General features: G+C 67.2%; 51 protein-coding genes and 8 pseudogenes (2 of these 59 only partly in view). 40 read left to right on the forward strand and 19 right to left on the reverse strand.

Annotation, left to right across the window (positions count from 1 at the left end):
* On the reverse strand, positions 1-128 hold the start of the coding sequence (locus QUE79_RS12835; protein WP_286343454.1) for a polyprenyl synthetase family protein. Its footprint begins 994 nt before the window's first position; only the first 128 of its 1,122 coding nucleotides appear in the window; the start codon lies at positions 126-128; its stop codon lies off the left edge, out of view.
* A 97-nt stretch (positions 129-225) separates the two neighbouring features.
* Between QUE79_RS12835 and QUE79_RS12840 the strand changes: the two genes are divergently transcribed.
* The 24 genes and pseudogenes from QUE79_RS12840 (at position 226) to QUE79_RS12950 (ending at position 25,838) form a co-directional block, all read left to right on the forward strand.
* Entirely contained in the window at positions 226-627 is a 402-nt protein-coding gene (locus tag QUE79_RS12840; RefSeq protein WP_286343455.1) for an SCO2097 family morphological protein, read from the forward strand.
* Positions 628-845: 218 nt separating this feature from the next.
* Complete coding sequence (mraZ, locus tag QUE79_RS12845; protein WP_286343456.1) at positions 846-1,277, forward strand: division/cell wall cluster transcriptional repressor MraZ; 432 nt, start codon at positions 846-848, stop codon at positions 1,275-1,277.
* Between the two features lie 102 nt (positions 1,278-1,379).
* Positions 1,380-2,333: a 16S rRNA (cytosine(1402)-N(4))-methyltransferase RsmH gene (gene rsmH, locus QUE79_RS12850; RefSeq protein ID WP_286343457.1), complete on the forward strand. Its 954-nt coding sequence runs from the start codon at positions 1,380-1,382 to the stop codon at positions 2,331-2,333.
* A complete protein-coding gene (ftsL, locus tag QUE79_RS12855; protein ID WP_286343458.1) occupies positions 2,330-2,947 on the forward strand; it encodes a cell division protein FtsL in 618 nt (205 codons plus the stop codon). Before rsmH ends, ftsL begins: the two co-directional genes overlap by 4 nt.
* A gap of 78 nt (positions 2,948-3,025) precedes the next feature.
* Positions 3,026-4,807 carry a peptidoglycan D,D-transpeptidase FtsI family protein gene (locus tag QUE79_RS12860; RefSeq protein WP_286343459.1) on the forward strand — a complete coding sequence of 594 codons (1,782 nt, stop codon included), beginning with the start codon at positions 3,026-3,028 and terminating at the stop codon, positions 4,805-4,807.
* A 50-nt stretch (positions 4,808-4,857) separates the two neighbouring features.
* Positions 4,858-6,422 (forward strand): annotated as a pseudogene (locus QUE79_RS12865) (Mur ligase family protein).
* Positions 6,419-7,839 (forward strand): annotated as a pseudogene (locus tag QUE79_RS12870) (UDP-N-acetylmuramoyl-tripeptide--D-alanyl-D-alanine ligase). The pseudogenes QUE79_RS12865 and QUE79_RS12870 overlap by 4 nt, the downstream one beginning before the upstream one ends.
* The gene (mraY, locus tag QUE79_RS12875) at positions 7,836-8,927 is read left to right on the forward strand and encodes a phospho-N-acetylmuramoyl-pentapeptide-transferase (RefSeq protein ID WP_286343460.1); all 1,092 of its coding nucleotides are present in this window, start codon (positions 7,836-7,838) and stop codon (positions 8,925-8,927) included. Before QUE79_RS12870 ends, mraY begins: the two are co-directional and overlap by 4 nt.
* On the forward strand, positions 8,927-10,459 hold the full coding sequence (murD, locus tag QUE79_RS12880; protein ID WP_286343461.1) for a UDP-N-acetylmuramoyl-L-alanine--D-glutamate ligase: 1,533 nt from the start codon (positions 8,927-8,929) through the stop codon (positions 10,457-10,459). The genes mraY and murD overlap by 1 nt, the downstream gene beginning before the upstream one ends.
* A complete protein-coding gene (locus QUE79_RS25585) occupies positions 10,416-10,925 on the forward strand; it encodes an FtsW/RodA/SpoVE family cell cycle protein (protein ID WP_350271541.1) in 510 nt (169 codons plus the stop codon). Before murD ends, QUE79_RS25585 begins: the two co-directional genes overlap by 44 nt.
* On the forward strand, positions 10,859-11,701 hold the full coding sequence (locus QUE79_RS12885) for an FtsW/RodA/SpoVE family cell cycle protein (RefSeq protein ID WP_350271705.1): 843 nt from the start codon (positions 10,859-10,861) through the stop codon (positions 11,699-11,701). The genes QUE79_RS25585 and QUE79_RS12885 overlap by 67 nt, the downstream gene beginning before the upstream one ends.
* A pseudogene (locus tag QUE79_RS12890) lies at positions 11,698-12,800 on the forward strand (UDP-N-acetylglucosamine--N-acetylmuramyl-(pentapeptide) pyrophosphoryl-undecaprenol N-acetylglucosamine transferase). The gene QUE79_RS12885 and the pseudogene QUE79_RS12890 overlap by 4 nt, the downstream one beginning before the upstream one ends.
* The gene (gene murC, locus QUE79_RS12895) at positions 12,797-14,221 is read left to right on the forward strand and encodes a UDP-N-acetylmuramate--L-alanine ligase (RefSeq protein ID WP_286343462.1); all 1,425 of its coding nucleotides are present in this window, start codon (positions 12,797-12,799) and stop codon (positions 14,219-14,221) included. The pseudogene QUE79_RS12890 and the gene murC overlap by 4 nt, the downstream one beginning before the upstream one ends.
* Positions 14,222-14,231: 10 nt before the next feature.
* Entirely contained in the window at positions 14,232-14,813 is a 582-nt protein-coding gene (locus tag QUE79_RS12900; RefSeq protein WP_286343463.1) for a hypothetical protein, read from the forward strand.
* A 23-nt stretch (positions 14,814-14,836) separates the two neighbouring features.
* Entirely contained in the window at positions 14,837-15,274 is a 438-nt protein-coding gene (locus QUE79_RS12905; protein WP_286343464.1) for a cell division protein FtsQ/DivIB, read from the forward strand.
* A gap of 205 nt (positions 15,275-15,479) precedes the next feature.
* A pseudogene (ftsZ, locus tag QUE79_RS12910) lies at positions 15,480-16,630 on the forward strand (cell division protein FtsZ).
* 2 nt (positions 16,631-16,632) lie between these two features.
* Positions 16,633-17,322: a YggS family pyridoxal phosphate-dependent enzyme gene (locus tag QUE79_RS12915; protein ID WP_286343465.1), complete on the forward strand. Its 690-nt coding sequence runs from the start codon at positions 16,633-16,635 to the stop codon at positions 17,320-17,322.
* 34 nt (positions 17,323-17,356) lie between these two features.
* Complete coding sequence (locus QUE79_RS12920; RefSeq protein ID WP_286343466.1) at positions 17,357-17,941, forward strand: cell division protein SepF; 585 nt, start codon at positions 17,357-17,359, stop codon at positions 17,939-17,941.
* 58 nt (positions 17,942-17,999) lie between these two features.
* The gene (locus QUE79_RS12925; RefSeq protein ID WP_286343467.1) at positions 18,000-18,305 is read left to right on the forward strand and encodes a YggT family protein; all 306 of its coding nucleotides are present in this window, start codon (positions 18,000-18,002) and stop codon (positions 18,303-18,305) included.
* A 184-nt stretch (positions 18,306-18,489) separates the two neighbouring features.
* Entirely contained in the window at positions 18,490-19,353 is an 864-nt protein-coding gene (locus QUE79_RS12930; RefSeq protein ID WP_286343468.1) for a DivIVA domain-containing protein, read from the forward strand.
* Positions 19,340-20,032 (forward strand): signal peptidase II, encoded by a 693-nt coding sequence (gene lspA, locus QUE79_RS12935; protein WP_286343469.1) that lies wholly within the window; start codon positions 19,340-19,342, stop codon positions 20,030-20,032. Before QUE79_RS12930 ends, lspA begins: the two co-directional genes overlap by 14 nt.
* Positions 20,029-20,952 carry an RluA family pseudouridine synthase gene (locus QUE79_RS12940; RefSeq protein WP_286343470.1) on the forward strand — a complete coding sequence of 308 codons (924 nt, stop codon included), beginning with the start codon at positions 20,029-20,031 and terminating at the stop codon, positions 20,950-20,952. Before lspA ends, QUE79_RS12940 begins: the two co-directional genes overlap by 4 nt.
* Before the next feature lie 161 nt (positions 20,953-21,113).
* Positions 21,114-24,573: pseudogene (gene dnaE / locus QUE79_RS12945) on the forward strand (DNA polymerase III subunit alpha).
* 125 nt (positions 24,574-24,698) lie between these two features.
* Complete coding sequence (locus tag QUE79_RS12950) at positions 24,699-25,838, forward strand: PDDEXK family nuclease (protein WP_286343471.1); 1,140 nt, start codon at positions 24,699-24,701, stop codon at positions 25,836-25,838.
* Positions 25,839-25,952: 114 nt separating this feature from the next.
* Here QUE79_RS12950 and QUE79_RS12955 read toward each other — a convergent pair whose 3' ends face one another.
* Entirely contained in the window at positions 25,953-26,522 is a 570-nt protein-coding gene (locus tag QUE79_RS12955; RefSeq protein WP_286343472.1) for a GIY-YIG nuclease family protein, read from the reverse strand.
* A 70-nt stretch (positions 26,523-26,592) separates the two neighbouring features.
* Between QUE79_RS12955 and hisD the strand changes: the two genes are divergently transcribed.
* The 3 genes from hisD to QUE79_RS12970 all read left to right on the forward strand — a co-directional run bounded on the left by hisD (position 26,593) and on the right by QUE79_RS12970 (position 29,524).
* Positions 26,593-27,903, forward strand: a complete 1,311-nt coding sequence (gene hisD / locus QUE79_RS12960; RefSeq protein ID WP_286343473.1) for a histidinol dehydrogenase — start codon at positions 26,593-26,595, stop codon at positions 27,901-27,903.
* 68 nt (positions 27,904-27,971) lie between these two features.
* On the forward strand, positions 27,972-28,460 hold the full coding sequence (gene nrdR / locus QUE79_RS12965; RefSeq protein WP_286343474.1) for a transcriptional regulator NrdR: 489 nt from the start codon (positions 27,972-27,974) through the stop codon (positions 28,458-28,460).
* Entirely contained in the window at positions 28,457-29,524 is a 1,068-nt protein-coding gene (locus tag QUE79_RS12970; protein ID WP_286343475.1) for a quinone-dependent dihydroorotate dehydrogenase, read from the forward strand. The genes nrdR and QUE79_RS12970 overlap by 4 nt, the downstream gene beginning before the upstream one ends.
* A 212-nt stretch (positions 29,525-29,736) precedes the next feature.
* On the opposite strand, the gene QUE79_RS12975 is transcribed toward QUE79_RS12970, so the two are convergent.
* On the reverse strand, positions 29,737-30,303 hold the full coding sequence (locus tag QUE79_RS12975; protein ID WP_286343476.1) for a DUF3043 domain-containing protein: 567 nt from the start codon (positions 30,301-30,303) through the stop codon (positions 29,737-29,739).
* A 43-nt stretch (positions 30,304-30,346) separates the two neighbouring features.
* Here QUE79_RS12975 and QUE79_RS12980 point away from each other — a divergent pair.
* The 6 genes and pseudogenes from QUE79_RS12980 (at position 30,347) to QUE79_RS13005 (ending at position 36,889) form a co-directional block, all read left to right on the forward strand.
* Positions 30,347-31,760 (forward strand): annotated as a pseudogene (locus tag QUE79_RS12980) (dipeptidase).
* A gap of 76 nt (positions 31,761-31,836) precedes the next feature.
* Positions 31,837-32,208, forward strand: coding sequence for a HesB/IscA family protein (locus tag QUE79_RS12985; protein WP_286343477.1), 372 nt, complete (start codon positions 31,837-31,839; stop codon positions 32,206-32,208).
* 255 nt (positions 32,209-32,463) lie between these two features.
* Positions 32,464-33,360, forward strand: a complete 897-nt coding sequence (ctaC, locus tag QUE79_RS12990) for an aa3-type cytochrome oxidase subunit II (RefSeq protein WP_434010997.1) — start codon at positions 32,464-32,466, stop codon at positions 33,358-33,360.
* Between the two features lie 15 nt (positions 33,361-33,375).
* Positions 33,376-35,120: pseudogene (gene ctaD / locus QUE79_RS12995) on the forward strand (aa3-type cytochrome oxidase subunit I).
* 7 nt (positions 35,121-35,127) lie between these two features.
* The gene (locus QUE79_RS13000) at positions 35,128-35,550 is read left to right on the forward strand and encodes a cytochrome c oxidase subunit 4 (protein ID WP_286343479.1); all 423 of its coding nucleotides are present in this window, start codon (positions 35,128-35,130) and stop codon (positions 35,548-35,550) included.
* 535 nt (positions 35,551-36,085) lie between these two features.
* Complete coding sequence (locus QUE79_RS13005; RefSeq protein WP_286343480.1) at positions 36,086-36,889, forward strand: GNAT family N-acetyltransferase; 804 nt, start codon at positions 36,086-36,088, stop codon at positions 36,887-36,889.
* A 444-nt stretch (positions 36,890-37,333) separates the two neighbouring features.
* On the opposite strand, the gene qcrB is transcribed toward QUE79_RS13005, so the two are convergent.
* The 4 genes from qcrB to ctaE form a co-directional block, all read right to left on the reverse strand.
* Positions 37,334-38,926 (reverse strand): cytochrome bc1 complex cytochrome b subunit, encoded by a 1,593-nt coding sequence (gene qcrB / locus QUE79_RS13010; RefSeq protein ID WP_286343481.1) that lies wholly within the window; start codon positions 38,924-38,926, stop codon positions 37,334-37,336.
* 80 nt (positions 38,927-39,006) lie between these two features.
* Positions 39,007-40,074, reverse strand: a complete 1,068-nt coding sequence (gene qcrA / locus QUE79_RS13015; protein WP_286343482.1) for a cytochrome bc1 complex Rieske iron-sulfur subunit — start codon at positions 40,072-40,074, stop codon at positions 39,007-39,009.
* A 61-nt stretch (positions 40,075-40,135) separates the two neighbouring features.
* A complete protein-coding gene (qcrC, locus tag QUE79_RS13020) occupies positions 40,136-40,969 on the reverse strand; it encodes a cytochrome bc1 complex diheme cytochrome c subunit (protein WP_286343483.1) in 834 nt (277 codons plus the stop codon).
* A 21-nt stretch (positions 40,970-40,990) separates the two neighbouring features.
* A complete protein-coding gene (gene ctaE, locus QUE79_RS13025; protein ID WP_286343484.1) occupies positions 40,991-41,635 on the reverse strand; it encodes an aa3-type cytochrome oxidase subunit III in 645 nt (214 codons plus the stop codon).
* Positions 41,636-41,728: 93 nt separating this feature from the next.
* Between ctaE and trpD the strand changes: the two genes are divergently transcribed.
* Positions 41,729-42,781 (forward strand): anthranilate phosphoribosyltransferase, encoded by a 1,053-nt coding sequence (gene trpD / locus QUE79_RS13030; protein ID WP_286343485.1) that lies wholly within the window; start codon positions 41,729-41,731, stop codon positions 42,779-42,781.
* A 60-nt stretch (positions 42,782-42,841) separates the two neighbouring features.
* Here the strand turns inward: trpD and glpK are convergent, their stop codons facing one another.
* Entirely contained in the window at positions 42,842-44,359 is a 1,518-nt protein-coding gene (glpK, locus tag QUE79_RS13035; protein WP_286343486.1) for a glycerol kinase GlpK, read from the reverse strand.
* 114 nt (positions 44,360-44,473) lie between these two features.
* A complete protein-coding gene (locus QUE79_RS13040) occupies positions 44,474-45,151 on the reverse strand; it encodes an MIP/aquaporin family protein (RefSeq protein WP_434010998.1) in 678 nt (225 codons plus the stop codon).
* Between the two features lie 322 nt (positions 45,152-45,473).
* Between QUE79_RS13040 and dhaK the strand changes: the two are divergent.
* From dhaK to dhaM, 3 genes and pseudogenes are all read left to right on the forward strand, one after another.
* Positions 45,474-46,414, forward strand: a pseudogene (gene dhaK, locus QUE79_RS13045) (dihydroxyacetone kinase subunit DhaK).
* 56 nt (positions 46,415-46,470) lie between these two features.
* The gene (dhaL, locus tag QUE79_RS13050) at positions 46,471-47,115 is read left to right on the forward strand and encodes a dihydroxyacetone kinase subunit DhaL (protein ID WP_286343488.1); all 645 of its coding nucleotides are present in this window, start codon (positions 46,471-46,473) and stop codon (positions 47,113-47,115) included.
* 2 nt (positions 47,116-47,117) lie between these two features.
* A complete protein-coding gene (gene dhaM / locus QUE79_RS13055; RefSeq protein WP_286343489.1) occupies positions 47,118-47,810 on the forward strand; it encodes a dihydroxyacetone kinase phosphoryl donor subunit DhaM in 693 nt (230 codons plus the stop codon).
* 56 nt (positions 47,811-47,866) lie between these two features.
* Here dhaM and QUE79_RS13060 read toward each other — a convergent pair whose 3' ends face one another.
* On the reverse strand, positions 47,867-48,256 hold the full coding sequence (locus tag QUE79_RS13060) for a YchJ family protein (RefSeq protein ID WP_286343490.1): 390 nt from the start codon (positions 48,254-48,256) through the stop codon (positions 47,867-47,869).
* Positions 48,257-48,309: 53 nt separating this feature from the next.
* Between QUE79_RS13060 and QUE79_RS13065 the strand changes: the two genes are divergently transcribed.
* Positions 48,310-48,498: a hypothetical protein gene (locus tag QUE79_RS13065; RefSeq protein WP_286343491.1), complete on the forward strand. Its 189-nt coding sequence runs from the start codon at positions 48,310-48,312 to the stop codon at positions 48,496-48,498.
* A 10-nt stretch (positions 48,499-48,508) separates the two neighbouring features.
* Here the strand turns inward: QUE79_RS13065 and QUE79_RS13070 are convergent, their stop codons facing one another.
* On the reverse strand, positions 48,509-49,252 hold the full coding sequence (locus QUE79_RS13070; protein WP_286343492.1) for an SDR family oxidoreductase: 744 nt from the start codon (positions 49,250-49,252) through the stop codon (positions 48,509-48,511).
* Positions 49,253-49,324: 72 nt separating this feature from the next.
* On the opposite strand from QUE79_RS13070, the gene QUE79_RS13075 reads away from it, so the two are divergent.
* The gene (locus QUE79_RS13075) at positions 49,325-50,080 is read left to right on the forward strand and encodes an SDR family NAD(P)-dependent oxidoreductase (RefSeq protein WP_286343493.1); all 756 of its coding nucleotides are present in this window, start codon (positions 49,325-49,327) and stop codon (positions 50,078-50,080) included.
* 101 nt (positions 50,081-50,181) lie between these two features.
* Here the strand turns inward: QUE79_RS13075 and QUE79_RS13080 are convergent, their stop codons facing one another.
* The 8 genes from QUE79_RS13080 to QUE79_RS13115 all read right to left on the reverse strand — a co-directional run bounded on the left by QUE79_RS13080 (position 50,182) and on the right by QUE79_RS13115 (position 56,290).
* Positions 50,182-50,634, reverse strand: a complete 453-nt coding sequence (locus tag QUE79_RS13080; RefSeq protein ID WP_286343494.1) for an ABC transporter permease — start codon at positions 50,632-50,634, stop codon at positions 50,182-50,184.
* Entirely contained in the window at positions 50,583-52,160 is a 1,578-nt protein-coding gene (locus tag QUE79_RS13085; protein ID WP_286343495.1) for an ABC transporter ATP-binding protein, read from the reverse strand. Before QUE79_RS13085 ends, QUE79_RS13080 begins: the two co-directional genes overlap by 52 nt.
* Positions 52,160-52,444: a hypothetical protein gene (locus QUE79_RS13090; RefSeq protein WP_286343496.1), complete on the reverse strand. Its 285-nt coding sequence runs from the start codon at positions 52,442-52,444 to the stop codon at positions 52,160-52,162. Before QUE79_RS13090 ends, QUE79_RS13085 begins: the two co-directional genes overlap by 1 nt.
* Positions 52,441-53,292: a peptidoglycan-binding domain-containing protein gene (locus QUE79_RS13095; RefSeq protein WP_286346717.1), complete on the reverse strand. Its 852-nt coding sequence runs from the start codon at positions 53,290-53,292 to the stop codon at positions 52,441-52,443. Before QUE79_RS13095 ends, QUE79_RS13090 begins: the two co-directional genes overlap by 4 nt.
* Before the next feature lie 38 nt (positions 53,293-53,330).
* Positions 53,331-54,215, reverse strand: coding sequence for a hypothetical protein (locus tag QUE79_RS13100; RefSeq protein WP_286343497.1), 885 nt, complete (start codon positions 54,213-54,215; stop codon positions 53,331-53,333).
* 35 nt (positions 54,216-54,250) lie between these two features.
* A complete protein-coding gene (locus tag QUE79_RS13105) occupies positions 54,251-55,066 on the reverse strand; it encodes a hypothetical protein (RefSeq protein WP_286343498.1) in 816 nt (271 codons plus the stop codon).
* Between the two features lie 86 nt (positions 55,067-55,152).
* On the reverse strand, positions 55,153-55,557 hold the full coding sequence (locus tag QUE79_RS13110; protein ID WP_286343499.1) for a peptidase inhibitor family I36 protein: 405 nt from the start codon (positions 55,555-55,557) through the stop codon (positions 55,153-55,155).
* A gap of 196 nt (positions 55,558-55,753) precedes the next feature.
* Entirely contained in the window at positions 55,754-56,290 is a 537-nt protein-coding gene (locus QUE79_RS13115; protein ID WP_286343500.1) for a hypothetical protein, read from the reverse strand.
* A 119-nt stretch (positions 56,291-56,409) separates the two neighbouring features.
* Between QUE79_RS13115 and argG the strand changes: the two genes are divergently transcribed.
* Positions 56,410-57,509, forward strand: partial view of an argininosuccinate synthase gene (gene argG / locus QUE79_RS13120; protein ID WP_286343501.1) — the 5' portion only. Its footprint extends 343 nt past the window's final position; 1,100 of the gene's 1,443 nt are visible here — the first part of the coding sequence; it begins with the start codon at positions 56,410-56,412; its stop codon lies beyond the right edge, outside the window.

Here is a 57,509-nt window from a genome sequence, read left to right on the forward strand (position 1 = left end):
AGATCGGCCGAGAAGCGAGCGAACGGATCGAGGTCGGAGGCGATCTGCGCGAGGTGGGGACGCTGCCCGTCGAGAAAGGTGTCGATCCGGTCTTGAACGACGTCTACTAACCGCGTACTCTCAGCCACGCCGCTAGCCTAACCACAGACAGCGGTCGTAGAATTATGAGCTATCGAGCCCGCGTTCGCGCGAGCACAGACAGCCGTCCCTGAAGGGAACCAAAAGATGCCACTTTCCGAACAGGAGCAGCGGCTGCTCGAAGAGATGGAGCGCAGCCTCTACAACAACGACTCCGATTTCGTCACCACCATGGGCTCGCGTCGAGGACGACCGAGCTACACGATGGTCGTCGTCGGAATTCTGGGAGCACTCGTGGGGGTTGCCGTCGTCGTCGCCGGTGTCGCCTTCCGTCAGCCTCTCGTCGGTGTTGCCGGCTTCGTGATCCTGCTCGCGGGCGCCCTGTTCGCGATCGCTCCGCCTCGTCGTCGCCGTTCCCTCCTCGGTCCGGCCCCCGTCCCTCCCCATTCCTCCACCGGCCAGGGTCCTCGGGCCAAGCCGAACCGCGGCTCGATGATGGACCGCCTCAATGAGCGCTGGGATCGCCGCCAAGGCGGCGACGAGCGCTGACGCCCCACCTTCAAAAAAGGCCGACCTTCGGGTCGGCTTTTTTGTGGTGTGAAACACTCCCGGATCGACGAAATCCCTCCATTTCCCTCCACCCCGTACTTCGTTGCAAGTACGGGCTTTTTTATTCCCTACTGGCCCCAATTCGGGGCTTTGGCTGGTTGGAGTGGTGCAGTGTGGAGTAAAGTGGAGGAAACGGCGATAGGTGGGGGTGACGTGCAGTGTTCCTCGGTACCTACGCGCCCCGGCTCGACGAGAAAGGCCGCATCATCCTTCCTGCCAAGTACCGCGACGAGCTGGCCTCCGGGCTCGTGATGACTCGCGGGCAAGAACGGTGCGTGTACGTCTTCAGTCAGCGCGAGTTCGAAGAGCTGCACGGTCGCATCCGCCAGGCGCCCGTCACGTCCAAGCAGGCGCGCGACTACCTGCGACTGTTCCTCTCCGGCGCGTCCGACGAGATCCCCGACAAGCAGCACCGGGTCACGATCCCGGCGAACCTCCGCGAGTACGCCGGCCTCGGCCGAGACCTCACCGTGATCGGCGCGGGCAACCGGGCAGAGATCTGGGACACCGAGGCCTGGAACGCCTACTACGCCGAACAAGAGGCGTCCTTCTCCGACACCACGGAGGAGGTGATCCCCGGGCTCTTCTGACCTTCTGGCCCTGACTCCCAGCCGTCCACCCCTGGCGCACCTTCCCCGGTGCCAGGTGGGATGGATGGGGATCAGGCTCGAAGATCACCGGCTCCGCACCCCATGGCAGACGACCAGATCCACACCCCCGTCAACCTCGAGCGCACCCTCGAGTTGCTCGGTCCCGCGCTCTCGAAGCCCGGTGCCGTCGTCGTCGACACGACCCTCGGCATGGGCGGGCACTCCCGCGCGATGCTCCGGGCCTTTCCCGATCTCACGCTGGTCGGCCTCGATCGCGACACCGAGGCGCTCGCCATCGCCGGAGAACGCCTCGCCGAGTTCGGCGACCGAGCAAAGCTCGTGCACACCGAGTACGACGGTATCGCCGGAGCCCTCGACGATCTCGGCATCGGCGAGATCGACGGCGTCCTGTTCGACCTCGGCGTCTCGTCGCTCCAGCTCGACCGCGTCGAGCGGGGTTTCTCCTACTCGAAAGACGCACCGCTCGACATGCGGATGGACCCCACGCAGTCGCTCACCGCCGAGACGGTCCTGGCCACGTACACCGAGGCCGACCTGCGCCGGATCTTCTATCAGTACGGAGAAGAGAAGCTCGCGCCCCGCTACGCCCGCCGAATCGTCGAGCGTCGTGCCGAAGCGCCCCTCGTGCGCAGTGGTGACCTTGTCGACCTCCTCAGCGCGGCCACCCCCGCCGCCCTGTCGCGGGCCGGGCATCCGGCCAAAAGGGTCTTCCAGGCCCTGCGAATCGAGGTCAACGCCGAGCTGGCGTCGCTCGAGGCTGCGCTCCCGGCGGCTCTCGACCGCATCGCCGTCGGCGGCCGGATCGTCGTCCTGGCGTACCAGTCGCTCGAAGACCGCCTCGTCAAGCGCGAATTCGCCGCCAGGTCGAAATCGACGGCGCCGGCCGGCCTGCCGGTCGAGCTCCCGGAGCACCGACCCGAGTTCAGCCTCCTCGTCCGCGGCGCCGAACTCGCCGGCGACGAAGAGAAAGACCTGAATCCCCGAGCAAAACCCGTCCGACTGCGGGCTGCCGAGCGTATCCGGAGACAAGCATGAGCACGAACCTCGCCACTTCGCCGAGAGCCCGTTACGACGTCGGAAGCCCCGACGACGATCTCTTCGACGCACCGGCACCCCGCCGCGGGCCGATCGAGATCGTCACGAGTCGCGTGCAGCGCCAGGCGCGCCCTCGCATCCTGTACGCCCTCATCGCGACGGCGGCGCTCTTCGTCCTGTTGCTCACCCAACTCGGTGTCAGCATCGCGCTCAGCCAGGGCGCCTATCAGATCTCCGCTCTGCAAGACACGCAGACCTCACTCAGCCGCTCGCAGCAGAAGTACTCCGAGAAGCTGCAGGTCCTCTCGTCGCCGCAGAACATCGCGAACAACGCGGCGGCGCTCGGCATGATCCGCAACCAGAACCCGGTGTATCTCGACCTGTCCACCGAGAAGGTCTACGGCACGCCCACTCCCGCGGTCGGCGATGCGAAGTCGTCGCAGAACCTGATTCCGAACAGCCTCCTCAAGGGCACCAAGGTCGTCACCAAGGCTCCTTCCACGGCAAAATCACCCGCGTCCTCTTCGTCGACGACGGGCGCGGCAGCCACGGATTCGACCGCGGCGAAGGTACCGTCGACGACGAATCAACTGGCTGCTCCGCAAACCCGCTAGGCACACCGTGGGGTGGGCGGCGAAGCCGGCCGATGAGTGCGGGCGGCGCTGGTCGTCTCCCGCGGTGAGGAACCACTCGTGAGAGCAACCGGATACCCGAGCGTTCGCGGCCGTCGCCGTCGGGCCACCGTCGCCGCCATCGCGATCTTCGCGCTCGTCGCGATCTTCGTTGTCCGGTTGGTGGACATCCAGGTGGTGCAGGCGGCGACCCTCAACGCCGATGCCGTCGGCAAGCGGTCGATCTCGACGACCATCTACGGCGATCGAGGCAAGATCGTCGACACCAACGGCAAGGTGCTCGCAGGGACGGTCCTCCGCTACGACATCACCGCGGTGCCCAAGTTCGCTCAGGCCGGTTACACGACGACCGACGCGAAGGGAGTGAAGCACACCTTCACGCTCCAGCAGGCCGCGCAGCAGATCGCGTCGGCCACCGGCGTCAAGGTCTCGACGATCCTCAGCGGCCTCACCGGCGACAAAGAGAGCCTCTACGTCAAGCTGGTCAGTGCCGTCGACGTCGACGCCTACGACAAGATCACCAAGCTCGGGATCTCGTGGCTCTATCCTCAGCGCACCACGGCCCGCACCTATCCCGACGGCGCCGTCGCGGGCAACCTCGTCGGCTTCGTCGGAACGGACGGTGCGCAGGCCGGGCTCGAACTCGAGTACAACAGCTGCCTCGCCGGCAAGAACGGCTCCCAGACCTACGAGCGCGGTGCGGACGGAGTCAAGCTGCCCGGCTCCACGGTGACGAAGAAGGAAGCCGTCGACGGGGGCACGCTCGAGACGACGATCGACTCCGACCTCCAGTACCAGATGCAACAGGATCTCAACGAGCAGGTGCAGGCCATCGGCGCCACCTCGGGCACGGTCGTCGTCATGAAGGTGTCCGACGGCTCGCTCCTCGCCGTCGCCGACTCCGGCAGCGTCGACCCCAACGACGTCAACGCGAGCAAGGGCAAGAATCTCGAGTCGAGAGCCTTCCAGGCCTCCTACGAGCCCGGCTCGACATTCAAGGCCATGACGGCCGCCACAGCGATCGATCTCGGTGCCGCGAGCCCCGCCTCGCAAGAGGTGGTCGCCGACACGCGCAACTTCTCCTGGGGCGGGATGATCGGCGATGCCGAGGCACACCCGGTCGAGCACCTCACCCTCGCCGGCATCCTCGCCGATTCGTCGAACGTCGGCATCTCCTACATCGGCCAGAAGGTGACGAAGCAGCAGCGCTACGACTACATGCTCAAGTTCGGCCTCGGGCGGACGAGCGAAGTCAACTTCCCGGGCGAGTCGGTCGGCCAGCTCCGCCCCGCCTCCAAGTGGGACTCCCAGACCGACATCAACTCCATGTTCGGCCAGGGGGTCGGCGCCACGGCGATCCAGACGGCGAGCATCTACCAGACGATCGCCAACGGCGGCGTCCGGATGCCGGTCAAGCTCGTCAAGGGCTGCGTCGGGAGCGACGGCAAGGTCACCGACGCACCGAGCGACAAGGGCACCAGGGTCGTCTCGCAGAAGGCGGCGAACGACGTCGTCGACATGCTCGAGAACACGATCCCGGAGGGCACCTTGAAGGGCATGACGCCCATCTCCGGCTACAACGTGGCGGCCAAGACCGGGACCGCCCAGATCGCCGACGGCCCCGGAGGAACCTACGGCAGCGACTACATCATTTCGGTCGCGGGCATCGCTCCGGCCGAGAACCCCCAGTACGTCGTGCTCGTGACGTTCAACAAGCCGACTACGCTGAAGACTTCGTTCGCGGCGGCTCCCGCCTTCCGCGAGATAATGTCCCAGGTCCTGGAGAACTACCGCGTGAAGCCGTCGACCACGGCACCCACCCATCTCCCGGATACGTGGTAGGCCACACCGTGCCCGATCACCAGCACACCCCGCGTGGCAAGAAATGAGGAATCTTTGAGTGCCCGGATCCCCCGGTCCTACGACCGGAACATCCTCGGCGAGGTCGCTCGGCCAACTGGCCAGCGAATTCGGACTCGAGCACATCGGATCGCTCGACGGAATCGAGATCACGGGTGTGACCCTCTCGACCGGCGATCTCCACCCCGGCGATCTCTACGTCGGCGTCCCCGGCGCCCACCGGCACGGAGCCGAGTTCGCCGACCAGGCGCGCGAGGGCGGCGCGGTCGCGCTGCTCACCGACGCGGCCGGCGCCGAGATCGCGAAGGAGAGCGGTCTGCCCGTGATCCTGGTCGACTCGCCCCGCGCTGCGCTCGGCGACGTCTCGGCCTGGGTGTACCGCACCAACGAACACGCTCCGCTGCTGTTCGCGGTCACCGGCACCAACGGCAAGACCTCGACGTCGTACCTCCTCGAGGGCATCCTCAAGCAGATGGGCCTCGTCACGGGGCTGTCGTCGACGGCGGAACGCCACATCGGCGATCTCACCGTCGTGTCACGGCTGACCACGCCCGAGGCGAGCGAGATGCACGCGCTCCTGGCTCGCATGCGCGAGAGCGAGGTCCGCGCCGTCGCCGTCGAGGTGAGCGCGCAGGCGCTCAGCCGCAACCGTGTCGACGGCCTCGTCTTCGACGTCGCCGGGTTCACCAACCTCAGCCACGACCACCTCGACGACTACGCAGACATGGAGGAGTACTTCCAGGCGAAGTTGCCGCTCTTCCAGCCCGACCGTGCCGTTCGCGGCGTGGTGTCCCTCGACTCTCCGTACGGCCAGCGCGTCGTCGAGGCGTCCCGGATCCCGGTCACGACGATCAAGGTGGTGCCTCCGATCACCGAGGGCACCGACGACGCCGACTGGAGCGTCGAGATCCTCGACGAGCAGGCCGCGTACACCGAGTTCCGCCTGTCGGGCCCCGAGGGGCGCTCGCTCGTCACCCGAGTGCCGATGATCGGCTGGCACATGGCCGCCGACGCCGCGCTCGCCATCGTGATGATGGTCGAGGGCGGCTTCGAGCTCGAGGCGATCGGGCAGGCTCTCGACGAAGACGGAGGCATCGTCGCCTACCTGCCGGGCCGCACCGAGCGCGTCTCGGGAGATCGCGGGCCGAGCGTCTTCGTCGACTTCGGACACAGCCCCGACGCCTTCCTCAACACGCTGAAGGCCGTGCGCCGGTTCACCCCCGGCAAGGTCATCATGCTGTTCGGCGCCGACGGAGACCGCGACACGACGAAGCGCCCCGAGATGGCGCGAGTCGCCGCGGCGGGATCCGACATCCTCGTGGTCACCGACCACCACCCGCGCTTCGAAGACCCCGAAACGATCCGCAAGACTCTCGTCGACGCGGCGCGCGAGGCCTACCCCGAGCACGAGATCCACGAGGTGAGTCCGCCCGAGGCCGCCATTCGTGCCGCCGTCGCGCTGGCGGGCGAGGGCGACTCGATCCTCTGGGCCGGGCCGGGACATCAGGACTACCGCGACATCCGGGGCGTCCGCACGCCGTATTCGGCCCGAGAAGAAGCGCGGGCCGCTCTTCGAGAGGCCGGGTGGGCCGAGTGATCCCGCTGACCCTGGCGGAGGTCCGCACGATCGTCGGCGGCGAGCTGACCCTGAACGGCGACGCCACCGAGAACTCCGTCGTCTCGGGCTCCGTCGAGACCGACTCGCGTCTCGTCGGTCCGGGCTCCTCTTCTTCGCCCTTCCAGGCGAGGTCACCGATGGCCGCCTCTTCGTGCCGAGCGCCGTCGAGAACGGCGCCGCTCTCATCGTCACCGAGGCCGAGATCGAGGCCTCGGTCCCCGTGATCCTGGTCCGCGACGGCGTCGTGGCGCTGGCCGATCTCGCCCGCGAGGTCGTCGCGCGCGTCCGCGCATCGCAGGCCGACGAGTCCCTTCGGCTGCGCGTCGTGGGCATCACCGGGAGCAATGGCAAGACGAGCACCAAGAACATGCTGCGCGCGATCCTCTCCGCCGTCGGGCCAACCGTCGCGCCGGAGGGATCGTTCAACAACCACGTCGGAGCACCGATCTCGATGTTGCGGGCCGACTTCGACACCCGTTACCTCGTCGCCGAGATGGGCGCCGCCGGCCCGGGTGAGATCGCCCGGCTGGTCGCCATCGCCCGGCCAGACACGGGGGTCGTCCTCAAGGTGGGCATGGCCCACGCCGACGGGTTCGGCGGCATCGAGGGCACGCGCAGGGCCAAAGCGGAGATGGTCACCGACCTGCCCGCTTCGGCGACCGCGCTCCTGAACGTCGACGACTTCCGCGTGGCCGGCATGGCCGACGACACCGCGGCTCGCGTCGTGACGTTCGGCCTGTCGGACGGAGCGACCTACCGCGCCACCGACATCGACGTCTCGTCGACGGGCACGAGCTTCACGCTGCACGCGCCGGGCGTCACCCGGCCCGTCGCACTCAAGATCCTGGGCGAGCACCACGTCATGAACGCCCTGGCAGCTCTCGGTGTGGCGGGGGAGTGGGGCCTCGACGTCGATCGGGCGGCGACCGTCCTCGAGTCGGTCACCCGAGCCGAGCGCTGGCGCATGGAGGTCCTCGAAGCAGGACCGGGGATCACCGTCATCAACGACGCCTACAACGCCAGCCCAGACTCCGTGGCCGCTGCCCTGAAGACCCTGGCCCAGATCACCGGTCCCGACCAGCGGTCCGTCGCGGTGCTCGGTGAGATGGCCGAACTCGGCGACTACGCCCAGGAGGAGCACGACCGCATCGGTCGACTCGTCGTCCGGCTCAACATCCACAAGCTCGTGGTGGTCGGAAACGCGGCTCGGCACGTGCACATGGCAGCGGGCCTCGAAGGTTCGTGGGATGGTGAGACCATGCTCGTACCCGACCTCGATGCCGCCTACGAGGCGGTGCGATCCGATCTGCGTCAGGGGGACATCGTGCTGGTCAAGTCGTCGAAATCGGGCGGGCTCCGGTTCCTCGGAGACCGGCTCGCGGGGGTGACCGCGTGATCGCCCTCCTCATCGGCGGCGGCGTGTCGCTCGTCTTCACCCTCCTTCTGACCCCGCTGTTCATCCGCCTGTTCCACCGCCTCGGCTGGGGCCAGTTCATCCGCAGCGATGGCCCGCAGTCGCACCACACGAAGCGCGGCACCGCCACGATGGGCGGCATCATCCTCATCCTGGGCTCCGTGCTCGGCTACTTCGTCGGGCACCTCGTCGGCGGCGATCACCTCACGACAAGTGGCCTGCTGGCGCTCCTCATGATGGTCGGCCTCGGTTTCGTGGGCTTCCTGGACGACTTCACCAAGGTCCGCAATCAGCGCAGCCTCGGCCTCACCGGCTGGGCGAAGATCCTCGGCCAGGTCGTCGTCGCCGTGGTCTTCGCGATCCTGGCGCTGACGGTGCACGGTCGCGTCGGCCAGACTGCCGCTTCCACCTTCATCTCGGGCGTCCGCGACATCCCGTGGCTCAACCTGGCCTTCGCCGGGTCGATCATCGGCGGCATCCTGTTCACCATCTGGGTAATCATGATCACGGCCTCCGCTTCGAACGGCGTCAACGTCGCCGACGGCCTCGACGGACTCGCCACCGGCGCGTCGATCCTCGCCATCGGGTCGTACATCTTCATCGGCTTCTGGCAGAACAACCAGCTTTGCGGCAGCGCCCGCGCCGTGCAGAACGCGTGCTACAACACGACCAACCCGCTCGATCTCGCGGTCGTCGCCGCGTGCGTCTCCGGCGGCCTCATCGGCTTCCTCTGGTGGAACACCTCGCCGGCGCAGATCTTCCTCGGCGACACCGGTTCGCTCGGCCTCGGCGGAGTGCTCGCCGCGCTGGCGATCCTCAGCCGCACCGAGCTGCTGCTCGTCCTGATCGGCGGCCTGTTCCTCGTCGTCACCGGCTCGGTGATCCTGCAGCGGATCTACTTCAAGCTGACGCACGGCAAACGCATCTTCCTCATGAGTCCGCTGCACCACCACTTCGAGTTGAAGGGCTGGGCCGAAGTCACGGTCGTCGTCCGGTTCTGGATCATCGCGGGGCTCTTCGTCGCTGCCGGCATCGGCACCTTCTACCTCGAATGGATCAGCAAGGTCTGATGAGCGACTCTCGACTCGACACCCTCACGAGCTGGCACGCCGACTGGAAGGGCCTTCGCGTCGGGGTCCTCGGTCTCGGCGTGACCGGGTTCTCGGTCGCCGACACGCTCTGTGAGCTCGGCGCCGAGGTTCTGGTGGTCGCGCCCGACGATTCGTCCGACGCTGCCCGGCTTCTCCCGGTCATCGGCGCGCGACTCGTCGTGCAGTCCGACCTGACCACTCCGCCCGCCGAGCTGATCGATTTCGACGCGGACGTGATCGTGGTGAGCCCCGGCTTCGCGCCGCATCACCCGCTGATCGTCTGGGCGTCCTCCACGCGGGCAGCGGTCTGGGGCGACGTCGAGCTGGCCTGGCGCGTCCGCGACAAGACCGGCAGGATCGCCGAGTGGGTGCTCATCACCGGCACCAACGGCAAGACCACGACGACGCAACTGGCGGCAGCCATGTTCGCGGCCGACGAGCGCACCGTGGCGGCCTGCGGCAACATCGGCCTGCCCGTGCTCGACGCCATCCGCGAACCCGACGGCTTCGACGTCCTGGTCGTCGAGCTCTCCAGCCACCAGCTGCACTACCTGCCGATCGAAGGGCCCGGTGCCCTGCATCCTGCCGCGTCGGCCTGCCTCAACGTCGAGGACGACCACCTCGAGTGGCACGGTGGAGCCGATGCCTATCGCGCCGCGAAGGGCCGGGTCTACGCGAACACGCGCATCGCCTGCGTGTACAACCGCGCGGACGCCACCACGCAGCGCCTCGTGCACGAAGCGGACGTCATCGAAGGCTGCCGAGCCATCGGCTTCGGCGTCGATGCGCCTCCGGTCAGCGACGTCGGCGTCGTCGAAGGGCTTCTCGTCGATCGAGCGTTCCTCGACGACCGCCGCCATCGCGCGCTCGAGCTCACGACGCTCGAGACCCTGGAGTCCTCCGGGCTCGACGCGCCGCACCTCGTCGAAGACGTTCTGGCGGCGGCGGCTCTCGCCCGGGCCCTCGACGTGCCGCCGGACGCGATCCACCTGGCCGTCGCCGCCTTCCGTGCCGACCACCACCGCTCCGAGGTCGTCGCGACGGCCGACGGCATCTCCTGGATCGACGACTCGAAGGCCACCAACCCCCATGCCGCACGGGCTTCGCTGCTCGCCGCGGGCCCGGTCGTCTGGATCGTCGGCGGTCTCTTCAAGGGCGTCGACGTCGCGCCGCTCGTGCGAGACGACACCTCCGCCGTCAAGGCGGCCGTGTTCATCGGGCAGGATCGGCAAATGCTCAGGGAAGCCTTCCGGCGACACGCGCCCGGCATACCCGTCTTCGAGGTCGACGAGACCGACACTGAACGGGTGATGCCGCAGGCCGTGACGTTGGCGGCCGCGATCGCCACTGCAGGAGACACCGTCCTGCTGGCGCCCGCAGCGGCATCGTTCGATCAGTTCGCCGACTACGGCGCCCGGGGAGACGCTTTCGCCCGGGCCGTCCACGACCACCTGGGAGGTGACGCCGATGGCCGACACACCATCGAGCCTCCCGCGACGCCTGAGCGCTAAGAGCGGCGCGGCGAGCGGGCGCGAGACGCAAAGCCACGAGAGCGACGACACCCGCACCGCAGCCGCCCTGGTCGCCGTCCGCAAGCTCTTCGCCGCCGAGTCCACCTCGTTCTTCATCGTCCTCGGCACGGCGCTGTTCCTGGTCGTCTTCGGACTCGTGATGGTGCTCTCGTCCTCCAGCGTCGAGCAGTACGTCGCCACGCACGACTTCTTCGGCGCCTTCCTCCGCCAGGGCATCTTCGCCGCCGTCGGGGTCCCCCTGATGCTCGTCGTCTCGCGCGTCCCGACGTGGGCCTGGAAGAAGTACTCCTGGCACCTGCTCGCTGCGTCGATGATCCTGCAGCTTCTCGTGTTCACCCCCTGGGCGTCACGGTCAACGGCAACCGCAACTGGATCCACATCGGGTCGTTCAGCGCGCAGCCGTCGGAGTTCCTCAAGCTGTCCCTCTGCATCTGGATCGGGATGATCCTGGTCAAGAAAGAGAACCGGCTCGACGACTGGCGCCAGGTCGCGGTGCCCCTCGTCCCGGTCGTGCTGATCGCGATCGTCCTCGTCATGCGGGGTGGCGACCTCGGGACCACCTTGATCCTGCTCATGCTCGTCGGGGTCGGCGTCTTCCTCAGCGGCGTGCGGCTCAAGTTCTTCGTCGTGCCGCTCCTCCTGATGGCCGTGGCGATCCCTCTCCTCACCATCAACGGCGGCAGCTCGCGCTCGACCCGCATCTCGGCCTGGCTGTCCGGCTGCAATACGGCCGAGGCCTACCAGTCGACCTGCTGGCAGACGACGCACGGTCTCTGGGCGATGGCGTCCGGCGGTGTCTTCGGCGTCGGGCTCGGCAACTCGAAGGCCAAGTGGTCGTGGTTGCCCGAGGCCGACAACGACTTCATCTACGCGATCATCGGCGAAGAGCTCGGTCTCATCGGCGCCTGCGTCGTGCTCGGCCTCTTCATCGTGCTCGCGGTGTCCTTCATCAAGATCGTCCGACGTTCGGACGACGCCTTCGTGCGCATCGTGACGGGCGCGATCATGACCTGGATCATCGGACAGGCGCTCGTCAACGTCGCGGTCGTGCTCGGCCTCCTGCCTGTCCTCGGCGTTCCGTTACCCCTGATAAGCGCCGGTGGATCGTCCCTCGTATTCGTGCTCGTCGCGCTGGGTGTCGTGCTGTCGTTCGTGCACCACTCGCCCGACGACGAGCCCTCAGCGACCGTCGCTCGCGACCGGGTAGGGTCTCTCCGGTGACGACGTATCTGCTCGCCGGCGGAGGCACCGCCGGCCACGTGAATCCTCTCCTCGCGACCGCCGATCGGCTGCGTCGTCGGGAGCCCGGGGCCGTCATCCTGGTCCTCGGCACGGCCGAAGGGCTCGAGGCGCGACTCGTGCCCGCGCGCGGCTACGAACTGCTGACCGTTCCGCGGCTGCCCTTCCCCGGAAGCTCGGTGCGGCTGCCGTCCGCTTCCCGAAGCGCATCGCCTCGTCCATCTCCGGGGTGCGTCGGCTGCTGGCCGAACACCACGTCGACGTCGTCGTGGGCTTCGGGGGCTACGCCGCAGCTCCCGCCTACCTGGCGGCCTGGCGCAGCAAGGTCCCGATCGTCGTCCACGAGGCGAACGCCAAGCCCGGTATCGCCAACCGCCTGGGCGCCCGCGTCACGAAACACGTGGGGGTCGTCTACAAGTCGACCAAGCTGAGCCACGCCCGCCAGGTGGGGATGCCCCTGCGCGACGAGATCGAGAACCTCGATCGTCACGCCACCAGGGGCGAGGCCCTTCAGTTCTTCGGACTCGACCCCGCCAAGCCGACCGTGCTCGTCACCGGCGGCTCCACCGGAGCCCGGCGCCTCAACGACACCGTCTCCAGGGCGGCCGAAGCGATCATCGGTGCCGGGTGGCAGATCCTGCACATCACCGGTGAGAAATCCGAGCTGAATTCCACGTCGCTGGCCGCCTACCATCTCCTCAAGTACTGCGACCGGATGGACCTCGCTCTGTCCGCCGCCGACTTCGTCGTCTCCAGGGCCGGATCCGCGATCGTCAGCGAGCTCACCGCTCTCGGCCTGCCCGCGGTCCTCATCCCGTACCCGGTGGGCAACGGCGAGCAGAAATTCAACGCGACCGACGTCGTCGACGCCGGGGGAGCGGAGCTCGTCGCCGACGCCCAGTTCACTCCGGCCTGGGTTCGCTCGCACGTCGTCCCCCTCCTGCTCGATCGCGCCAGGATCGCCGACATGGCGGCCCGAAGCGCCTCGGTCGGGTTCCGAGACGGCGCCGACCGCATGGTCGATCTCGTTCTGTCAGCCGTTCCCGTCACACCTTCCACGACCCTCAGCGAGAAGCCATGATCAAGCCCGACCTCACCCAGCCCCTGCCCGAGTCGCTCGGCAGGGTCCACTTCGTCGGCATCGGAGGCTCGGGAATGAGCGGGATCGCGCGGGTCTTCCTCGCGGCGGGCCACCAGGTGACGGGCTCGGACGTCCGAGAGTCGTCGAACATCACCGCCCTTCGCGAGCTGGGTGCCACCATCGCCATCGGGCACGACGCCGCCAACGTGGGGGATGCCGACACCCTCGTCGTCACCGGCGCCCTGTGGCAGGACAATCCCGAGTACCAGCTCGCCCTCTCCAAGGGGCTGCCCGTCCTGCACCGCTCCCAGGCCCTCGCCTGGCTCATCGCCGGGCAGCGGCTCGTCTCCGTCGCCGGCGCGCACGGCAAGACCACCTCGACCGGAATGATCATCACGGCCCTCCTCGAAGCCGACCGCGACCCGAGCTTCGTCAACGGAGGCGTGATCCAGTCCCTCGGGGTCAGCGCCAAGGGCGGTGACGACGACCTCTTCGTGATCGAGGCCGACGAGTCCGACGGCTCGTTCCTGCTCTACGACACCTCGATCGCCCTGATCACCAACGTCGACGCCGACCACCTCGACTTCTACGGTTCTCGTGAGGCCTTCGACGAAGCCTTCGTGACCTTCGCGGGCGCGGCGTCCGAGTTCGTGGCGATCTCCAGCGACGACCCCGGGGCGGTCGCGGTGACGGCGTCGCTCGACGCGTCGAAGGTCGTCACGTTCGGCACGGCCGAGAACGCCACCGTCCGCGTCTCCGACGTCACGACCTCCGGCCCCGTGGCCTTCACGCTCGGTCACCTCGGCATCGACCGCCGGGTGCAGCTGAGCATCCCCGGCCATCACAACGCGCTCAACGCGGCCGGCGCCTACGCCGTGCTCGTCGGCCTCGGCCTGACACCGGAGGAGGCGATCATGGGCCTCGAGGTGTTTGGGGGCACCCAGCGTCGTTTCGAGCTGCACGGCACCGTCCGCGGCGTCAGCGTCTACGACGACTACGCGCACCACCCCACGGAGGTGCAGGCGGCGCTCCAGGCGGCACGGTCCGTGGTCGGTCGGGGGCGATTGATCGCCGTCCACCAGCCGCACCTCTACAGCCGCACCCGGATGATGGCGGGAGACTTCGCGGCGGTCTACGAAGACCTGGCCGACTTCACCGTCGTCCTCGACGTCTACGGGGCACGAGAAGACCCCGAGCCCGGCGTCACGGGAGAACTGGTGTCGTCGCGCTTCGTCGACGCCGCGCGCGTCGACTACCTCCCCGACTGGCAGGAGGCCGCCGACCGCGTGGCCCAGGTGGCTCGCGACGGCGACTTCGTCATCACCCTCGGGTGCGGTGACGTCTACCGCATCGTGCCCCAGCTCCTGGGCAGCCTCGAGGCGACCCCTGCGTCGGGGGCATCCGCCGAGACGGCCGAGTGAGCCGAGCGGGATGAAGCGCCCCGAAGGGTTCGACCGCCTCGCAGCCAAGGCCGCGTCGCCGAAGGCTCCGTCGGCCCCGCAACCGGACCCTCGCGTCGAGGCGTCGGGCTCTGCGCCAGGGGTGAAGACCTCGGCGCCGGAGACGACGAGAGCGGAGCCGGCGCCCGCGGCTGCGAGCGCACCAGCGACAGAGCCCGCGGGGCCTGCCGAGCGTCGCGATCCTGCGTACCTGACTCCTCCCCGCTCGTCGCCGGCCGAAGCCCGCGACCGCGCTCGAGCCTCCCGCCGCCTCGCGCGCCGCGCCGCCGCCGCTCGTCGCGCCGTCGAGCGCACGGAGGTCCGCCGTTTCACCCGGCGTTCCCGACACCGTCGCGCCGCCTGGATCACCGCGGGCGCCGTCGTCGTGGTTCTCGTCGGCTCCGTGACCATCAGCGTCTTCTCACCCCTGCTGTCCTTGCAGTCCGTCAAGGTGGAAGGCACGTCCCGGGTCGACAAGGCAGCCGTGCAGAAGTCGCTCGACCAACAGCTCGGAAAGCCGCTCGCGCTGATCGACTTCTCGGCGGTGAAAGCAGACCTGTCGAACTTCCCCTGATCGAGTCGTATGTCACGGAGACCATGCCGCCGCACACGCTCGTCGTCCGCATCACGGAGCGCGAGCCGATCGCGTCGGTGAAAGTCGGCAAGACCTTCGAGCTGGTCGACCCGGCCGGCGTGATCATCGCGACCTCCACGAAACAACCCGCCGGTTACCCGCTGGTCGATCCCAAGGGCGCCGGGCTCGACGGCAAGGTCTTCCGCTCGACGGCCGAAGTCCTGCTGTCGCTTCCCGACCAGCTGCGGAAGACCGTCACCTCGGTCACCGCTTCGACGGCCGACGACGTCACCCTCACGCTGACGACCGGCGAGCACGTCGTCTGGGGGAGCGCCGACTCGTCCGACCGCAAGGCGCAGCTGCTCGCGGGCCTCATCAAAGACCACAAGGCGCGCAACCCCACCCAGTCGGTCGTCTACGACGTCTCGGCCCCGGACAACGGCATCATCCGCACGAAGTAGGAGGCCGCGTGTCGCGGTGTCCTCCTTTTCTGCGCGACGAATGCCGCGACACGCGGTGCACCTCGGGGCGACGCCCAGGGGCGGCACCTACCTTGTGACTGCAGGATATGCATACTGAGCATAAGTTTAAGCTTCAAGTAGAACTTTAGGCTTACCCCCAAGCTTTCAGAGCAACGACAGTTTTTCTTTCAGGCGGAGGCCGGACGTGACAACGAACCATAACTACCTAGCCGTGATCAAGGTCGTCGGTGTCGGCGGCGGTGGCGTCAACGCCGTCAACCGCATGATCGAGCTCGGACTCCGCGGCGTCGAGTTCATCGCCATCAACACCGACGCGCAGGCGCTGCTTTTGAGCGACGCCGACGTCAAGCTCGACGTCGGACGCGAACTGACGCGCGGCCTCGGAGCCGGTGCCGACCCCGAGGTCGGCCGGCGCGCGACGGAAGACCACGCGGAAGAGATCGAAGAGGCACTTGCCGGCGCCGACATGGTGTTCGTGACCGCGGGCGAAGGCGGCGGCACCGGCACCGGCGGCGCTCCCGTGGTCGCTCGCATCGCGAAGTCGATCGGCGCGCTGACGATCGGTGTCGTCACGAAGCCCTTCGGTTTCGAGGGCAAGCGTCGTCAGGCGCAGGCCGAGGCTGGTGTGGCTTCGCTGAAAGACGAGGTCGACACCCTCATCGTCGTCCCGAACGACCGCCTGCTCGAGATCTCCGAGCGCGGCATCTCGATGGTCGAGGCCTTCGGCACGGCCGACCAGGTACTCCTCGCCGGTGTGCAGGGCATCACCGACCTCATCACGACGCCCGGCTTGATCAACCTCGACTTCGCCGACGTCAAGAGCGTGATGCAGGGCGCAGGATCCGCGCTCATGGGCATCGGCTCCTCTCGCGGCGCCGACCGAGCCATCAAGGCCGCCGAGCTCGCCGTCGCCTCGCCTCTCCTGGAGGCGTCGATCGATGGCGCCCACGGCGTCCTGCTCTCCATCCAGGGGGCTCCAACCTCGGAATCTTCGAGATCAACGACGCTGCGCGCCTGGTGCAGGAGGCCGTCCACCCCGAGGCCAACATCATCTTCGGTGCCGTCATCGACGACACGCTGGGCGACGAGGTGCGTGTCACCGTCATCGCCGCGGGCTTCGACGGCGGCGAGCCGTCGACCAAGGTCAAGGAGCGCCGCTCGAGTTTCGTCGAGTCGGACGGCCCTGCGACGACCACGGTCGCCGGAGTCAGCGCCATCGCCGACAGCGGCACGGTGCCCTCCTATCAGCGGCCTGAAGAGCCTGCCACGCAGGCGTCCGACCCCGTTTTCGACGACGGTGACGACGACCTCGACGTGCCCGACTTCCTGAAGTAGAAGTGCCCTCCAGCGAGTCAGAGCTCGCCGGCCGCGTCGACGACGTCTTCGGGCGGATAGCCGACGCGGCCACGGCCGCCGATCGCGATCCTGCCGACCTGACGACGATCGTCGTCACCAAGTTCCACCCCGACACCCTGGTGCGAGGGCTGTACGCGGTCGGCATCCGCGATGTCGGCGAGAACCGTCACCAGGAGGCCCAGGCGAAGGCGCGATCCACGGCCGACCTCGAGGGGCTCCGCTGGCACTTCGTGGGGCAGTTGCAGTCGAAGAAAGCCAGGCAGGTCCGCGCATACGCGAACGCCGTGCACTCCCTCGACCGCCTGAGCCTCGTCGACGCGCTCGGCAGCGACGAGGGCGAGTCGCTCGACGGCTTCGTCCAGGTCAACCTCACGGACGACCCCGCGCGCGGCGGCGTCCGCCCCGCCGACCTCGAGTCGCTCGTCGAGCGAATCCTCGGTACTCCTGGGCTCCGACTTCGCGGCGTGATGGCTGTGGCGCCTCTCGACGGCGAGCCTCGGGCGGCGTTCGCTCGGCTCCGCGAGCTGTCGGACCGCGTCCGCGCCCTCGACTCGGGGGCGGACGGCATCTCCGCCGGAATGTCCCACGACTTCGCCGATGCCATCGCCGAGGGCGCGACACACCTACGAATCGGAACGGCAATCACGGGAAACCGGCCGGACGCTCGTTAATCTCGATGCAGACCAGCCACGACCGGAGGACACCATGGCGAACCCGCTGAAGAAGAGCCTGATCTACCTGGGGCTTGCCGACGAAGAACTCGATTACGAAGACGAGTCGCCGAGGCAGGAGCCCCCGGCCCGTGCGGCAGCGCCCGCCCAGGCCACCGCTCCGCAGCCCGTCGCCGTGGCGCACGCGCCGCAGCGAGCGACTCACGCGCCGAAGCCGGCTCCCGCGTCGCCCGTGCAGCCTGCTCCGGCTCCCACTGCGACCCGTGCTCCCGTGACGCCCCTGCGCCGCGCCGCATCCTCCAAGGCCCCCACCGAGATGGCAGTGTCCACTGAAATGAACGAGATCCTCACCGTCCACCCGCGCGAGTACAAAGACGCGCAGTCGATCGCGGCGAGCTTCCGCGACGGCATCCCCGTGATCATCAACCTGTCGCAGATGAGCGAGGGAGACGCGCGTCGCCTCGTCGATTTCGCGAGCGGTCTCTCACAGGGCCTCTACGGAAAGATCGAGCGCGTGACGAACAAGGTGTTCCTGCTCTCGCCCGCCCACATCGCAGTGAGCGGTGATGCGGCTGAGGTAGAGTCCGACATCGAGGCGTCGTTCTTCACGCAGTCTTAATCCTTTCCGTCCGCGGGTTCCACCCCGCGCCCGAGCCGTGCGAGTTGATGGCCCACCCATGATCGTCCACCTGGTCGCAACGATCGTCTACGTCGCACTGTTCATCTTCTTCCTCCTGATGTGGGCGCGGTTCATCTTCGACCTCACTCAATCGGTGAGCCGCAGCTATCGTCCCCGCGGAATCCTGCTGCTTCTCGCCGAGGCCACGTACACGACGACCGATCCTCCGATCAAGGCGATCCGTCGGATCCTGCCCCCGATCCGGCTCGGCTCGGTGGCTCTCGACTTCGGGTGGAGCATCGTCATGCTCGTCGTCGTCATCCTCATGAGCGTCGCTTCCGCGCTGTCGCGGTCGGCCTTCTAGACCCCTTTCCATGCGCGGCGGTTTTCGCAGTTCTCCGCAACGCGACCTTCAGCCTTCAGGTCAGGTCGACTGTTGTCGTTGTAGGCTGTCCGCGCACGGTGTCTCCGCAGAGCCCTTTTGGGGCTTGCTTCCAGGGGAGGCACCACCACAGACCACGATCCAGAAGATTCACGAGGTGACGGCAATGGCTTTGACGCCGGAAGACGTAGTCAACAAGCGGTTCCAGCCGACGAAGTTCCGTGAGGGCTACGACCAAGACGAGGTCGACGACTTCCTCGACGAGGTCGTCGTCGAACTCCGCCGACTCGGCCAGGAGAACGAAGAACTCCGCCAGCGTCTTGCCGCGGGCGAGTCGCGCATCGACGAGCTGCAGAAGTCGGCTGCCGCCGCCCCTGCTTCGGCTCCGGTCGCCTCGGCGCCCGCCGCCGAGCCCGTCGCGCCGACACCGGAGCCGGAGCCGGAGCCGGTCGCCGCTGCGCCCGAGCCCGAGCCCGAGCCCGTCGCTGCCGCCGCAGTCGCTGCGCCGCCGGCCTACGTCGCGCCGAGCGCCGACGAGACGACCAGCACCAACAACCTCCTGCAGCTCGCCCGTCGTCTCCACGAGGAGCACGTTCGTGAGGGCATCGAGAAGCGTGACGCGCTCATCGCCGAGGGCCACGCCACCGCCGCGCGCATCGTTTCCGAGGCGGAGACCACGCAGAAGGCTCAGGTCGAGCAGTTCGAGGCCGAGCACCGCGCCCAGGTCGAGCAGGTGGAGGCCGAGCAGAAGGCCAAGACCGAGCAGTTCGAAGCCGACTACCGTGCCCGCGCCGAGAAGATCGAAACCGAGCAGCGCGCTCAGGTCGAGCGTCTCGACAACGAGCGCATCGGGCTCGAACACCGCATCGAGGGGCTCCGCACCTTCGAGAGCGAGTACCGCCAGAAGCTGAAGGGCTACATCGAGGGTCAGCTCCGCGACCTCGAGGGCGACGGGGCCGGGTCGTCTCCCGAGCCCGTCTCGGCTCAGTCGAGTGCGCCTTCCAGCTTCCAGGGCTTTGGCTCGAACTAACACGGCAGCCACGAAGGCCAGTGTCCGCATTCTGCTGACACTGGCCTTCGTCGCTGTCATCGTGTATCTCCTCGACCAGGGCACCAAGTACCTTGTCGTGCACGGCCTCGCCCTCGGTGAAGACGTCGACGTGCTCGGTCCGTGGCTCCGCCTGCACTTCGTCAAGAACCCCGGCGCCGCGTTCTCGCTCGCCACCGGCTCAACCTGGATCTTCTCCCTCGCGGCAGCTGCGGTCGTCGTGGCCATCGTCGTCTTCGCGCGCAGGATCCACTCGTTCCGCTGGGCCCTCATGCTCGGCATGCTGCTCGGCGGCACCCTCGGCAACCTGACCGACCGTCTCTTCCGCGAACCCGGCTTCGGCGTCGGCCATGTCGTCGACTTCATCTACCTGCCGTGGATCCTGCCCGCCATCTTCAACGTCGCAGACACGTTCATCGTGTCGAGCATGGGGCTCCTGCTCCTGTTGACGCTCCTTGGAGTGGGGCTCGACGGGAGGCGCGCCTCCAAACGCGACGTGGTCCCGCACGAGGGCGAACACCTCGCAGGATCCTCGGACGACGGGCTTCTCGAAGCAGGCTCCGACGGCACGGTGCACGTCGAGGGCGAGCCGGGCAACCTGGCTCACCGGAGGGCGGCGCACATCGAACCGTCGACTCCCGCTTCTCGAGACGACTCGTGAGCGAGACCCGGTCGCTGCCTGTCCCGGACGGGCTGGCAGGGGAGCGAGTCGATGCCGCTCTGGCCAAGCTGCTCGGTTTCAGCCGAACCTTCGCGGCCGAGGTCGCCGCTGCGGGAGGCGTGAGCGTCGACCAGAAAGTCGTCGGAAAATCCGACCGCCTCGACGCGGGATCCTGGTTGGAGGTCACCTGGGAACCTCGTCAGGCCCCGACCGTCGTCGCCGCTTCGGTGCCCGGCATGGGCATCGTCTACGACGACGACGACCTCGTGGTCGTCGACAAGCCCGTCGGAGTCGCGGCCCATCCCTCGGTCGGCTGGACGGGTCCCACCGTGCTCGGTGGACTCGCCGCGGCGGGCTTCTCCATCGCGACCAGCGGGGCCGCCGAGCGGGCGGGCATCGTCCACCGTCTCGACGTCGGCACGTCCGGACTCATGGTCGTCGCGAAGTCGGAGCGCGCCTACACGCTGCTCAAGCAGGCCTTCCGGGAGCGCACGGTCGAGAAGATCTACAACGCCGTGGTCCAGGGGCACCCCGACCCGCTGACGGGAACCATCGACGCGCCTCTCGGCCGTCACCCCTCGTCGTCCTGGAAATTCGCCGTCGTCGTCGACGGCAAACCGTCGGTCACGCACTACGAGACCGTCGAGGCCTTCCCTGCGGCGTCGCTCCTCGAGGTCCACCTCGAGACCGGCCGCACCCATCAGATCCGGGTGCACATGGCCGCCCAGCGTCACCCGTGCGTCGGCGACACGCTGTACGGCGCCGACCCGACCCTGTCGACCAAGCTCGGCCTGACGCGTCAGTGGTTGCACGCCGTCCAGCTCGCCTTCCACCACCCCGCGACAAACGAGTGGGTCGAGTTCCGGTCGCCGTATCCGCAAGACCTTCAACACGCGCTTGAAGTCCTTCGGGCGTCCTGAGGGCGACACGCCGATCGATGTCGGTGGGCGCGGTTAGTCTGGTTTCGGCTTCGCAGTCGACGCCGCCGCGTTCGAACTTTCAGGCTCGATACTTCCAGGGAGATGCCTTGCCCACGAGCACCGATTCCTTCGTGCACCTGCACGTGCACAGCGAATACTCGATGCTCGACGGGGCGGCTCGCGTCAAACCCCTGATCGAAGAGGCCGTCAAGCAGGGCATGCCGGCCGTCGCCGTCACCGACCACGGAAACGTCTTCGGCGCGTTCGACTTCTACAAGTCGGCGACCGACGCGGGCATCAAGCCGATCATCGGCACCGAGGCCTACATCACGCCGGGTACGCACCGCGGCGACAAGACCCGCGTCAAGTGGGGCGACGGCGGTCGCGACGACATCTCGGGCGCCGGTTCGTACACGCACATGACCCTGCTCTCCGAGTCGACCGAGGGCATGCACAACCTCTTCCGGCTGTCGTCGCGCGCCTCCCTCGAGGGGTACTACTTCAAGCCGCGAATGGATCGCGAGATCCTGGCCGAGCACGCCAAAGGACTCATCGCGACGACCGGGTGCCCGAGCGGTGAGGTGCAGACGCGGCTCCGACTCGGCCAGTACGACGAAGCCGTCAAGGCGGCCAGTGACTTCCGCGACATCTTCGGCAAAGAGAACTACTTCGCCGAGATCATGGATCACGGTTTGGGCATCGAGCGTCGCATCATGGACGACCTGCTCCGCCTGGCCAAGCAGCTCGACCTGCCACTGGTCGCGACGAACGACCTCCACTACACGCACGAGCACGACGCCACCAGCCACGCCGCCCTCCTCTGTGTGCAGTCCGGGTCGACGCTGAGCGATCCCAACCGCTTCAAGTTCGACGCCGACGAGTTCTATCTCAAGACGGCGGCGCAGATGCGACACCTCTTCCGCGACCACCCCGAGGCGTGCGACAACACGCTGCTGATCGCCGAGCGCTGCGAGGTGAAGTTCGATACCGAGGCGAACTACATGCCGCGGTATCCGGTGCCCGAGGGCGAGACCGAAGAGACCTGGTTCAAGAAAGAGGTCGAAGAGGGCCTCGCGTTCCGCTACCCGGGCGGCATCACGCCCGAGGTCCGCGAGCGGGCCGACTACGAGGTCGGCGTCATCGCCCAGATGGGTTTCCCGGGGTACTTCCTGGTGGTCGCCGACTTCATCAACTGGTCGAAAGACCACGGCATCCGGGTGGGGCCCGGTCGCGGTTCCGGCGCCGGCTCGATGGCGGCCTACGCGATGCGGATCACCGACCTCGACCCGCTGCGACACGGCCTCATCTTCGAGCGCTTCCTCAACCCCGACCGCGTCTCCATGCCCGACTTCGACGTCGACTTCGACGACCGTCGCCGCACCGAGGTCATCAACTACGTGACCGAGAAGTACGGCTCCGAGCGCGTCGCTCAGATCGTCACCTACGGCACCATCAAGGCCAAGCAGGCGCTGAAAGACTCCTCGCGCGTCCTGGGCTTCCCGTTTGGGATGGGCGAGAAGCTGACGAAGGCCATGCCGCCCGCGATCATGGGCAAGGACATCCCGCTGACCGGCATCTTCGATCGCGAGCACGACCGATACAAAGAAGCGGGCGACATCCGCGCGGTCGTCGACGGCGATCCCGAGGCCAAGACCGTCTTCGACACCGCTCTCGGCCTCGAGGGGCTGAAACGCCAATGGGGTGTTCACGCGGCCGGGGTGATCATGTCGAGCGACCCGCTCATCGACATCATCCCGATCATGAAGCGTGAACAAGACGGTCAAATCGTCACGCAGTTCGATTATCCGGCCAGCGAGGCACTCGGCCTGATCAAGATGGACTTCCTGGGGCTTCGCAACCTCACGATCATCAACGACGCCCTCGACAACATCAAGTCGAACCGCGACTTCGACCTTGTCCTCGAAGAACTCGAACTCGACGACAAGGGCGCCTACGACCTGCTGGCATCCGGCGACACGCTGGGCGTGTTCCAGCTCGACGGCGGCCCCATGCGCGGGCTGCTCCGGCTGATGAAGCCCGACAACTTCGAAGACATCTCGGCCGTCATCGCCCTGTACCGTCCGGGCCCCATGGGCGCCAACTCGCACACCAACTACGCTCTCCGCAAAAACGGCCTGCAAGAGATCACGGGCATCCATCCCGAGCTCGAAGAGCCGCTCCGCGAAGTTCTCGGCGGCACCTACGGCCTCATCATCTACCAGGAGCAGGTGATGAGCGTCGCCCAGAAGCTCGCGGGCTTCTCCTCGGTCAGGCCGACATCCTCCGCCGGGCCATGGGCAAGAAGAAGAAGTCCGAGCTCGACAAGCAGTTCGCCGGCTTCCAGCAGGGCATGATCGACAACGGCTATTCGGCCGACGCCGTGCAGAAGATCTGGGACATCCTGCTGCCCTTCTCCGACTACGCCTTCAACAAGGCGCACTCGGCCGCCTACGGCGTCGTCTCGTACTGGACCGCGTATCTCAAAGCCCACTACCCGGCCGAGTACATGGCTGCTCTGCTGACAAGCGTCGGCGACTCCCGCGACAAGCTGGGGCTGTACCTCAACGAGTGCCGCCGCATGGGCATCAAGGTGCTGCCGCCCGACGTCAACGAGTCGATCGGCTTCTTCGCGGCCGTCGGCGAAGACATCCGCTTCGGTATGGGGGCTGTGCGGAACGTCGGCTTCAACGTCGTCGACCACATCATCGCGGCGCGACAGGAGAAGGGGCGTTCACCTCCTTCCACGACTTCCTGCGCAAGGTGCCGATCCCCGTGGCCAACAAACGCACGGTCGAGTCCCTCGTGAAGGCGGGCGCATTCGACTCCCTCGGCGACACCCGCCGGTCGCTCGTCGAGATCCACGAGGGCGCGGTCGAGGCCGCAGTCAGCGAGAAGCGCGCCGAGGCCAACGGGCAGGTCGGCTTCGACTTCGACTCGCTGTGGGACGAACCCGAGCAGGTGCAACAGGTTCCGCCTCGACCCGAGTGGTCGAAGCGCGACAAGCTGGCATTCGAGCGCGACATGCTCGGGCTGTACGTCTCCGACCACCCGCTCGCGGGGCTCGAGCTCCAGCTCGCCAAGCACGCTTCCACCACGATCACGCACATCACGTCCAGCGACGACTCCATCGACGGCGAGACCGTCACGGTGGCCGGGCTCATCACGAGCGTCCAGCACCGAGTCGCGCGCAACTCGGGCAACCCTTACGGCATCATCACCGTCGAAGACTTCTCGGGCGAGATCAGCGCGATGTTCCTGGGCAAGACGTACCAGGAGTTCGGCCCGTCGCTGGTCGGCGACTCGATCATCGTGCTGAAGGGGCGCGTGAGTGTCCGTGACGACGGCATGAACCTGCACGCGAACAGTATGTTCCAGCCCGACCTCGGCGTGGCGGCCAGCAACGGGCCACTCGTGTTGAGCATGCCCGAGTTCCGCGCGACGACCGACGTCGTGACCGAACTCGGGGCGGTGCTCGGGCGCCACTCGGGCGCGACCGAAGTGCGCCTGCGCCTGCTCAAGGGCGACAACGCACGCACCTTCGAGATCCCGCTGCCGGTCGACATCACGGCCGACCTGTACGGCGAGCTCAAGAGCCTTCTCGGCCCGAGCTGCCTCCTCTGATCGCTTCCGCCGATCCGGCGGCTCGGCGTCGATCGCTCTGTCTTGGCTGCTCCGGCCCGAGGGCGAGGATCGGTCGGGCGATACCTTCGAGGCAGAGTGTCGGTGGTTCGTCGTAGCGTCGGGGCATGCCCGAGCCGATCGCACAGTGGTGGGCGCGGCGCCAGGCGTCGAGAGGCGCCGCGGTGCCGTATCCCGTCGGGCGCTACCGCGAGTCCTGGCGGTCGTACCCGATGCTCGTCCGGCAGTACCACCCCGAGTTCAACGCGGGCATCGTCCTGAGCCAGATCCCACCCGCCGCCGACGTCTACCTCTGCTGGCAGTGCGATGTCGGTCACCTGTTCGTCGCCACGCCCACCGAGCAGCGTTCGCGGCCCGGGCGCGAACGGAGGCGCTCCTCGTGGTGCCCCGAGTGCCTCGAGGCGGCTCGTCCCCGCACGCCCGTCATGCCACTGCGAGAAGGGCCGCTCTCAGGCACTTCGGCCAGCCCGCTCGCTCGTCTCGTCGGCGCGCCGCCGCCTCTTCCCGGTGCGCCGACCCCGGGCCATCCGGCCGGGCAGGTCGCTCCTGCTGATCGTGGCTCGTCTGCTCCGTCTGCTCCGTCTGCTCCGCCTGCCCCGTCTGCCCCGTCTGCTCCGCCTGCTCCGCCTGCTCCGCCTGCTACGCGGCGACGGCGCGGTGGGGCGACGGGCGAGCCCAGTGTCGCGTCCGGCGAATCGCGATCCGCCGGGGCGGCTGCTCGGTCTGCGTCACCGGCACCTCGCTCCGTCGCGCGGCGCCCGCGCGCCACCCGGCCGGCGGTCGTCTGCCCCAAAACGCCCGTTCTGCCTTCAGGAGACCCGTTCTCGAGCGTCTGTGCACCACCGCCGGCCTCCGCCGTCGAAGGAGACCTCCGAGCAGAACTCGCAGAGCGGCTCGAGTTCACCCCGGGCCTGAACGCGATCCGGCTCGCGCGACCGTTCTTCGACCATCTCGAGGCGTGGCCCGACGTGATCCTGCCCGAGTTGCGCGTCGCGATCGAATACGACTCGACCGGTCGCTTCGGACTTGAGCACGTCGGTCGGCGCGAGGAGGCCGACCGCCGAAAAGACCGGGCGCTTCGCGGTGCCGGATGGGAGGTGATCCGGATCCGAACCGGGCACCTTCCGGCACTCGGGCCGCACGACCTCCGAGTCGCGGGCCTCTCCCAGAAGACCCTCAGCGCTCTGGTCGACGAACTCCGTGTCGTCCGTGGGCCGCTGATCGTCGACTGCTACCTCCGCGCCTAGCGTCTAGGGTGTGTCTCTCACGTGGCCGGAGGTCGTGTGGGGTCTGGTCTCGTGAGCTGCACGGCGGGTGACGCAGGGGGCCGCCCGCGGCCTTCAAAAACCCGCCGCCGCAGCTCAGACGCGCAGAGCCAGAGCAGCGCTCATCCAGCGCGCGTAGGCCTGCCACGGGTCGGGCTGGCCGGCGGACAGTTCGGCGACGTGTGCCTCGAGTTCGGGGGAGCGGTCGAACCACTCGGTGCTCGCCAGCCGGCAGGCGGCGAACTGCACGTGGCGGGCGTGCTCGACCCGCCGGTCGCCGCGCTCGAAGGCGAGGAGTTCGTCGTGCCACAGCCGCGAGAGACGCTGCCGCGGATTGGAACTCGTGCCGATCTTGATCCTTCCGTCGAAGCGCAGGTAGTAGACGACGTCGACGCGAGGCGCCGGCAGCTCGGAATCGATCACGTCGCCGAACCGCCACTCGCAGGTGCCGCAGGCACGACCCGACGGGTACCGCACGGCGAGGAACGAGCCGCAGGCCGGGCACGGCTCGTCCGCGAGGTCGACGACCCCGTGGGCCTCGTCGACCCAGTCGTGGGCCACGGCCAGGTGGCGGTCGCAGAGAGGTACCGGCGCACCGGTGGTCACCGGGCCCGAGCAGGCTCCGGCGGAGCCCGCCCCGCGGCACTCGACCTCGCGATTCGACATGACGCGAAGTTATCCCCAGCCACCGACACGCGGCGGCCAATTCCGGCGTGCCCGATAGGCTTGGACGGCCATGATCCAGACCACCGATCTCCGCGGGCAGACGCCCAGTCGTCGCGAGCTCCTCGCGCTCATTCCCCGCGCCACCGTCGACGTGTCCGTCGCGACCGAGGCTGCAGCGGCGCTCATCGAGGCCGTTCGCGCCGGCGGGTCGAGCGCGTTGTTCGAGCAGGCCGAGCGCTTCGACCGTGTCCGGCCCGCGGCCCTCCGTGTTCCCGCCGCCGACATCGCCGCCGCCGCCGACGCACTCGAGCCGCTCGTGCGAGCGGCACTCGTCGAGTCGATCGCGCGGGTCACCGCCTCGAGTGCCGCCCAGGTTCCGGCTCCGCAGACGACGCACCCGGCACCGGGTGCCACCGTCGTGCAGCGTTGGCAGCCCGTCGCGCGCGCCGGCGTCTACGTTCCGGGCGGCAAGGCGGTCTATCCGTCGAGTGTGGTCATGAACGTCGTGCCGGCACAGGTGGCGGGGGTGTCGTCCATCGCCCTCGCGTCTCCCGCTCAGGCGGCCTTCGGCGGATCGGTCCACCCCACGATCCTGGGGGCCGCCGGCCTCTTGGGCATCGACGAGGTGTACGCGATCGGCGGCGCAGGCGCGATCGGCGCGCTCGCCTACGGGGTCGCCGACCTGGGTCTCGAACCCGTCCAGGTCATCTCGGGTCCGGGCAACAACTTCGTCGCGGCCGCCAAGCGCCTCGTCCGCGGCAGCGTCGGCATCGACGCCGAAGCGGGCGCGACCGAGATCCTGGTCATCGCCGACGCCGAGGCCGACGCGACACTCGTCGCCGTCGACCTGATCAGCCAGGCCGAACACGACGAACAGGCCGCCGCCCTCCTGGTGACCGATTCGGCAGCTCTCGGCTCGGCCGTCGCTGCCGAGATCGCCCGGCTCGCCCCGCTCACCGCAAGCGCCGAGCGCGTCGCCGTCTCCCTCGCCGGGCCGCAGTCCGCCATCGTGCTGGTCGACGACCTCGCGGCCGCCGCGGCCTTCAGTAACGCCTATGGGCCAGAGCACCTCGAGATCCAGACCCGCGACGACGATGCCGTCCTCGCCCTGATCGAGAACGCCGGTGCGATCTTCGTGGGTCCGCACACGCCGGTCAGTCTCGGTGACTACCTCGCCGGCTCCAACCACGTCCTGCCGACGGGAGGCCAGGCTCGGTTCTCCTCCGGGCTGGGTGCGTACACGTTCCTCCGACCGCAGCAGATCGTCCGCTACGCGGCCGAACCGCTGGCCGACGTGGCCGAACGCCTCGTCGCCCTGTCTCGCGCAGAACTGCTGCCCGCGCACGGCGAAGCGGTCGCAGCGCGCTTCGAGCGGCCCTAGCGACATCGATCTGTCCCGCCCGCAGCCACCACCGACGCCGAAGCCCGGCACGATATCCTGAGGCCACCATGTTCTGCCCCTTCTGCCGTCATCCCGACTCTCGAGTCGTCGACTCCCGCACCAGCGACGACGGCACCTCGATCCGCAGGCGCCGGCAGTGCCCCAACTGCGGCCGCCGTTTCTCGACCACCGAGACGGCGAGTCTCGCCGTGATCAAGCGCAACGGCGTGCTCGAACCGTTCAGCCGCGAGAAGATCATCTCGGGGGTCCGCAAGGCGTGCCAGGGCCGTCCCGTCACCGACGGCGACCTCGCACAGCTCGCGCAGAAGGTCGAAGAGGCGGTCCGGGCCAGCGGCGCGTCGCAGATCGATGCGAATGAGGTGGGGCTCGCGATCCTGCCCCCTCTTCGCGACCTCGACGAGGTGGCCTACCTGAGGTTCGCGAGCGTCTACCAGGCGTTCGAATCGCTCGACGACTTCGAGGAGTCGATCAAGACCCTCAGACAGGATCACGCGAACAAACAGACGACCACGGGTTCCGCGGCGGCCGACCGGTGACCTCCCCGACCGACCCCTCCCGCACCGGCCTCTACGCCTTCGTCTTCAAGACGCTCTTCGTCCGGATGGACCCGGAGAACGCCCACCACTTCGCTTTTCGATTCATCCGCGCGGTGCCCAAGATCGTCGGTGTCCGCACAGCGGTTCGGCGCCTGACCCGGCCGCACCGTTCGCTCCGCGTCCAGACGCTCGGCCTGACGTTCCCGTCGCCGTTCGGCGTCGCAGCGGGGTTCGACAAAGACGCGCGCGGCATCGCCGGCCTCGGCGTGCTCGGCTTCGGCCACGTCGAAGTCGGCACGATCACGGCCAAGGCTCAGCCCGGCAACGACCGCCCCCGCCTGTTCCGCCTCGTCGCCGACCGCGCCGTGGTCAACCGCATGGGCTTCAACAACGGCGGTGCGGTCAAAGCGGCCGGAGAGGTCGGGCGCGCGCGTCATCAGCGGCACCGGCCGGTCATCGGTGTCAACATCGGCAAAAGCCGTGTGGTCGAGGTCGACGACGCCGTCGACGACTATCTCGTCTCGACTCGTCTGCTCGCACCGCTGGCCGACTATCTGGCCGTGAACGTCTCGTCGCCCAACACTCCGGGCCTTCGTGGGCTCCAAGAGATCGACAAGCTGCTGCCGCTCCTCACGGCCGTTCGAGACGCGGCCGGCAAGACGCCCGTCCTGGTGAAGATCGCCCCCGACCTCGACGACGACGCTGTCCGCGACGTGTCGCAGCTGGTCATCGACCTCGGGCTCTCCGGCATCATCGCGACGAACACGACCATCTCGCGCGACGGCCTCGTCTCGTCACCCGGCACCGTCGAAGCCGCGGGTGCGGGCGGAGTCTCCGGTGCACCGGTCGCCGCGCGCTCTCTCGAAGTGCTCACGATCATCCGCAGTGTCGTTCCGGACGAGCTCTGTGTGATCTCGGTCGGCGGTGTCTTCACGGCCGCCGACGTCCACGAGCGTCTCCGGGCCGGAGCAACGCTGGTGCAGGGCTACACGGGCTTCCTCTACCTCGGTCCGCTGTGGGCCAGGCAGATCAACCGTGGCCTGCTCGCCCTGCGAAAGAAGTAGCGCCCGTTCTCTGCGGAAGCAGAGCAACTGCCACCGGCACGCTGCCGACGGGTGGGGCGTCCTGCTGTCGTGGGAAGCCGCGAAGCTGCGACTTCGCAGACTTCTGTCGGAGCCTCCGGGGTGGCGGAACGACACGCCGCTGACGAGCACCGGATCCTGCTCCTAACCGGAGGCCGCGAAGCTGCGACCACACGTCTCCTGAGAGAGCAGGGTCACGCCGGGAACTGCCCCCGCTTCACCTGCGGCTTCGGGAGGCGCATCGGCTTGAGCTGGAGCGCGCGCATCGCGGCGTACCAGCGGAGACCCGACTCGACCTTGTCGGCGCCGTATTTGGCGCCGAGCTTGCCGCGGATGCGCTGGCCGACGAGCAGGCAGTCGATGATGGCCACCAGGAAGTAGACCCACAGGATCACGAGCGTGATCGACGAGGCGTTCGGGATGATGCTGAGGATGATGACGATCACCATGATCGGAATCATCGCCTCGCCGACGCTGTAGCGGGCGTCGACGTAGTCACGGACGAACTTGCGCTGGGGACCCTTGTCTCGGCTCGGGAGGAATTTCTCCTCGCCGTTGGCCAGGCCGACGCGGGCGCGGTTGCGTTGTTCGGCGACACGGTCGCGCTGCGCCTTCTGGGCCTCTTTGCCCTTGGCGACCAGCGGCCGGAGATTGGCGGCTTCGCGCTCTTTGCGCGTGGGGGTGGGACGGCCCTTACCTGACTGCGGGGCTGCGCTGCCCTCGGTCGAGTTGTCGGGGGAGATGATGGGTGCCTTGGCCACGGATGATCCTTGCGTATCGTCGAAGTACCTAAGATTACCTGTCATGACTGAGTCCTCCTACCCTGTGACCGCGACCGACCCGGAACTCGCAGGAAGAATCCGGGAGAGCGTCCAGGGGGCCCTCCCGTCGTCGATCGCCGATCTCTCGTCGCTGGTGCGGATCCCGTCCGTGTCGTGGGATTCCTTCGATCCTGCCGAGGTCGTCCGGAGCTCCGATGCCGTCAGGGCCCTCGTCGAGAGCACGGGTCTGTTCGACAGCGTGACGACGAGCCGGGCTCCGATCGAGGGCGACGTCCTCGGCCACCCGGCGGTGCTCGCCGTGCGGAAGGCGCGAAACGGCCGTCCCACCGTGCTGCTCTACGCGCACCACGACGTGCAGCCGCAGGGCCACGCCGAACTCTGGGAGACCGCGCCGTTCGAGCCGACGGTCCGCGGCGACCGGCTCTACGGCCGCGGCGCCTCCGACGACAAGGCGGGCGTCATGACTCACGTCGCAGCTCTCCGCGCCGTCCAGGACGTGCTCGGGGACGACCTGCAGGTCGGTGTCGTCGTCTTCATCGAGGGGAGGAGGAGTTCGGTTCGCGCTCCTTCACGAACTTCCTCGCCCAGCATCGGGAGGAGCTCGCCGCCGATCTCATCGTCGTGGCGGACGCGGACAACCCGTCGACGACCGTTCCAGGCCTCACCGTCGGTCTTCGCGGGAACGTGACCTTCAAGCTCACGGTGCGGACGCTGTCGCACGCGTCGCACTCGGGCATGAACGGGGAGCGGTTCCCGACGGGATGCTCGCCATGATCAGACTCCTCGGCACCCTGCACGACGACGCAGGATCGGTGGCGGTCGCCGGCCTGACCGGTCGCGACACGGGCGACTACCCCGAGTACGCCGAGGCGCAACTCCGCGACGAGACCGGCCTGCTCGACGGCGTCTCGCCGATCGGCACCGGGCACATCCTGAGCCGCCTGTGGTCGAAGCCCTCGATCACCGTCACGGGAATCGACGCGCCGACGGTCCTGAACGCCTCCAACACGTTGAGCCCCGAGATCTCCGTCAAGATCAGCGCCCGCGTCGCGCCCGGCCAGACCGCCGCCGACGCCTTCGAGGCCCTCGAGAAGCACCTGCACGAACACGCTCCGTTCGGCGCTCACGTCTCGATCACCGACGTCGATCGCGGCAACGCGTTCCTCGTCGACACCTCCGGCTGGGGTGTGGCAGAGGGGCTCCAGGCTCTCGAGGAAGGCTGGGGCGCCCCCGCGCAGCAGGTGGGTGCCGGCGGCTCCATCCCGTTCATCGCCGACCTCGCCGAGGTCTTTCCGGAGGCGCAGATCCTGGTCACCGGAGTCGAGGACCCCGACACCCGCGCTCACAGCCCGAACGAGTCGCAGCACCTCGGCGTCTTCCACCGGTCGATCCTGAGCGAAGCGCTTCTGCTGGCAAGGCTCGACTCGCGATCCTGACCTGCTTACACTTGAGACACCGCGTGATCCTGCGCCATTCGGCTCGCGATCATTCCTCAGCACGAAGGAGGCACCAATGACAGACATTGCAACCGCACCGGCCGAGAAGGTCGACTACCCGACGCACGGCGTCGGTCTCTCCGCCACGGCAGCGGGCAAGGTCAAGAGCCTCCTCACGCAGGAGGGTCGCGACGACCTCCGCCTACGTGTCGCCGTCCAGCCCGGTGGCTGCTCGGGCCTCATCTACCAGCTCTACTTCGACGAGCGACTCCTCGAGAACGACGCGCTTCGCGACTTCGACGGTGTCGAGGTCGTCGTCGACAAGATGAGCGTCCCGTACCTCGACGGCGCTTCGATCGACTTCGAAGACACCATCGAGAAGCAGGGCTTCACGATCGACAACCCGAACGCCCAGGGCAGCTGCGCCTGCGGCGACAGCTTCCACTGAGTCGAATCGGCGACGGCGCTTTCGGCCTTCGTCGAGGCCGCTTCCAGTCAGCGAAGGGGAACCATCCAGGCGGATGGTTCCCTTTCGTGTTTCCGTCCCGATTTTCGTCTCCACGTCGAGCGAACCGCGCGTCGGGGAGACGAATGCACCCTCTAGCTGCGAGTAGGCTAAGCATGTTCCCTTTCTTACTGAGAAGCGATGAGCGCTCATGAGAAAGACAACAAGCCCCACAGTTGAGTCATCCGAGAGGTAACAGTGCGCTCAAAACGTCGTCTCCGACTCGCCGCCATTCCCGTGGCAGCAGTCCTGGTTCTCGCCCTCGCTGGGTGTACTCAGCAGCAGCTCCAGGGGTGGCTTCCCACCGAGCCGGGCACCACGAACCACGTGAACAGCGTCATCGGCCTCTGGGTCACCTCCTGGATCGTTCTCCTCGGCGTCGGAATCATCACGTGGGCGCTCATCATCTGGGCCGTCGTCGTCTACCGCCGCCGCAAGAGCCAGACCGGCCTTCCCGTGCAGCTGCGCTACAACATGCCGATCGAGATCTTCTACACGATCGTCCCGCTCTTCCTCGTCCTCGGCTTCTTCTTCTTCACGGCGCGCGACCAGGCCGACATCGAGAAGCCGACCGCGCACCCCGACACGACCATCACGGTCTACGGCAAGCGCTGGGCCTGGGACTTCAACTACATGGACACCGCTGACAAGAAGAACAGCGTGTACTACCAGGGCATCCAGGCGCAAGAGCTCGGCAACGGCAACGTCGACGAGTCCAAGCTCCCGGTGCTCTACCTGCCCAAGGGCAAGTCGGTCAAGATCATCCTCAAGTCGCGCGACGTCATTCACTCCTTCTGGGTGGTCGACTTCCTCTACAAGAAAGACATGATCCCCGGCAAGACGAACTACGAGTACTTCACTCCTCTCAAGGAGGGCACCTTCACCGGCAAGTGCGCCGAGCTCTGCGGTGAGTACCACTCGCTCATGCTCTTCAACGTGAAGGTCGTGTCGCCGGACGCCTACCAGGCGTACCTCGACAAGCTCCGCCAGGAGGGCAACGTGGGTGACCTGGGCGACCAGTACAACACCAACACCAACCAGCCCAACAACAAGGCTCCGGTTGCCGCAGGCGCCGACAGCACCTCGAGTAAGTAAGGCAGGCAGCATTCGATGAGCTCAGCCACTGCAACCCGTCCTGCCACCGGCGGCCAGTCGTCCGGTCAGAACTTCAACACGACCCGTGTCGGCCGCAAGGGCAACACCGTCGTCCGGTGGGTCACCTCCACCGACCACAAGGTGCTCGGGTACATGTACCTGATCACCTCGTTCATCTACTTCCTGGTGGCCGGCGTCATGGCGCTCGTCATCCGCGCGCAGCTGTTCGAGCCCGGCCTGTCGGTCGTGGCCACGAAAGAGCAGTACAACCAGCTGTTCACCATGCACGGCACGATCATGTTGCTCCTGTTCGCGACGCCTCTGTTCTCCGGATTCGCCAACGCGATCATGCCGCTGCAGATCGGTGCCCCCGACGTGGCCTTCCTCGCCTCAACGGTTTCGCGTTCTGGCTGTACTTTTTCGGAGCCCTCGTCGTCATCGCCGGCTTCCTCACCCCGCAGGGTGCCGCGTCCTTCGGCTGGTTCGCCTACGCGCCGCTCTCGGATACGACGTTCACACCCGGGTTGGGCGGTAATCTTTGGGTCTTCGGCCTCGCGCTGACGGGATTCTCGACCATTCTCGGTGGCGTCAACTTCATCACCACGATCATCACGATGCGCGCCCCCGGCATGACGATGTTCCGCATGCCGATCTTCACCTGGAACACCCTGGTGACGTCGATCCTGGTCATCATGGCGTTCCCGGTTCTGGCTGCGGCGCTCTTCGGTCTCGGCTTCGACCGAGTGTTCGATGCCAACGTGTTCAATCCCGCCAACGGGGGAGCGATCCTGTGGCAGCATCTTTTCTGGTTCTTCGGGCACCCAGAGGTGTACATCATCGCGTTGCCGTTCTTCGGTATCGTCTCCGAAGTCTTCCCGGTCTTCAGCCGCAAGCCGATCTTCGGTTACAAGACGCTGATCTACGCGACCATCGCCATCGCCGCCCTGTCCGTGACCGTGTGGGCCCACCACATGTACGTCACCGGTTCGGTCCTGCTGCCGTTCTTCTCGCTGATGACCATGCTCATCGCGGTCCCCACGGGCGTGAAGATCTTCAACTGGGTGGGCACGATGTGGCGAGGCTCGATCACCTTCGAGACTCCGATGCTCTGGGCGATCGGCTTCCTGATCACCTTCACCTTCGGTGGTCTCACCGGTGTCATCCTCGCGTCGCCGCCCCTCGACTTCCACGTGTCCGACTCGTACTTCGTCGTGGCGCACTTCCACTACGTCGTCTTCGGCACCGTCGTCTTCGCCATGTTCTCCGGCTTCTACTTCTGGTGGCCGAAATGGACGGGCAAGATGCTCAACGAGCGTCTCGGCAAGGTCCACTTCTGGCTGCTGTTCATCGGCTTCCACACCACGTTCCTCATTCAGCACTGGCTCGGCGTCCTGGGCATGCCTCGTCGGTACGCGACCTACCAACCGGAAGACGGCTTCACCTGGATGAATCAGCTGTCGACCACCGGCGCCATGCTGCTCGGAGTGTCGATGCTGCCGTTCATTTACAACGTGTACATCACGGCTCGCCTGGCGCCCAAGGTGCAGGTGAACGACCCCTGGGGTTACGGCCGCTCGCTCGAGTGGGCGACGTCCTGCCCGCCGCCTCGCCACAACTTCACGTCGATCCCTCGTATCCGTTCGGAGTCGCCCGCGTTCGACCTGAACCACCCGGAGGCTGGTCTGCCCGTCGGCATCGGCCCGTTGAAAGACGCACCCGATACGCCCACCTATGACGCGGCGCAAGAGAGAGTGAAGTAGTCCGTCCATGAGAGCGCAATCGAACATCTTCTGGGTTCTGGCCGTCTTCTTCTTCGTCGCAGACGCCGCCTACACGGTGTGGAGCCTCCTCTCCTCCGAGTTCCACGCAGTCGAATGGACCGGAACCCTCGGTATCGGTCTGGCCGGCATCCTGGCTGTCTTCCTGGGCTTCTACATGAACCGGTCGCACTACGCGCAGACCGGCGAGCTCCCTGAAGACCGCCTCGACGCCGAGATCGACGACGGCGACCCCGAGGTCGGTTTCTTCAACCCCTACAGCTGGTGGCCGTTCGTCCTGGCCGCTGGTTGCACCCTGTGCTTCCTGGCCCTGGCCGTGGGCATCTGGATGATCTTCTTCGGGGCTGCGATCACCGCAGTCGCCCTGGTCGGTTGGGTGTACGAGAACTACCGCGGCGTCTACCGCCACTAGGCGTCAGCGGCTCTGGCTCTGCGGGGCATCACCTTCGGGTGGTGCCCCGCTTTCGTGTCTGCCGGCGGGGGAGTGGTGTGGCCAATGCCGGTGAACGGCTCGGGCATCGGCCTGCGCCCGGCGCGGGCAAGGGCGAATCCGGTGCCGCTCACGCCGAAGGACTCGGTCTCTCCCGCAGCGCTTCGATCGCTCTCATCGACGGTCACCACACCGACCGCTGGGGTGGCCCAGCTCTCGAAGAATACCACCGCTTGGCTGGCTCAACGCCGTCAACGCCGTCAACGCCGTCAGTGCCTTCACGACCGCCGCCGGAAGGGGTCCCGAGCTGCTGTGCGATGACGATCTTCGGGAAGCCGACGAATCAACGCCCAATCTTCCAAAGTGATCACCCATCCAATCGTGGATTCAAGTGCTCACTTTTCGACCGTCACAACTGCTCAGTTTTCAAGCGTCACCGACAGCTCGTGTCAGAGACTCCGTCGGATGATTCCTTTGCCGGGGCGAGAACGAATTGCGTGGGCGGCAGAATGGTCCAATGGTCAACGACGAAACAGATGTGTATGCCCGATTTTTAGCGAAGTATGACGAGCAACTTCGGACTGATGCGGAGACCCCCAGCGCTATTCAGGTCACCCGGCAAGGGCTCCTTCGCTTAGTGACCTTCGCGGGCGGTCGCGGCTTCATTACTTACCAGCATCTCGGCGACGTCGACGCAGTAGTGATTCGGGGGCTTGTTTCCGAAGCTTTGGACTATTTTCGCTCGGACGAAAGTATTGACCGGGTTGAGTGGAAGTCTCGGGGTCATGATTTCGCGCCGGGCCTGCATGAAGCTTTGCTGGAACACGGCTTCATTCCGGAGGAACCTGAGTCGATAATGATCGGCGAAGCTAAGCGCCTCGCTGTCGATGTTCCCCTCCCGAAGCAGGTAACTCTGCGGCAGGTAACCGCGGAGTCAGATGTGCGTGCCATGAGCGCCATGCAAGACGAGGTGTTTGGTGATCCCGTCTCTCAGGAGATGGCCGACGCCTTACTTCGGCGGCTTTCGTTGGCTGACGGGATGGAGCTATGGATTGCCGAGGCAGGGGACGAGATTGTGACCGCAGGCCGTCTCGAACCGGTTCGGGATTCAGATTTTGCCGGGATTTGGGGAGGCGCGACCCGAGGCGAATGGCGTGGCCAAGGAATCTACCGAGCCCTGACTGCCGCGCGTGCGCGCTCGGCCATCGCCGCAGGAAAAACGCTGATCCATAGCGATTCGACCGAATACTCTCGCCCGATTCTCGAACGATCTGGATTCGTTGCCGTGTCAACCACGACCCCTTACCTATGGAAAAGATAGATAGCAGTCTGACGCGCAAAGGCACGGTAGCGCCTGGCGCTTACGACCCGCCGTCTCGCTCCGCTGGGGATGTCGACTCGGCCGAGAGCTGTGTCGGTGACATCGCCTCTGCGCTCGGTCGAGCTCGTCTCTCGAAAGGTCCTCCTGGACAAGCAGAGTGGACAGCCCACGTGGCTGCAGTCGACTCTTGTGATCGACGGAACCAGGAGAACCTTCACGGGCCATGTCGACGACGGCAAACCGTTCGCTGAAGCCTTGGCGAGGGCGACGAGTCGCAACCGCGGATAGCCGTCCTTCGACGAACACGGCCGAGTCGGGGCTGTGACTGCCCTCATCCGGATCGCTGGCGTTGGCGGATACGCGGTCGCAGGACCCGCATGCGCGCAACGCACAGAGCCCGCCCACACCGTGCGGTGCGAGCGGGCCCTGGGGGAGGAGCGGTGCCTAGTGGCCGCCTGAGCCCTCTTCGATGGCTCCGTGCGACTCGTGATGCGACGCCTCGATCTCGGCCTTGGTCACGGGCGAGATGCGGTCTTCGAAGAAGAACCCGGAGATGGAGGCACGAATGCGCTCGAGGGGAGTGACGACCCCGCGCTCGTTCGGGCGAACCATCAGCGGCTCGTACTCGTTGAAACTGACCAGCGTCCAGCGCTCGTACTCGGTGAGCGGGGTGTGGACCTCGATGTACTCGCCACCGGGCAAGCGGACGATGCGGCCCGACTCGTGCCCGTGAAGAGCGATCTCGCGGTCTTTCTTCTGAAGGCCGAGGCAGACGCGCTTCGTGATCCAGAAGGCGATGAACGGGCCGATCACGGTGAGGAACTGCATCACATGGATGACCTGGTCGATCGACAGCTTGAAGTGCGTCGCCATGAGGTCGGAGGAGGCAGCGCCCCAGAGAGCCGCGTACAGCGTCATCAGAGCCGCGCCGACAGCGGTGCGGGTCGGAGCGTTGCGCGGGCGGTCGAGGATGTGGTGCTCGCGCTTGTCGCCCGTGATCCAGCCTTCGATGAAGGGGTAGAACGCGACCGTGCCGAGAAGTCCGACAAGCACCACGATCGGCACCAGGATGTTGAACGAGACGGTGTAGCCGCCCCAGACGACTTCCCAGTGGGGTGGCGCGAGTCGGAGGGCACCGTCTGCGAACCCGATGTACCAGTCTGGTTGGGTACCCGCCGAGACCGGCGAGGGGTCGTACGGACCGTAGTTCCAGATCGGGTTGATCGTGAACAGCGACGCGATCAGGACGATCACACCGAAGACGATGAAGAAGAATCCACCGGCCTTCGCAGCGAACACGGGCATGACGGGCACGCCCACGACGTTGTCGTTGGTCTTGCCCGGGCCGGCCCACTGCGTGTGCTTGTTGATCACGAGAAGCAGAAGGTGGGCGCCCAGCATGGCGATGAGCAGCGCGGGCAACAGCATGATGTGCAGCGAGTACAGGCGGCTGACGATCGCCGTGCCGGGGAACTCGCCACCGAACAGCAGGTACGAGATCCAGACGCCGATGACGGGGATGCCCTTCACCATGCCGTCGATGATTCGAAGGCCGTTACCGGAGAGCAGGTCGTCGGGCAGCGAGTAGCCGGTGAAGCCCTCGGCGAGAGCCAGGATGAACAGCACGAAGCCGATGAACCAGTTGAGCTCGCGCGGCTTACGGAACGCACCCGTGAAGTAGATGCGCAGCATGTGCAGGCCGATGGCGGCGATGAACAGCAGAGCCGCCCAGTGGTGGATCTGCCGGAAGAGCAGACCGCCGCGAATGTCGAACGAGATGTTCAGCGTCGACTGCATGGCGGCCGACATGTCGATTCCCTTGAGGGGGACGTACGACCCCTGGTAGGTGACCTCGGCCATCGACGGCTGGAAGAAGAACGTGAGGAAGGTGCCCGAGAGCAGGATCACGACGAAGCTGTAGAGGGCGACCTCACCGAGCATGAACGACCAGTGGTCGGGGAAGATCTTGCGGCCGACCTCTTTGACCAGGCCGGAGATGCTGGTGCGCTCGTCGATGTAGTTGGCAGCGGCCCCCATGAACTTCGATCCCTTGGCGGGACGAAGCGGTTGGTTGCCTTGCTCGGCGTACGAAGTCACATGCGGTTCAGTTGCAGTGCTCAACGGTCACGCTCCCAGAAACTCGGGCCCACGGGTTCGTGGAAATCGCTCTGCGCGACGAGGTAGCCGTCGGCGTCGACCGTGATGGGCAACTGGGGGAGCGGCCGTGAGGCCGGACCGAAGATGACCTTGCAGTTCTCGGTGACGTCGAATGTCGACTGGTGACAGGGGCAGAGCAGGTGGTGGGTCTGCTGTTCGTAGAGTGCCACGGGGCATCCCACGTGCGTGCAGATCTTCGAATAGGCAACGATTCCGTTGTACTGCCAGTTCTCGCGACCCTTGGGTTCGTGCAGGTCGTCGGGGTTCAACCGCATGAGGAGAACGGCGGCCTTGGCTTTCTCTTCCAGGAGGTCATCCGACTTGAGCAGGGATTCCGGAATCACGTGGAAAGCCGAGCCCAGAGTGACGTCCGACGCCTTGATGCGGGTGCCGGTGGGGTCGATGGTCAGGTGCATACCCTTTTTCCAGAGTGTATGCCTGAGCACGACGTTCGGGTCGACCTTCGGGCCGAGATCCCTGAAGATCACGACGCCGGGAAGCACGAACGCGACCATGGCGCCGATGAGGCTGTTGCGGATCAGGCTGCGGCGGCCGAAACCGGACTCCTTGTTGCCGAGCTCGAAAACCTCGGCGGCTTTGGCGCGAGTCGCGTCGCTGCCCTTGGTCAGGTGGCGCATCTCGGTGATCTCTTGAGCCGGCATGAGCGTCTTTGACCAGTGCACCGCACCGATGCCGATCGACAGCAGACCGAGCGCGATGCCGAGGCCGAGGAACAGGTTGTTCAGTCGGATCGAGCCGGTGTCGCCTTCCTTGATCGGGAAGGCGATGTAGGCCGCCACCGCGAGGCAGCTGAAGATGATCGACAGGAAGAACAGAGTCGAGACCTGGCGCGCGGCCTTTTTCTCCTCGGCGGGGTCTTTGTCGGTGATTCGCAGCCGGTGCGGCGGCTCGCCCGGGTTCTCGAAGGGGTCCGTGGGGATGACCGCTGTTCCTGCGGAGATCTTTTGCGGCTCACTCTTCTCGACAGCCGAGCCCGTTGCCGGGGCCTCGTCGTCGTGATCTGCCATGGTGCTGCCTTTCGGTGAGTACAGGACTCGCTCGTCACAGGACTCGCGAGAAGAGAGGGGGCTAGTTCGAGCGGGCCGTCAACCAGACGGTGACCGCGACGATCGCGCCGAGGCCGAAGATCCAGATGAAGAGGCCTTCGGACACCGGACCGAGGTCGCCCAGCTGGAATCCGCCCGGGGACGGGTTCTTCTCGAGGTACTTGAGGTACGTGATGATGTCCGCTTTTTCTTGCGGCTTGATGTTGAGGTCGTTGAAGACCGGCATGTTCTGCGGGCCGGTGAGCATGGCCTCGTAGATGTGCTTGGACGACACGCCCTTGAGGGAGGGGGCGAACTTGCCCTCGGTGAGTGCTCCACCGGCGCCGGCGACGTTGTGGCACATGGCACAGTTGATGCGGAAGAGCTCGGCGCCCTTCGCCGCGTTGCCGTCGGCTTTGAGGTACTTCGACGCGGGCTCGGACGGGCCGGTGCCCAGCGAGGCGATGTAGGCGGCCATGGCCTGGGTCTGCGAGTTGGTGAACTGGACCGGCTTCTGTTCTGCCTGAGGCCCGTCGGCCGCGAGAGGCATGCGCCCGGTGCCGACCTGGAAGTCGACGGCGGCAGAGCCGACGCCGATGAGGCTCGGGCCGGCGCTGGAGCCGGAGGCGGCCATACCGTGACAGGTGGCGCAGTTGGCGGCGAAGAGCTTCTTACCCTCGTTGACCTGGGACTGCGAGGTGGAGCTGGCCGTGTTGGTGTCGGCCGTGGCGGTCGAGGTGAACAGGGCGTAGGCGCCACCCGTGGTCAGCAGCCCCACGACGATGAGCGAGACGGTGGCGAGCGGAGAGCGACGGCCCGAGCGCTTCGACTTCTTGGCCGAGCGTCCACTCGAAGAAGCTGTTTTGTGAGAAATCATGCGGTGAGTGCGATCCAATGCCTATTTGAGGATGTAGATGACCAGGAAGAGGCCGATCCACACCACGTCGACGAAGTGCCAGTAGTACGAGATCACGATGGCGCTCGTGGCCTCTCTGTGCCCGAAGTTCTTGGCCGCATAGGCGCGGCCGATGATGAACAGGAAGCAGATGAGGCCGCCGGTCACGTGCGCGGCGTGGAAGCCGGTCGTGAGATAGAACGCGGACCCGTAGGCACTGGACTGCAGCGTCACGTGCTCGGAGATCAGGTTGGTGTACTCGTACGTCTGCAGAGCAACGAACGTGGCACCCATGGAGTAGGTGAGGAAGAACCACTCGACGAGACCCCATTTACTCACCTGGAAGAGCTTGCCGGTGCGCTTGCCCTGCAGTCGCTCGGCAGCGAAGACGCCGAACTGGCACGTGACACTCGACAGCACCAGGGTGATGGTGTTGAAAGCCGCGAACGGCACGTCGAGCTTGGCGCTCTGCGACGCCCAGAGTTCGGGCGAGGTGCTTCGCAAGGTGAAGTAGATCGCGAACAGACCTGCGAAGAACATCACCTCGCTTCCGAGCCAGACGATGGTGCCGACGGCAGCGGTACTCGGCCGGTTCACGACCGGAGCACCTGTGGTTCTCGAGAGAGGGGTACTTGTCACAAAAGCCATTATGGCCGAAAAAGCGACGCGTGATTCGCTAGGACAGCCTGCCAGTCTCGACATCGAGCTATCTGAGAGAAGGCGCTTAGTAGGCTGGGAACCATGACCGACGCGCTCACCTGGCCCCGAATCATCGACTCGCTCCTCGACGGGGACGACCTCTCCATCGCCGATGCGACGTGGGCCATGGAGCGCGTGATGGTGGGCGAGGCGAGCCCCGCTCAGCTGGCCGCGTTCCTCATCGCGCTGCGGGCCAAAGGCGAGACCGTCGATGAGATCGTCGGCTTCCGGGATGCGATCCTGGCCCACGCGCTCCCACTCACCGTCGACTCGATGGGGGTGGACATCGTGGGAACGGGCGGCGATCGGTTCGGCACCGTGAACATCTCGACCATGGCGTCCATCGTCGTGGCCGCGGCCGGCGTGCCGGTGATCAAGCACGGCAACCGGGCCGCGAGCTCCGCGTCGGGTTCTTCGGACGTGCTCGACGCGCTGGGAGTCGACCTCACACGGGATCCTGCGCGCGTCGCCGAGGTGCTGCGCGAAGTCGGGATCACGTTCGCGTACGCCGCGGCCTTCCACCCCGGCTTCAGACACGCGGCGGCGACGCGCTCCGAGATCGGCGTCCCGACCGTCTTCAACTTCCTCGGGCCGCTGACCAACCCGGCTCGCCCCGAAGCGAGCGCCGTCGGTGTCGCGACGCTCGACAAAGTCGGGCTCATCGTCGGCGTGTTCCAGACGCGCGGCGCCACCGCCCTGGTCTTCCGCGGTGACGACGGCCTCGACGAGCTGACGACCACCGGTCACAGCCACGTCTGGGAGGTCTCCGGCGGCTCGGTGACCGAGCACGATCTCGATCCGACCGAGCTGGGGCTCCCGCGCGTGTCGATCGACGTCCTCCTCGGCGAGGACGCCGAGCACAACGCCGACGTGGCGCGCAGGGTCCTGGCAGGAGAGATCGGCCCCGTCCGCGACATCGTGCTGCTCAATGCGGCTGCGGGTTTGGTCTCGTTCCGTCTCGCGCAGGATCCCACGCAGCGCGACCGCCCCATCGTCACGCGGTTCCGCGAGCAGTTGGCGGTGGCGGCCGAGACCATCGACGCCGGCCTGGCGTCCGCGAAACTCGACGACTGGGTTGCCGCGACTCGGCGGTGACGACGACGAAGGGCCCGGTAGGAGCGATCCTGCCGGGCCCTTGGACGTGCCGGGACGCGACTACTGCACGTCTTCGTCGACCCAGTCGAACGTCTTGGTGACGGCTTTTTTCCACAGGCGCAGCTGACGGTCGCGCTCGGCGGCGTCCAGGTTCGGCTCCCAGCGCTTGGACTGCTGCCAGTTGGCGCGGAGGTCGTCGAGGTTCTCCCAGAACCCGACGGCCAGGCCGGCGGCGTACGCGGCCCCGAGGGCGGTCGTCTCGGCGACGACCGGACGGACGACGGGGACGTTGAGGATGTCGGCCTGGAACTGCATCAGGGCGTCGTTGGCGGTCATGCCTCCGTCGACCTTCAGCTCGGTCAGGTCGACGCCCGAGTCGGCGTTCACGGCGTCGAGCACCTCGCGCGTCTGGAACGCGGTCGCCTCGAGGGCTGCTCGGGCGATGTGGCCCTTGTTCACGTAGCGGGTCAGGCCCACGAGAGCACCCCGGGCGTCGGAGCGCCAGTAGGGTGCGAAGAGACCGGAGAACGCCGGCACGAAGTACACGCCGCCGTTGTCGTCGACGGTGGTGGCGAGCGCCTCCACCTCGGGGGCGGAGTTGATGAGCCCGAGGTTGTCGCGCAACCACTGGATCAGGGAGCCCGTGACAGCGATGGAGCCCTCGAGCGCGTAGTGGATCGGACCGTCGCCGAGCTTGTAGCCGATGGTGGTCAGCAGCCCGTTCTCGCTCTTCACCTTCTCGGTTCCGGTGTTGAAGATCAGGAAGTTGCCGGTGCCGTAGGTGTTCTTAGACTCGCCCTTGTCGAACGCGGCCTGGCCGAAGGTCGCGGCCTGCTGGTCGCCGAGGATGCCGGCGATCGGCACCTCGCGCAGCAGCGACGAGTCGGAGGCGTAGCCGTAGATCTCGGACGACGACTTCACCTCCGGCAGCATCGAGGCGGGGACGCCGAACACGTCGAGGATGTCCTGGCGCCACTCGAGGGTCTCCAGGTCGAGGAACAGGGTGCGGGAGGCGTTGGTGACGTCGGTGACGTGGATGCCGCCGTTCACCCCGCCGGTGAGGTTCCACAGCACCCAGGTGTCGGTGGTGCCGAAGATCAGATCGCCGGCCTCCGCCTTCTCGCGGGCACCCTCGACGTTCTCCAGGATCCAGACGATCTTGGTGCCGGCGAAGTAGGTGCTGAGGGGGAGCCCGACGATGTCTTTGAAGCGCTCGACGCCGCCGTCCTTGGCGAACCGGTCGACGATCTCCTGCGTGCGGGTGTCCTGCCAGACGATGGCGTTGTACACCGGTTCACCGGTGTTCTTGTCCCACACGACGGCGGTCTCGCGCTGGTTGGTGATGCCCACGGCCTTGATGTTGTGGCGGGTGATGTTCGCTCTGCTGAGGGCCTGGCCGATGACCTCTCGGGTGTTCTCCCAGATCTCTTTCGGGTTGTGTTCGACCCAGCCGGCGCGGGGGAAGATCTGTTCGTGCTCGAGCTGGCCGGTCGACACGATCGACCCGGAGTGGTCGAAGACGATCGCGCGGCTGGACGTCGTGCCCTGATCGATGGCGAGGATGTAGTCGTCGCTCACGGGTGGTGCTCCTTCATCGTTGATGGAAACTGCGTTGGTGATGCGGTCGGCCCGGCCGCCGGAGGGCAGCGGGCCGGGGTGGCTCCACTCTCGTGGAGCCACCTGTGACTCGGGTCAGTGCACGATCGGCAGGAGCGGGAACGACAGCAGAGCCGCGATCGCGCCGCCGACGAGCGGACCGACGACCGGCACCCACGCGTACGACCAGTCGCTCGGACCCTTGCCCTTGATGGGAAGGAAGGCGTGCGCGATGCGCGGCCCGAGGTCACGAGCAGGGTTGATCGCGTACCCGGTCGGGCCACCGAGCGAGACGCCGATGACGAGGACGATCAGGGCGACAGGCAGGGCGCCGAGCTCGGACGGGGTCTTGCCGTTCGTGAAGGCGATGATCGAGAAGACCAGGACGAAGGTGCCGATGACCTCGGTGACGAAGTTCCAGGCGTAGTTGCGGATCGCGGGCCCCGTCGAGAAGACGCCGAGCTTGGCGGCCGGTTCCGGTTCTTCGTTGAAGTGATCCTTGTAGGCGAGGAAACAGAGGACGGCTCCGATGATGGCTCCGACCATCTGCGCCAGGATGTAGATGAGGAACTGGACGAAGGTGATGTTCCCGAGGATCAACTGCGCGAGGCTCACCGCGGGGTTGAGATGGGCGCCCGACTTGTACGAGACGGTGACACCGGCGAAGACCGCGAAGGCCCAGCCGAAAGTCACCATCAACGTGCCGCCGTTGAAGCCCTTGGTCTTGGTGAGGGCGACGTTCGCCACCACGCCCGTACCGAGCAGGATGAGCATCGCTGTGCCCACCGTTTCAGAAAGAAAAATAGTTCCCAGATTCACGGAGACCTTCCTTAGTCGTTAACGGCGGATGCACGGAAGGTGCGCTCCGCGGTGAGCGTGTGTCAACAACATAGACCCGCCGCGATCATTTCGATACCAACACGGTTGGACTTTGTTTTACGTCTGGCTGTGTCCGTTCTCGGAGCGCTAACTTGATGTATAAACCGTGCAACTGCGCTCGCGACGCCCGCGCACACGGTGTACAAGGAGGACTTCGATGAAGAAGCTCATCAATGACCCGAAGACCGTCGTCGACGAGTCCGTCGAAGGGTTCGGGATGGCGCATCCCGACCTGGTGACGGTCACCTCCGACCCTCTCTTCGTCGCGCGGGCCGGCGGTGCGTCCGCGGGCAAGGTCGGCATCGTCTCGGGCGGTGGATCGGGTCACGAACCGCTGCACGCGGGCTTCGTCGGCTACGGCATGCTGTCGGCCGCCGTTCCGGGGGCCGTCTTCACGTCGCCGACGCCCGATCCGATCGTCGCCGCGACCCTCGCCGTCGACGGCGGAGCGGGCGTGCTCCACATCGTCAAGAACTACACGGGCGACGTGCTCAATTTCGAGACGGCGGCCGACCTGGCCGATGCCGAGGGCGTCCGAGTCGTGTCGGTGATCGTCGATGACGACGTCGCCGTGAAAGACAGTCTTTACACGGCCGGCCGCCGCGGCGTCGCCGGAACAGTGTTTGTCGAGAAGGTCGCGGGCGCTGCGGCCGAGCGGGGCGACGACCTCGACGCCGTCGCGGCGATCGCGACCAAAGCGAACTCGGTCACCCGCACCATGGGTGTGGCGTTGGCGGCCGGCATCGTGCCGCACGCGGGGAGCCCAGCTTCACCCTGGCCGACGACGAGATCGAGATCGGCATCGGCATCCACGGCGAGCCCGGGCGCGAGCGGATCAAGCTCGAGCCCGCCGATCGGATCGTCGACCGACTGCTGGCGCCGATCCTGGAGGACCTGCCGTTCGAAACGGGAGACAAGGTCTTGCTGTTCGTCAACGGCCTGGGTGGCACTCCGTTGATCGAGCACTACATCGTGTTCCGCCGCGCCGCTCAGGTCCTCGCCGAGAAGGGCATCGAGGTCACGCGTACGCTGGTGGGCAACTACGTGACCAGCCTGGAGATGCAGGGCGTCTCCCTCACCGTCGCCAAACTCGATGACGAACTCACCGAGCTCTGGGACGCCCCGGTCGAGACCGCGGCACTTCGGTGGGGTCGATGACGACCGGTTCCTCGTCCGGTCCGACGACAGCAGCACCAACGAAAGGCAGCCTTCCGATGGGTTTGGGTATCTCCTGGGTCACCGCCTGGGTCGACGACACGGTCACCGTGGTCTCCGACAACCGCGTCCGCCTCAGCGAACTCGATCGAGAGATCGGCGACGGCGACCACGGGGAGAACCTCGATCGGGGGTTCACCGCGGTGAAGGCGAAGTTCGACGGGCTTGCAGCCGACACGTCACCGGGAGCGGCGCTCAAGCTCGTCGCGACGACACTGATCTCCACGGTCGGCGGTGCCAGCGGCCCGTTGCTCGGCACGGCGTACCTCAAGGGCGCGCAGGCACTCGGAGACGCCACCGAACTCGACTCGGAACAGCTCGTCGCCTTCCTCACGGCCGCTCGCGACGGAGTCGTGATGAGGGGCAAGGCCGAAATCGGCGACAAGACGATGATCGACGCGTGGACCCCGGCGGTCGATGCTGCGTCGGCCGCAGCCGCGGAGGGCAAATCGCCGTCGGCCGTCCTTCGCGCGGCCGCGGATGCCGCGATCGCCGGCGCAGCGTCGACCGAGCCGCTCGTCGCCCACAAGGGTCGGGCGAGCTATCTCGGCGAGCGCGCCGTGGGTCACCGCGATCCCGGCGCCGAGTCCTCGTCGCTCATCCTCACCGCTGCGGCTGACGCGGCCGAAGCAACGGAAAGCTGACCATGGCTGCAAGCGTAGGAATCCTCGTCGTCTCGCACAGCGCGAAGATCGCCGAAGGGACGGTGGAGCTCGCCAAGCAGATGGCGCCCACGGTCGTCATCGTGGCCGCGGGCGGTACCGACGAGGGTGGCGTGGGCACGAGCTTCGACAAGATCTCGTCGGGCATCACCGAGGCGCAGCAGGGCAAGGGCGTCGTCATCCTGGCCGATCTCGGATCAGCGATCCTCACGGCCGAAACCGCGCTCGACTTCCTCGACGACGCCGAGCGTGAGCTCGTCGTCATCGCCGACGCGCCGATCGTCGAGGGTGCGGTGGCCGCCGCAGTGGCCGCCGAGACCGGGGGATCCCTCAGCGAGGTGACGAGTGCCGCGCGCACCGCCACCGGTGTCGCCGATCCGCACGCCGACGACCAGACGCTGACCCGCGCCGAGGTCGCCGGAGCCGTCGAGCGATCCGCGACGCTCGTCAACCCCTCGGGGCTTCACGCGAGGCCGGCCGCGGAGTTCGTCAAGCACGCCTCGAAGTTCTCGTCGAACATCCAGATCAACGGGGTCGACGCGAAGAGTCTTCTGCGGATCATGGGCCTGGGTCTGCCGCAGGGCTCCACGGTCAGCATCGTGGCGACGGGCGACGATGCTTCGGAGGCCGTCGACGCGCTCATCCAACTCGTCGACTCCGGGTTCGGCGAAGGCTGAAGCGAATTTTGTAGGGAGTCCGGGGGACCTCGGGGCGACGTCTGCGACCGCGCCGGTCAGACGGCGTCGAGGTACGCCCAGTCGCCGGCCACGCGCTCGAACCGGCTGTTCTCGTGCTGCGTGGCCGCCTCCGATCCTGCCCGGTAGTGGGCTTCGAACTCGACGGTGCCCGCGCGGTCGAGGAGGCCGCCGCCGGTCGAGGCCAGGATGTCGAGGCGGAACCAGCGCACCGACGCGTCGAGTTCGAGCGATGCGGGGCGGGTCGCAGGATGCCAGGAGCGCAGGAGGTAGTCGACGTCGCCCACCGCGAAGGCGGAGTAGCGCGACCGCATGAGGCGCGTCGCGGTCGGTGCGGTCGCTTCGCCGCGGTGGAGCGGCTCGCAGCAGGATCCGTAGGTCTCGCCGCTCAGGCACGGGCAGTGGGACTCCGAGGTGATTGTCGCCATGCCGACGAGCGTAGTGTCGAGCCCGGTAGCCGTTTTCAACCCGGGGAGGTCCCATGCGCGCAGTAGTCATCGCAGTCGCCGCAGTCGTCAGCATCCTCGCGGTCGTGAAGTCACGCCGAGCTGCGAGCGAGATCAAGAAGAACGTGAAGGCGTCGCGCCGTCGCGGGGCCGTGACGCACGCCGTGCATCAGAAGGCGGGGCAGGTCGACGTGCCGAAGCTTCCCAAGGTGAAGCGGTACTGAGCCGGTCGCGTCAGTGCTGCGAGACGGGCGAGATGACCAGCTCGTCGATGCGCACGTGCGGCGGCGAGTCGAGCACGAAGAGTGCGGCGCGCGCGATGTCGTCCGCCGTCAGCATCCTGCCTCGGGCCTCCGCGTCGGGCACGCTCGGGCGCATGGCGAGGAAGTCGGTGTCGACGTCTCCGGGGCAGAGGTGGCACGCCCGGACGCCCGAGCCAGCCTCTTGCGCATTGAGCGTGCGACAGACAGACGACAGCGCCGTCTTGCTCGCGGAATAGGCGACGCCGGCTCCCGGTGAGAACTGCCAGCCGGAGTACGACGACACGACGACCACCTGACCGGCGTGCTCGCGGAGCTGCGGCAGGGACGCGTCGACGACGCGCACGGCGGCCGTGAGGTTGGTCTGCACGATGTCGTCGAACGTCGCCAGCGATTGATCTACCCAGGCGCGCTGCGGCGAATTGAGCCCGGCCGAGAGCACGAGCGCGTCGATCCGCGAGTGATCTCGCAGGATCACGTCGCGGGCGGCAGCCACGGACGAAGCCTCGCGAACATCGCAGACCACTGCGGCGACTCGGCCTCCACCCTCCCCGGCGTGCCGTGTCGCCTCACTGAGCCGCACCGTCTCGTCGAGTGCGTCCTGCCGACGCCCGGAGACGACGACGGTCCATCCGGCTCGAGCGGCGGCCACGGCCGTCGCCCTGCCCATACCGCTACCAGCGCCGGTCACCCAGAGGACTCGCGCCGATGTGCTCACGGAGACCAATCTACTCGGCGACGGTCGCGTCGACCTCGGGTAGGTTCGGGAGCGGAACGAGGAGGTTCATCGATGCTCATCGACTACACCGGCAAGATCGTCGTCGTGACCGGCGCCGCCCGCGGAATCGGGCGGGTCCTGGCGGAGCGCTTCGAGGCCGAGGGGGCGCGTGTCGTCGCGCTCGATCTGGCCTTCGGGGGTGATGCGGTCGGTGAGCTGTCGCTCGACTGCGACGTCAGTGATCCTGCATCGGTCGCTGCTGCGGTCGCCTCGATCGACGAGATGTTCGGGCGGATCGACGTGCTGGTCAACAACGCAGGAATCAACGTCGACGGGTTGGTGGCCGACCTCGATCCTGCTCGGTTCGCCCTCGCCCTCCAGGTCAACGTCGGGGGAGTCTTCGTGATGAGCCAGGCCGTCGCGCCGATCATGAAGCGGGCGAACGGCGGCAGGATCATCAATGCGGCGTCGTTCGCGGCGATCGTGCCGAGCATCGGAAGCGCGGCCTACGCGGCCTCGAAGGCGGCCGTCGTGCAGTTCACGCGGGTGCTGGCGGGCGAGCTCGGGCCGTGGGGGATCACCGTCAACGCGTACGCGCCGGGCATGATCCCCACCGCGATGAACGGTTTCGCCGAGCTGCCCGACGCCGCGCAGTCGCGGCTGCTCGACACGCTGACGATCCGTCGCTGGGGGAGGCCGGAGGACGTCGCCGACCTGCTCTGCTTCTTGGGCAGCGACTTCGCCGGGTACATCACCGGAACCCTGGTCGATGTCTCGGGCGGCAAGCTCGCCACCCAGATCCCGAGTCGGGCGTACCGGGCCGAATAGCCGCGAGCGGACGGGCCCCGGCGTCGTTCCGAAACAAGAACGTGACAGTGGGCCCTCGAAGCCGCGGTGGAGCGCAGTCGTCGACGAGCCCATGACCCTGCTCAGCTTCGGAGGGCTGCCTGAGGCTGGATCCGGGTCGCCTGCCAGGCGGCGACGAGGCCGCCGAGGCTGCCCACCAGGATTCCACCGACGACCGCGAGCGGCGCCAGAACGGGGTCGAAGATCGGCGACCAGTGTTGGAGGAGGGTCATCGCCGAGACGGCGGCGAAACCGAGGACGAGACCCGCCAGGCCACCGAGCGCCCCGATGATCGCGGATTCGGCGACGACCATCGAGGCGACGTGGACGGATCGCGCCCCGACGGCGCGCCGGAGCCCGAACTCCGCTCGCCGCTCGAGGATCGCCAGGACCATCGAGTTGCCGAGGGCGACGACGGCCGCGATGACGGCGATGCCCGTGAAGGCGAGGAGCGTGGTGCGGACGTCTCCCTCGATCTCGGATCTCAGCGTCGTCGGGTCGACGGGCGCGTCGACGTGGAGTGCCGTCGGCTGCACCGGGTCGATCGCGGCGGGCGCCTGCCGGGCCACCTGCTGGGCGGCGCCAGCGCTCGTTCGGAGCAGGATCCGCGTGCGGTCCGGAGCCGCGAGGGCGGGCGACGCCAGGCCGCCGGAGACGATCGACCCCAGGAGGGACGGCAGGCGCGGCGAGGTCTCGATGGTGCCCGCGACGACGACGTCCTGCCCACCGACGTCGACGAGGGCGCCGCCGCGAGGGAACCGAGGGGGAGTTGCGCCGCAAGGTTCCCGCCGATCAGCACTTCGCCGTCGGCCAGGCGGTGCGGTCGGTTGGGCGTCCATCGGATGGTCAGTCGAGCCGCCCGGCGGACGTCGCCGGTGGCGGAGACCGCCGGGGCTTGAAGCGCGGGCCTCGTCGGCGTCGCCTGGATCGTCGTAGTGCCGCGTTCGTAGACGATGCCGACATGGTCGACGCCGGCGAGGATCGTGGTGCCGGCCAGGAGCGCCGCCGTGTCGTCGCGCAGCGTCGCGTGGCGGCGGTCGCGGGGGTCTGGGTCGGGGTCTGATACAGGGGCGAGCGCCGCATCGTCGCGCACGACGGTCACGTCGCGGTTGACGTGGAGGTCGAAGCGGTCCGAGACCTGGGCCGAAGCCGATCCGGAGATGCCGAGGGTCGCGATCGCGAGCGCAACCGCGGTGGCGACGGCGGCGACGAGCCCCGTGGTGCGGCCGGGGCGGGAACGGACGGTGCGGAACGCGTCGCGCAGGACGTCGCGGGGCCGGACTCGCGACCCGCGGGGTGGCGTCGGGCCGGGTGGGGCGGGCGTGCTCCCGGTCGCCTCTCCGGGGCTGCGGGGATCAGAGGGCGTGATCCTGGTCGATTCTGAGGGTTTCGGGGCGAGGTCTTCGAGGAGGTGAATCCGGCCGTCGCGGAGGTGCGCGATGCGGTCGGCCGTCGCGGCGAGCGCCGGATCGTGGGTGACGAGAACGATCGTGCAGCCGTCGTCGTGGAGGGCGCGCAGGGCGTTCATCACCTGGGCGCCGTTGACCGAGTCGAGATTGCCGGTGGGCTCGTCGGCGACGACGACGCGGGCCGAGGCGGCGAGGGCTCTGGCGATGGCGACGCGCTGGCGCTGGCCTCCCGAGAGGAGCGAGGCGCGTTGTTCGGCGTGGGCGGCGAGGCCCACGGCCGCAAGGGCCTCCCGGGCACGTCGCAGCCGCTCGGCGGTGGGCAGGGCGCGGTAGAGCAGGCCCAGTTCGATGCTGTCGATGGCCGGGCGGGCGTCGAGGAGGTGGAATCCCTGGAAGACGAAGCCGAAGGTCGTGGAGCGGAGGCGCGCCCGCTCGCGCTCGGGGAGCCGTGCGGTGTCGGTGCCCTCGAGCAGGAAGGTCCCCTCGTCGGGGACGTCGAGGAGGCCGATCGTGTTCAGCAGGGTCGACTTGCCGCCGCCGGAGGGGCCGACGATGGCGAGGAATTCGCCGGGGCGGATGGTGAGCGAGACGTCGTCGAGGGCGCGGGCGTCGGCGGAGAAGCGGCGGCCGATGCCGCGGAGTTCGAGCGTCATCAGCCGACCCGGACGACGTCGCCCGTCGCGATCGCGCCGGATTTCGTGGGCGTGATGGCGCTGCGGCCGTTCAGCTGGGCGACCTCGGTCACGGCGACGCGTTCGAAGTCGTCGGCGTCGCGGCGGACGAACACGTGCGCCGGGCCTTTCGCGCCCGGCGACACCGCGAGGGTCGGCACGATCAGCGAGTCGCGCGCGGCGAGTGTCACCTCGAGTACGGCCGTGCCCTCCTTCGACAGCCAGGTGTCGGGGAGCGGCGTGGCGCCGCGCGCGCTCAGCGTCACGGTGGCGTCCGTCGCCTCGGGGCCGCCGGGGTCACCTTCTCGACGGCGACGTCGAGCGACTCGGTTCCGGTGCTGCGGAAGGTTCCGGTCGTGCCGACCGCGAGCTTCTCGGCGGAGAGCGTCGGCACCTCGGCGACGACCCGCGGGGTGCCGCGCTGAAGGCCGATCGTGGTCTCGCTCGTCACGAGGGTTCCGACGGGCGGCGTCGAGGCGGCGTAGGCGGGGAGTGTGCCGAGGGCGGCGAGCTCGCCCTTCGGCAGGATCGTCGTGGGTGCAGGATCGGGGCGGGGTGAGTCGTCGGGGGTGCTCGCGTCGGTGCTGGTGTCCGCGTCCGCGGCTGCGTCGGCATTTTGCTCCGGCGGCGGGGCGTAGCCCGCCTTCACATAGAGCGCTTTCACGGCCGACTCGGTGGTCGCGCCGAAGATGCCGTCCGCCGTCACCGGTGCTCCGGCCGCGGCCAATCCCTGCTGGAGCTGCCGGACGTCGGGCCCCGTGTCTCCCATCCCGAGCGACCGGTAGAACCGGAAGCCGCCGGGCAGAGCGAACACGGGTCGCCCGTTGATTTCGGTGAGCACGCTCCCGGCCGAGATCGTCGCTCCCGCTGCGGCCGTCACCCTCGTCACGACCGCTTCGTCTGCATCGGGCACGGGCAACAGGATCGTCGTGACCTCGTCGCGACGGACCGTGCCGCGGAACGACACCACGTCGGAGAGGTCGCCCCGTTCGACCTTCGCGGTCAGCGGCCCCGGCGTCGGTGGGGCCACTCGGGCCTCCCGTTGTTCGGGCGACTCGAACGCGGCGGCGAGCAGCCACCCTCCCGCGAGGAGGCCTACTCCTGCCGCCGCCACCCCTGCCAAGAGGACGCGCTTCCGCCGCCGCCCCGCCGTCACTCGGCCCTCGGCGCGTACTCGGCGATCACCGTGAGTGCTTTCCGGTTCATCTTCTGCATTTGCTTGTCGTACCGGTCGAGTGCGTCCGCGTTCTCGCCCAGGGCGGTCACCTGCTCGTCCCATTCGGCCTGGTAGATGGCCCTTGCGTAACCCGACGACTCTCTGGATTTGGCGTCGGCGACAGCAACGCGGCGTTCCTCGCTGGTCGGCACATCGCCGCCGAATGTCGCTGGCGGGTCGATGGCCGGCTCGTCACTTTCCAGGGAGTCCGGTGGCATGTCTTCCGGACTCTTTTCCAGGTCCGGGACGCCGACGGGGGCCAGGCACGAACGCCACTGCTCGGTCGCAGCGATGACCTCTTTTCGCTCGGAGGCTTTCTTGTAGGCGTCGTTCGTCAAGCCTTCTACGAGGCTGAAGTCACGATCGCCCTTCGGAATCCCGACGACCTCGTTGGCCTCCGACCAGCACAATTCCATGTCCGGCTCCGCACGGGGCGAGACGTGGAGGTTGCGTTGATAGTCCTCGTGCTCGTTCTGGAGTACGGCAACCGGGAGGTCGAGGAGGTCTGACGTGCCGTATCCGTATTTCTCGGCCAGCGGCAGAGTGAAGATCCGTTTCCCGATCGAGCTGTAAGACGGCCCGGTCGTGGCGCCCAGCGTTGCCGCAGAAGCTGCCCAGGGCCAGCCTTTGTCGAGGAGACACCGTTTGACGACCAGCTCGCGAGCGATGCTTGGAACGTCGACCTGTTGCATCGAGTAGCGATCCAGCGGCAGGACGTATCTGTCTCGATTCTTGTCCGGAAGGCCGTCGGGCACCTTCCGTGGGCTGGATTCGCTCGTGCACCCGGTGAGCGCCCCGACGAGCATCGCGCTCGTCGCCACCGCTCGTCGAAGACCTTGCGGCCCCCTCCGGGTCTTCACTTGGCGCTCGGCGCGTAGTGGGCTATCACCTTGCGCGCTTTCCGGTTCATCGCCTGCATCTGTTTGTCGTAGCGCTCCAGCTCGTCCGCGTTCTCTAGGAGCAGCTTCACTTCGGCATCCCATTCCGCGGTATATGCGGCGTCGAAGTAGCCAGAAGACTCCTGGCATTTCGCGTCGGCGACCGCTACGCGACGCTCCTCGGGGTCGACGACATCCTTCGTCCAGGGCTCGTCCACACCGCGGCCAGAGCCGATCATCGACGGACTCGGCATGAGATCGGGAGACCGCGGCAGGTCGGGCACCCCTACGCCCGCCATGCACTTCCGCCACGTCGCTGTCGCAGCGAGAACAGGTTTCGTCACGAGCGACGCGTTATAAGCCTGGACTGCAAGGGAGTTCGCGAGGTCCCAGGGGGCCGCATTCGGCGTCAGGCCGATTGCCTTCTGACCACGAGAGAAACATTCGTCGATGTCAGAATCCGCGTCCGCATCGATCTCTCGATTTGCTTTATCGACGGCCCGGAGCTCGGCTTGCTGAGGCGCCGAAAGATCGAGCTCGGATGAATTTCCGTAGCCGTACTTCTCCGCCAACGCGACCGAGAACAACTTCTGGCGGGCGTCGTTCCACGACTCTCCTGGCTTCGCCCCAGCTTCAGCAGTCGTTACCGCCCATGGCCATCCTCGCTTCTCGATGCACGCTTGGACCATGACGCGCACGGCTATGCCGGGCAGGTCGACTATCTGTGCGGAGTAGCGATCCAGCGGCAACTCCCATCGAGCCTGATTCTTGGCCGACAGCTTCGGTTCTGGCATCGTGCCTTGCGAGCATCCAGTTAATGCGGCTGCGGAGAGTAGTGCCGTGATGAAAGCGATTAGTGCACGAGGTACAGCAACTCGATTCACTTGCAGTAGCTGCTGAAGCAGGCAGAGGTCACCATGTCGTTGAGACCCCGACTGCCCAGGTTCGACAGTCCGCTGCCCCTGGCGATCGAAGCCGACTTGCCCTTATAGCCAGAGCGGTCGTAGACCACGATGGCCTGCCCGGTGCGGCCGTTGTTGAACGCGGAGGAGGCGGCATTGTCCGTCCCCAAGTGGAGCGTCGGAACCCAGTACGCAATGGAGCCATAGTGCGAGACGTTGTAGTTGAAGTTGATGTGGCCGCGACCGTAGTTGATGTCTTCGTACGTGCAGCCCTGGCCGGCGTTGCACGCGCCAGGCGCAGCCTGCGCGGGGGCAGCGATGAGCAGGCTGGCGAAGAGGACGGTGGTGCCTGCGGCGGCGCTGGTGATGAGTGCGAGCTTCAAGTGATCCCTTTCGGGTCGCGGGGTCGGATGCCGACCTTTCACGGATATGAATGCGTCATATGGGCGTAATGTCCAAAGTACCAGATGTTTGAAGCCACTTTTGTCTGGGCGCCTTGCGCACGAGAACGGCCGCCGCGCCATGAGGGAGAGACGGCCGCGAGCTGAAAGTCAGCTCGGGCGAACGGTGAGACGCCGGTCATGTCGAGCGTTGTGTCGATTGGCGTCGGTGGCTTGCCGGAGCCGGCGTCCAGGCGAAGACCTTCAGGCTCGTCGAAGGCTGGATGAGGAAGTGGCGCCCCGACGACTGGCCGGCCGGGCCGGCCGGATAGGCCAGGCGGTAGCCGGCCGGAAGCGTGGTCTGCCAAACCAGGCGACCGGTGTGCACGTCGAGGGTTCCGACGGCTTCGTGCACCGTCGTCGATCCTGCGTCGCGAAGGTCTCCGGTGACCTGCACGACGCCGGCCGGATCGGGCGGGCCGGTGACGGTCATCCGAGACGTCAGCGTCTGCTCGAGTGCGGCGGTGGCGGCGATCAGCAGCTTCGTCGAGCCGGGCAGCCAGGCGTACTGGGCGCTCTGGCCGTTTTTCATGCCGGGGATCGTCACGACGCTCTTGTGGCCGGTCTTCCTCGAGAAGAGCGTGACGCCGCCGAACGCGGGCGTCAGCAGCGCGTCGTGGCCGACGAATGTGGAGCGCGCGATTCGGCGGCCTCGCGACGAACTCGAGGCGCCCATTGTCGCGCAGCGCTGATGGCAACGCGCGGCAGGGCGGCAGCACTGAGCGCAGCTTTGGCAGCAGCGACGACGGCAGCCCGCGGCCGTGGGGGAGTGCGCGAGACCCTAGGCTTGTCCTCATGTCCAAGGTCTTGAGCTCTCTCCCTGTCGGTGAACGGGTCGGTATCGCCTTCTCCGGCGGCCTCGACACGTCGTGCGCGGTCGCGTGGATGCGCGAGAAGGGCGCCGTGCCGTGCACTTATACCGCCGACATCGGTCAGTACGACGAGCCCGACATCGACTCCGTCGCCGGTCGCGCGATCGAGTACGGCGCCGAGATCGCCCGCCTGGTCGACGCCAAGAGCGCCCTGGTCGAAGAGGGTCTCGTTGCGCTGCAGTGCGGCGCCTTCCACATCCGCTCGGGAGGCAAGACCTACTTCAACACGACGCCTCTCGGCCGCGCGGTCACGGGCACGATGCTGGTGCGCGCGATGAAAGACGACGGCGTCGACATCTGGGGCGACGGCTCGACGTACAAGGGCAACGACATCGAGCGGTTCTATCGCTACGGGCTCATGGCCAATCCTCGGCTGCGCGTGTACAAGCCGTGGCTCGACGCCGAGTTCGTCGGCGAGCTCGGCGGGCGCACCGAGATGAGCGAGTGGCTCGTCGCGCGCGGATTCCCGTACCGCGACTCGACCGAGAAGGCCTATTCGACCGACGCGAACATCTGGGGCGCGACCCACGAGGCCAAGCGCCTCGAAGAACTGTCTTCGGGTCTCGATCTCGTCGAGCCGATCATGGGCGTCGCCGCGTGGCGCGACGACGTCGAGGTCGCGACGGAGATCGTGACCGTCCGGTTCGAGGCGGGGCGCCCGGTCGCCCTCAACGGCACCGTCTTCGACGACGCGGTCGCTCTCGTCCTCGAGGCGAACGCCATCGGCGGCCGTCACGGGCTGGGCGTCTCCGACCAGATCGAGAATCGCATCATCGAGGCCAAGAGCCGCGGCATCTACGAGGCGCCGGGCATGGCGCTGCTGCACATCGCCTACGAGCGCCTGCTCAACGCGATCCACAACGAAGACACCGTGGCGAACTACCACAACGAAGGCCGCAAGCTGGGGCGCCTGATGTACGAGGGGCGCTGGCTCGACCCTCAGTCGCTGATGGTCCGGGAGTCGATTCAGCGCTGGGTGGGGTCGGCCGTCACCGGCGAAGTGACCCTGCGCCTTCGTCGTGG

The organism is Frondihabitans sucicola, from assembly GCF_030296615.1.
GTDB classification, from domain to species: Bacteria; Actinomycetota; Actinomycetes; order Actinomycetales; family Microbacteriaceae; genus Frondihabitans; species Frondihabitans sucicola.

Excerpts from the sequence above, each read along its gene's own strand:
- QUE79_RS12840 (WP_286343455.1), top strand. The coding sequence starts at position 226 with ATGCCACTTTCCGAACAGGAGCAGCGGCTGCTCGAAGAGATGGAGCGC.
- rsmH (WP_286343457.1), top strand. The coding sequence starts at position 1,380 with ATGGCAGACGACCAGATCCACACCCCCGTCAACCTCGAGCGCACCCTC.
- ftsL (WP_286343458.1), top strand. The coding sequence starts at position 2,330 with ATGAGCACGAACCTCGCCACTTCGCCGAGAGCCCGTTACGACGTCGGA.
- murD (WP_286343461.1), top strand. The coding sequence starts at position 8,927 with ATGAGCGACTCTCGACTCGACACCCTCACGAGCTGGCACGCCGACTGG.
- QUE79_RS25585 (WP_350271541.1), top strand. The coding sequence starts at position 10,416 with ATGGCCGACACACCATCGAGCCTCCCGCGACGCCTGAGCGCTAAGAGC.
- murC (WP_286343462.1), top strand. The coding sequence starts at position 12,797 with ATGATCAAGCCCGACCTCACCCAGCCCCTGCCCGAGTCGCTCGGCAGG.
- QUE79_RS12900 (WP_286343463.1), top strand. The coding sequence starts at position 14,232 with ATGAAGCGCCCCGAAGGGTTCGACCGCCTCGCAGCCAAGGCCGCGTCG.
- QUE79_RS12905 (WP_286343464.1), top strand. The coding sequence starts at position 14,837 with ATGCCGCCGCACACGCTCGTCGTCCGCATCACGGAGCGCGAGCCGATC.
- QUE79_RS12920 (WP_286343466.1), top strand. The coding sequence starts at position 17,357 with ATGGCGAACCCGCTGAAGAAGAGCCTGATCTACCTGGGGCTTGCCGAC.
- QUE79_RS12925 (WP_286343467.1), top strand. The coding sequence starts at position 18,000 with ATGATCGTCCACCTGGTCGCAACGATCGTCTACGTCGCACTGTTCATC.
- QUE79_RS12930 (WP_286343468.1), top strand. The coding sequence starts at position 18,490 with ATGGCTTTGACGCCGGAAGACGTAGTCAACAAGCGGTTCCAGCCGACG.
- QUE79_RS12950 (WP_286343471.1), top strand. The coding sequence starts at position 24,699 with ATGCCCGAGCCGATCGCACAGTGGTGGGCGCGGCGCCAGGCGTCGAGA.
- QUE79_RS12955 (WP_286343472.1), bottom strand. The coding sequence starts at position 26,522 with ATGTCGAATCGCGAGGTCGAGTGCCGCGGGGCGGGCTCCGCCGGAGCC.
- hisD (WP_286343473.1), top strand. The coding sequence starts at position 26,593 with ATGATCCAGACCACCGATCTCCGCGGGCAGACGCCCAGTCGTCGCGAG.
- nrdR (WP_286343474.1), top strand. The coding sequence starts at position 27,972 with ATGTTCTGCCCCTTCTGCCGTCATCCCGACTCTCGAGTCGTCGACTCC.
- QUE79_RS12985 (WP_286343477.1), top strand. The coding sequence starts at position 31,837 with ATGACAGACATTGCAACCGCACCGGCCGAGAAGGTCGACTACCCGACG.
- QUE79_RS13000 (WP_286343479.1), top strand. The coding sequence starts at position 35,128 with ATGAGAGCGCAATCGAACATCTTCTGGGTTCTGGCCGTCTTCTTCTTC.
- QUE79_RS13005 (WP_286343480.1), top strand. The coding sequence starts at position 36,086 with ATGGTCAACGACGAAACAGATGTGTATGCCCGATTTTTAGCGAAGTAT.
- qcrB (WP_286343481.1), bottom strand. The coding sequence starts at position 38,926 with ATGGGGGCCGCTGCCAACTACATCGACGAGCGCACCAGCATCTCCGGC.
- qcrA (WP_286343482.1), bottom strand. The coding sequence starts at position 40,074 with ATGGCAGATCACGACGACGAGGCCCCGGCAACGGGCTCGGCTGTCGAG.
- qcrC (WP_286343483.1), bottom strand. The coding sequence starts at position 40,969 with ATGATTTCTCACAAAACAGCTTCTTCGAGTGGACGCTCGGCCAAGAAG.
- ctaE (WP_286343484.1), bottom strand. The coding sequence starts at position 41,635 with ATGGCTTTTGTGACAAGTACCCCTCTCTCGAGAACCACAGGTGCTCCG.
- trpD (WP_286343485.1), top strand. The coding sequence starts at position 41,729 with ATGACCGACGCGCTCACCTGGCCCCGAATCATCGACTCGCTCCTCGAC.
- QUE79_RS13040 (WP_434010998.1), bottom strand. The coding sequence starts at position 45,151 with ATGCTCATCCTGCTCGGTACGGGCGTGGTGGCGAACGTCGCCCTCACC.
- dhaL (WP_286343488.1), top strand. The coding sequence starts at position 46,471 with ATGGGTTTGGGTATCTCCTGGGTCACCGCCTGGGTCGACGACACGGTC.
- dhaM (WP_286343489.1), top strand. The coding sequence starts at position 47,118 with ATGGCTGCAAGCGTAGGAATCCTCGTCGTCTCGCACAGCGCGAAGATC.
- QUE79_RS13060 (WP_286343490.1), bottom strand. The coding sequence starts at position 48,256 with ATGGCGACAATCACCTCGGAGTCCCACTGCCCGTGCCTGAGCGGCGAG.
- QUE79_RS13065 (WP_286343491.1), top strand. The coding sequence starts at position 48,310 with ATGCGCGCAGTAGTCATCGCAGTCGCCGCAGTCGTCAGCATCCTCGCG.
- QUE79_RS13075 (WP_286343493.1), top strand. The coding sequence starts at position 49,325 with ATGCTCATCGACTACACCGGCAAGATCGTCGTCGTGACCGGCGCCGCC.
- QUE79_RS13085 (WP_286343495.1), bottom strand. The coding sequence starts at position 52,160 with ATGACGCTCGAACTCCGCGGCATCGGCCGCCGCTTCTCCGCCGACGCC.
- QUE79_RS13105 (WP_286343498.1), bottom strand. The coding sequence starts at position 55,066 with ATGCCAGAACCGAAGCTGTCGGCCAAGAATCAGGCTCGATGGGAGTTG.
- QUE79_RS13115 (WP_286343500.1), bottom strand. The coding sequence starts at position 56,290 with ATGGGCGCCTCGAGTTCGTCGCGAGGCCGCCGAATCGCGCGCTCCACA.